The following is a 51051-nucleotide window of genomic DNA, read 5'->3' as shown; positions in this document are numbered from 1 at the left end:
CGCCTTCCCGGCGCCCCCTGGTGGGGCCGGCGCGCGCCCCCCTGTTCGCGATGCCACGGCGGGAGTGACGTTCCGTCCCGTCCTGGCTACCCTGGGTCGCGCGGTCGGACGCGCCCCAGGGAGGCCGGATGGGACTCACCAGTCACAAGCTGCTGGCGCTGGTGGCACTGTTCGCGGTGTTCACGGTGCTCGGCACGCTCTGGGTCTGGCCCCGGCTGGCCGTCCGCAGCTGGCCCGCGGTGTTCCTGCGGCTCGGGACGATCGCCGTCACCCAGTTCGCCCTGCTGGCCACCCTCGGGCTCGCCGTCAACGACGACTTCGTGTTCTACAGCAGCTGGTCCGACCTGTTCGGGCGCGACCGTGCGACGGGCGTCATCCAGGCGGGCGGCCCGTCCGGCGGCCCGACCGCCGTCCCCTCCGGCACCCCTTCCGGCACTCCCGGCGGCACCCCGGCCGAGGTACCCGCCGGGGTGCAGGTGCTCGGCACCGCCGAGATCACCGGCGCGGACGGGGCCGACCGCAGCCCGGCCACCATCGGGCGGCTCGACCGGGTCCGGCTGCCCGGCACCACCACCGGGCTCAGCACCGACGGGTACGTCTACCTGCCGCCGCAGTACTTCCGGCCCGGCGCCGAGGCCCGGCACTTCCCGGCCGCCCTGGTGATGACCGGCTTCCCGGGGGACGCCGCCAACCTGGTCACCAAGCTGCGCTACCCGGCGTACGAACTCGACCTGCTGCGCCGGGGGACGATGAAGCCGACCGTCCTGGTGCTGGTGCGCCCCTCTCCGTCGATGCCGCGCGACAGCGAGTGCGAGGACGTCCCGAACGGCCCGCAGGCCCAGAGCTACTTCACCACCGACGTGCCGGCCGACCTGCGCGCCTCCTACCGGGTGCTCGACGGCACCGGCAGCCTCGGCGTGATCGGCGACTCCACCGGGGGCTACTGCGCCGTCAAACTCGGCATGGTCCACCCGGAGACCTTCCCGGTGGCGGTCTCGCTGTCCGGCTACTTCAAGGCCGCCGAGGACGCGACCACCGGCGACCTCTTCGGCGGCAGCCAGCAGCGGCGCGACGAGGCCGACCTGAACTGGCGCCTCGCCCACCTGCCGATGCCCGCCCTCGCCGTCCTCCTCGCCGACAGCAAGGAGGACGGCCACGGCTACGCCGACTCCGTGGCCTTCGCCGCGGCCGCCCGCCCGCCGCTGGTGGTCGCCCAGGCCGTCGTGGAGACCGGCGGGCACAACTTCACCACCTGGACCAGGCTGCTCCCGCCGTCGCTGACCTGGTTGAGTGACCACCTGCACGACCCGCAATGACGCCGGCCGCGCGCCGGCCGCCCCCTGGTGCTGACGGCCGGACGGCGGCCGAGAACGTCGGCGGGGTGGTCACTCCTGAGCCATTGTGTGGCAGGAGGGTTGTCTGGGGGCTCAACTTCAGGGTAGGCAAACCTAAGTGATTTCGGTTCGGGGGAGGACACGCGGAATGACTGTGACCGAGAACCCGACCGCCCGGGTCGACCGGCTCGCCATCGCCCTCGCGGACGGCACCCCGCTGCTCGCCCCGGTCAGCCTCGACCTGCGCCCCGGGCGCGTGCACGCCGTCACCGGCCCCTCCGGCGCGGGCAAGACCACCCTGCTGCACGCCCTCGCCGGCGCCCTGCCACCGGGCGCCCGCGCCACCGGGCTGGTCACCGTCCTCGGTCAGGACGTCCTCGCCCTCGCCCCCGAACCACTGCGCCGGTTGCGCCGCCACCGGCTCGCCCTCCTCGGCGCCCTCTCCGGCGGCCGGCAGCGTCGCGTCGCCCTCGCACGGGCCCTCGCCCGCCGCCCCGACCTGCTGCTCCTCGACGAACCCGGCGCCGGCCTCGACCCCGCGCTGCGGGACGAGATCGCCGACCTGCTGCGCGAACTCGCCCGCCGGCACGGCATCGCCGTCGCGCTCGCCAGCCACGACGCCGCCTTCGTCGCCCGCTGCGCCGACGAGGTGCTCGTCCTCACCCCGGCCCGGCCCGGGGCGGGCGGCGGCGCCGTCCGGGCCGGGGCGAGCCGCACGTCCGGACCGGTCGCGGCGCGCACCGCCGTCGGGCTGGCCGCGCTCGGCGTCGAAGCCCACGTCGGGTACGGGCGCGGGCGGCGCCGGATCCTCACCGGGGTCGACCTGCACCTCGCGCCCGGCAGCTGCACCGGCATCGTCGGCCCCTCCGGCGCGGGCAAGACCACCCTCGCCCGGGTCCTCGCCGGGCTCCACCCGCCCACCGGCGGCACCCTCACCCTGGACGGCGCCCCGCTGGCCGGCTCGCACCACGCCCGTACCCGCGAGCAGCGCCGCCGCGTCCAACTCGTCCCGCAGAACCCGCTCGGCGCGCTCAACCCGGCCCGGACCGTCGGCGCCACCCTCACCCGGCCGCTGCGGCTGCACCACACCACCCCGCACGAGCAGTGCCCCGGCCGGGTCGCCGAACTGCTGGCCGCCGTCGGCCTCCCCGCCGACCTGGCCGCCCGGCACCCGCACGAGCTGTCCGGCGGCCAGCGTCAACGCGTCGCCATCGCCCGGGCGATGGCGGCCGAACCGGACGTCCTGCTGTGCGACGAGGTGACCTCCGGGCTGGACGCCGACACGGCCGTGGGCATCATGACCCTGCTGGGCCGGCTGCGCGCCGAGCGCGGGGTGGCGCTGACACTCATCGGCCACGACCCGCTGCTGGTGCGTGAACACGCGGACGCGGTGGTGCAGTTGGGGGCGTCGCCGGGTCGGGCCTTGACCAGGGGCCCTGGTCCGGCGCGCCCGGGCACGATGGCGCCCGCCGGCTCGGCGTGGGTGAGGTGACGCGTCGAGCCGGCGGGCGGGTTCGGGGGAGTTGCTGTCAGGGCCTGTCCGGCGAGATCCGCGGGACGGGACTAGGCACGCCCGAGCAGCGGGAGCGGTGCCCCGGTGCGGGCGGGGAGTTCGAGCCGGGTCAGCAGCGCGGAGGGCGACACCTCGACCACCCGGCAGCCCGCGCGGTGGCGGCAGTGCCGGGCCACCGAGCCGTGCCGCAGCCGGTCGAACCGGCGGCGGGTGGCGGCACCGAGGACCAGCAGGTCCTCCGGCCCGGTGACGGCGCCGACCAGGGCCGGCCCGGGCTCGGCCTTGACCACCAGCGGGTGGATGACCAGGCCGGCCGGGTAGCCGCCGTAGGCCTGCTCGAAGGCGATGTCCAGCCGCCGCCGGGCGGCGTGCTCCAGTTCGGACAGCGGGCGCAGGCCGTCGCGTTCGCCCGCGTTCCACGCGGCCACCGGCACCAGCACGGCCTCGCTGCGGGCCGCCTCGCCGACGGCGTGGTAGAGGGCGGCCAGACTGCTCAGTGATCCGCTCAGGCCGACGATCACTCGGGTGGTCCCGGTCATGGCCGTTCGCCTCCGTTTCTCCGGTCGGGTGTTCCCGGTTCCGTACTCCTTGGTTCGGATGATTCCAGTGAACCCCGGAACCGGGCCGTCCGTACCGCCGCTGATGGCTCCATGACGCCGGTCGCACACTTCTTGACGTCCTTCTGACAGCTCCGGCGTGCGGCGCGCGGCGCGCGGTGCGCCGTGCGCCTCAGCCGAGGCCCGGCACGAACTGGATCAGCAGGTCGATCGCCTTGATGCCGAGGAACGGCAGGATCAGCCCGCCCAGCCCGTACACCCGCAGGTTGCGGCGGAGCAGGTCGGTGGCGGAGGCGGGCTGGTAGCGGACGCCGCGCAGGGCCAGCGGGATCAGCGCGACGATGATCAGCGCGTTGAAGATGATCGCGGAGGCGATCGCCGAGGTCGGGCTGTGCAGTTCCATGATGTTGAGGTGGTGCAGCCCGGGGTAGGCGTTCGCGAACATCGCGGGGATGATCGCGAAGAACTTGGCCACGTCGTTGGTGATCGAGAAGGTGGTCAACGCGCCACGGGTGATGAGGAGTTGCTTGCCGACCCGGATGATGTCGATCAGCTTCGCCGGGTTGGAGTCGAGGTCGACCATGTTGCCGGCCTCCTTGGCGGCCGGGGTGCCGGAGTTCATCGCGACCCCGACGTCGGCCTGGGCGAGGGCGGGGGCGTCGTTGGTGCCGTCGCCGGTCATCGCGACCATGTTCCCGGCGGCCTGCTCGCGGCGCAGGTGGGCGAGCTTGTCCTCGGGGGTGGCCTCGGCGAGGAAGTCGTCCACCCCGGCCTCGGCGGCGATGGCACGGGCGGTGAGCGGGTTGTCGCCGGTGACCATGACGGTGCGGATGCCCATCCTGCGCAGTTCGGCGAAGCGCTCGGCGATGCCCTCCTTCACCACGTCCTTGAGCTCGACCACGCCCAGCGCGCGGGCGCCGTGCCGGTCGTGGACGGCGACCAGCAGCGGGGTGCCGCCGGCCTCGGCGATCCGGTCCACCAGCGGCTTGGCCTCCATCGGCATCCGCCCGCCGGACTCCACCACCCAGCGGGCGACGGCGCCGGCGGCGCCCTTGCGGATCAGGCAGTTCGTCCCGTCGGGCCAGGTCAGGTCGACGCCGCTCATCCGGCTGTGCGCGGTGAACGGGACGGGCCGCTGCTCGCCGAGTTCGCCGGGGGCGCGGGGCGGCACCCAGTACTGGCGGTTCGTCAGTTCGACGAGTGAGCGCCCCTCCGGGGTCTCGTCCGCGACGGATGCCAACTGGGCGGCCTCGGCGAGCTGTTCGGTGCTCGCGCCGGGCAGCGGGTGCAGTGCGACGGCCCGGCGGTTGCCGTGGGTGATGGTGCCGGTCTTGTCGAGCAGCAGCACGTCGACGTCCCCGGCGGCCTCGACGGCCCGGCCGGACAGGGCGACGACGTTGCGCTGGACCAGCCGGTCCATCCCGGCGATGCCGATCGCGGACAGCAGCGCGCCGATGGTGGTCGGGATGAGCGCGACCATCAGGGCGACCAGCACCACGGTGGTCTGCGGCGCGTGCGCGTAGATCGCCATCGGCTGGAGCGAGACCACCGAGAGCAGGAAGACGATGGTGAGCGAGGCGAGCAGGATGTTGAGCGCGATCTCGTTCGGGGTCTTCTGCCGGTTGGCGCCCTCCACCAGGGCGATCATGCGGTCGACGAAGCTCTGCCCGGGCCGGGAGGTGACCCGGACGACCAGGTGGTCGGAGAGCACCCTGGTGCCGCCGGTGACGCCGGTGCGGTCGCCGCCGGACTCGCGGATCACCGGCGCGGACTCCCCGGTGATCGCCGACTCGTCGACGGAGGCCACCCCCTCGACCACCTCGCCGTCCTGCGGCACGACCTCGCCGGCCGGCACCAGCACCACGTCGTGCAGCATCAACTGCTCGGCGGGGATCACCTCGTGGCGGTGGTCGCGGGTGCCGACCCGCCAGTGCAGCAGCCGCCGGGCGGTCGTCCCGGCCTGGGTGCGGCGCAGCGACTCGGCCTGCGCCTTGCCCCGGCTCTCGGCGACGGCCTCGGCGAGGTTGGCGAACAGCACCGTCAGCCAGAGCCAGAAGCCGATCACCCAGGCGAACACGCTCGGGTGGATCACCGCGCTGAGCGTGGTGAGCGCGGAGCCGGTCTCCACCACGAGCATCACCGGGTTGCGCATCATGGTGCGCGGGTGGAGCTTGCGGACGGCGGCGGGCAGGGCCTCGGTGAGCTGCCGGCGGGTGATGAGCCGGCGGCGGCCGCCGTCCGGGCCGGTCGGCCGGTGGCTCGGGTGGTGCTGCGGTTGGTGCGGCCGGTCGTCCGGTCGGTCGTGCGGGGGTTGCTCGCGGACGCCCTCCGGGCGGCGGAACCAGTCGGTTCGGGGCGTGGTGGTGTCCGGGGGAGTGAGGGCCGAACGGCGCATCGTCTCGGAAGACCTTCCGGGCCGCCCCGGGCTGCGGGGCAACGGGGCGGCGGGCTCGGTGGCGGCGGGGACGGCGGCCAGCCCACCATCGGATCCGCGCCCGCCACGCGCCTCTTGACGCGGGCTTGGCGTGCGGGCGGCCGTCCTTGACGGCTCCCTGACATCCGGACCGGGTGGGCGTTCGGTGGCTCGTACGGACGTTCGGGTGCGCGTGCGGCCGTACGGGTGACGGTCGTGGCAGCGGATGTCAGGAAGGCGTCAAGGACGCCCGGCGGAGCGTAGGCCACGCGTCAAGGCCCGGTGCGATCGGCGTCCGGTGGGCATCCACTGGAACCGAGGGCCGCACACAGCGGCCCGCCCGCCCGAGCCCGAGGAGCCTCCCGTGAGCAGCACGATCGCCACCGCCGTCGACCAGTCGCCGCGCCGCCTGGTCCGCCTGGTGCCCGCCGGTGTCCGGCAGGACCGACAGGAACGGCATGAGCTTCAGGACAGCCCCGAGCCGCCCGAACCGGCGCCCGCGCCCACGGTCGGCCACGACCGCGGCCGCCCGGCGCACTGCCGGATCGCGATGCAGTTCGAGGACTGACCCCGCCCACCGCGTGCCGCAACCCCGCCCCGCCCCGTAGGAGTACCGCCATGACGCAGCTGACCGCCCCGTCCGTCCCCTCCACCGTCCCCGCCCCCTCCACCGGCACCTCCACCGCCCGCCCCGACGCCCCGGCCGTCGACGCGCTCGGCGGCCCCTGGCCGGCCTCGGCGCGGCCCGGCCCCGGCGGCGACGTGCTGGTCGGCGGGGTGGGGCTGGCGGAGGCGGCCGAGCGCTTCGGCACCCCGCTGTACGTCCTGGACGAGGCCGAGGTGCGCAACCGCGCCCGGGCCTACCGGCGGGCGCTGCCGCACGCCGAGGTGCTGTACGCCGCCAAGGCGTTCCTGTGCAGCGCGATGGCCGACTGGGTGGCCGAGGAGGGCCTGGGTCTGGACGTCTGCTCCTCCGGCGAGCTGTGGCTGGCCGCCTCGGCCGGCTTCCCGGCGCAGCGGATCCTGCTGCACGGCAACGCCAAGTCCCCGGAGGAACTGCGGCTGGCCCGGCGGCTGCGGGTCGGGCGGATCGTGATCGACGGCCCGGCGGAGATCGCCCGGCTCGCCGCCCTGGTGGCCGCCGACACCCCGCAGCGGGTACTGGTCCGGGTCGTCCCGGGGATCGCCGCCGGGCACCACACGGCGGTTCAGACGGGGGTGGGCGGGCAGAAGTTCGGCTTCCCGATCGAGGGCGGCGACGCGGCCGACGCGATCGCCCGGGTGCTCGACCAGCCCGGGCTCGAACTGGCCGGCCTGCACTGCCACCTGGGCTCGCAGATCACCGAGGTCGAGCCCTACCTCCAGGCGGTGGACGCGCTGGTGCGGCTGCTCGCGGAGATCCGGGAGCAGCACGGTGTGGAACTGCCCGAACTGGACCTCGGCGGCGGCCACGGCATCCGCTACCTGCCGGGGGACGCCGAGTTCGACGTCGCCGACTTCGCCGTCCGGGTGACCGACCGGCTGGCGGTGCGCTGCGCCGAGGCGGGCCTGGAGGTGCCGCGGCTGATCGTCGAGCCCGGCCGTGCGCTGGCCGGCCCGGCCGCCGTCGCCGTGTACCGGGTGCTGTCGGTGAAGCACACCGCGGACGGCCACTGCTTCGCCGCCGTGGACGGCGGGATGAGCGACAACCCGCGCCCGGCGCTGTACGGATCGCCGTACAGCGTCCGCCTGGTGGGCCGCCGCTCGGAGGCGGGCGCGGCCCGGGTGGACGTGGTCGGCCGGCACTGCGAGGCCGGCGACGTCCTGGTCCGCGACGCCGTCCTGCCCGCCGACCTGCGCGCGGGGGACCTGCTGGCCGTCCCGGCGGCCGGGGCGTACCAGCTGTCGATGGCCTCCGGCTACAACCTGGTCGGCCGCCCGGCGGTGGCCGCCGTCAAGGACGGCCGGGCCCGCCTGCTGATCCGCCGGGAGACGGTCGAGGACTTCCGCCTCCGCGAGGTCGGCCGGTAGCCGAACGCCGTCGCGCGAGAAGTCGGGCCGGCCGACTTCTCGCGCAACTCTGGCGGTTAGAACGCTGTGTGGGTCAACCAGTGGTCCAGCAAGGCGCGGTCGCCCGTCACCGCCACCCGGTCGTCCTGCGGCGGGAGGCGGCGGGAGACCACCAGCATGAGGTCCGCCACCGCGCCCGACACCACCACGTCGGCCTCGACCGGCCCGCGCTCCCACCGCAGCGCCTCGGGCGCCCTGGTGATCACCCAGCCCTCCCCGGACCTCGGCCGGAACCCGACCCGCTCGCCCCGGCCGCGCAGCCCGGCCGCCGCCGGCCTGACCGACTCGAAGGCCGGCGTGCACAGCAGGTCGAGGTTCTCGCTGATCACGTCGGCCGCGAGGTCGTCGGCGATCTCGAACGCGGTGCCCGTCGCCGACGCGGCGTCGTAGTGATGGACGCAGGTGTCGCTCAGCTGCCTGCGGAGCCAGAACGCCGCCGGCCGTGGCCCGAAGAACGTGGGCAACTCGGTGTCCGCGCCGGTCTCCTGGACCGCGCGGACCAGGTCCTCCGCGCCCTCGCGCAGCCACCGGGCCCACCCGTCCGGGGCGCCGGGGTCGGCCTGCCACGGGTCGGGGACGGGCAACTGCCCGCGCGTACGGACGAGTTCGGCCGCCCACCGGTGCTCCTGGCCGAGGTGCCCGACGAGGGTGCGCAGCGGCCACTGCGGGCAGGTGGGCACTGGGGTGTCCGGGTCCCTTCCGGCGACCGCGCGGCCTGTCTTCGCGCTCTGCTCCCGCAGTCCCTCCATGAGCCGTGCGGTGTCCAGCGTCGACGTCATCGCCATCGCGATGCTCCTCTCTCGGGGTTACCTGGATACGGTAGGAACTCCAGTCCGGTGGAGGTTCAAGTGCCTTTGCTCGATGAGACGTTGGGGATCGGCGAGCTGGCCCGGCTGACCGGCGTGCCGGTGCGCACCATCCGCTTCTACTGCGACGAGGGCATCGTCGACTCGGTGCGCAGCACGGGCGGGCACCGCAGGTTCGACCAGGTGGCCGTGGAGCGGCTCGGCCTGGTCCGACGGCTGCGCAGGCTCGGGCTCGGGCTGCCCTCGATCAGGCAGGTGCTCGCCGGCGAACGCTCCGTGGCCGAGGTCGTCGCCGCCGAGCGGGCCGTGCTCGACGTGCGGCTCGCGGACCTGGCCTGGCGGCGGGCCTCGCTGCGCGCGGTCGAGGAGGCCGGACCGGCCGACCGGGCCGCCAGGCTGGAGCTGCTGGCCGCTATGGAGGGCGGGGGAGCCGCCCGGGACGCGCTGATCGACTTCTGGAGACGTGCGATGGTCGCCCCGGTGTCGGAGGCGATGCTCACCGCGTTCGTGGCGATCGCCGTACCCGAGCCGCCCGCCGACCCGACCCCGCCGCAGGTGGTCGCGTTCGCCGAGCTGTTCGCCCTGGCCGGGGACCGGGAACTGAGCCGAGGCCTGCTGGCCAGGGCGCGGGCCGGCGCCGCACTGATCGCCGACGAGGACGAGCTGGTGAGCGGGATCGGCGAGGCGTGCGCGCTGGCCCAGCCCCTGGTACGGGCGGGTGAGCCGCCCCGGGTGGGCCCCGCACTCGACCGGTTCGTCGCGGCCCACGCCTCCGTCCGCGGCGACCGTGACACCCCGAAGTTCCGAGGCCGCCTGCTGGCTTACGTGGCTGTGGACCGGGACCGGCGGATGCGCCGCTACTGGCGGCTCGTGGCCGAGGCGGGCGGGGATCCGGTCACGGTCGGCCTGTCCTACCTGTGGCTGACCGACTCCCTCGAACGCTCCGCTGCGGGCCTTGGCGATGCTGCTGGGGCGTGCTGATCGCCGCGCCAGGCCCGTCCGGGTGAACGCCAGCCCGGGTTGCTTCGTCCACGCACCTCGAAGGCGTCAAGCTGGCCGCGAAATCCCGTACCCCCGAGGAAAGGCCGGTCGATGGCTCGCGCGCTGATCGTGGTGGATGTGCAGAAGGACTTCTGTGAGGGAGGGAGCGTCCCGGTCGGCGGGGGCGCCGACCGGGCCCGGGCGATCGCCGAGTTGGTCCAGGGCCCGGAGCGGGAGGGCTGGGCGCGGGTGGTCGCGACCCGGGACCACCACATCGACCCGGGCCCGCACTTCTCGGCGCAGCCGGACTTCCGGGAGTCCTTCCCGGTGCACTGCGTGGTCGGCAGCGAGGGCGGCGAGTTCCACCCGTCCTTCGCGCCCGCCGTCGACGCGGGCGCGGTGGACGAGGTGTTCTTCAAGGGCGCGCACTCGGCGTCCAAGAGCGGGTTCGAGGGCTTCGCGGCGGACGGCACCCGGCTCGCCGACTGGCTGCGCGGCCAGGGCGTGGACGCCGTGGACGTGGTCGGGATCGCCACCGACCACTGCGTGAAGGCGACGGCGCTGGACGCCGTGAAGGCCGGGTTCGCGACCAGGGTGCTGCTGGACTACACGGCGGGCGTGGCCACCGAGACCACGGTCACCGCCCTCGGCGAACTCCGCCAGGCGGGCGTGGACCTGACGGGCACGCCGGTCGTGCTGACCTGATGAGGTTTGCGCGAGAAGTCGGCCCGGCCGACATCTCGCGCAAGTGTGATGTCGGTGCGGTGGGGGCGCTGGCGTTCGTCGGGCTGGATGCCCACCCGATCTACGTGCGGCGGGCGGCGCTTGAGTGACTGGTTGAGACCGCTTGTGTCGGTCCGTCAGCTGTGGTGTGTGAGATATGTGGTGCAAACGCGACCATTTGTGGCGGGTCGCTGTTAGGGTGCCCATCTGAACGCCAACTCTCCATGATGTGAGCAGTCTTGGAAGAGATGGCGTCGACTCCACGTCCGTAGCCGACACCCGAGGAAGCGCGTGAGACCCGAAGACGTCCCCCGGCTGTTCCAGGAGCTGGCCCGCGAGTTCGCGGACGTGACCGGCATGTCAGTGGCGGCGACCGGTTCGTTGGCCCGTGGCGACCACCGCACCGGGCCCACCGGTGACATCGTCTCCAACCTCGACCTGATCCACGTCGTGGCCGACGGGGCCGACGTGCCGGAGGTCCGGGCCGTGGTGGGGCGGACGATGCGGCGGATCTCCGACACCTTCCGGATCGAGACGACGTCCGTCATAGCCATGCTCCCGGCGTTCCGGCTGGCCGGGCACGCCCACTACCGGATCAGCATGCGGCCCGAGTGGTTCTGCGACGGCCTCGGGCTCGGGTCGGAGGCCTTCGACCGTTCCGGCCGCGACGAGGACGACCCGGGCGCGGCGCTGGCCTGGATGATGCAGCCCGTCCCCTACTACCTGGCCAAGGCGACCATCCTGGACCCGACGACCAACCTCGCCAAGGCCCGCAGGGCGGCGATGCGGCTGGCCGACCGGTTCGACCTGGAGGACATGCGCGAGGGCCTCGACGACCTGCCGGGTTCGCTGCGCACCTTGATCGCCGAGCACGACATCACCCCGCTCGACTCCACCGCCCGCTACCTCGCGACCCCCACCCACCCCGCCATCGCGCAGCTCGTCCGCGACGCCGTCTTCGTCGAGGGCATGGGCCTGTCGTCCGCCGACTCGATGGTCATCATGCTGCCGTCCGCCCCGAACTGACCCGTACCGGAGAACACCGAATGCCCACCCGGCAGCACGTGGAGATCCTGCCCCCGCACCCGTTGCGGGCCGGCTACGACCGGGCCCTGGAACGAGGCTCGATAGCCGACGCGTTCCAACGGCGCCTGGAGCCCGCCAACTTCACCCCCGGCTACCTCGGCGCCCTGACCGAGCGGGTCGAACAGGCCCTGGGCCAGGACCGGGGGGACGAGACCATGCGGTGGCGCCTGGCCTTCCTCCTGCTCCAGAACAACGCCACCGCGGCCGCCGTCGAACGGGCCGAGGAACTGCTCGCCGGCGCCACCCTCCCGCAGGCCGTCCGCCTGGCCCGGCTGGTGGCCGGGATCCGCGGCCGGGCCGACCAGTCGCGTACCGGCCGCCGCGTCCGGCGGGTCAACTGGTCGATCAACAACCGCTGTCCGATGTCCTGCCAGGGCTGCTACAACCCGTTCGCGGCGGAGCAGATCGACCTCGACCAGGCCAGGCGGATCGTCGGGAAGCTGGCCGCGCACGGGACCACCGACCTGGTCCTGGCCGGCGGCGACCCGCTGCTGTGGCCGCCGGTCTTCGACGTGGTCGACGACGCCATCGCCAGTGGCCTCAAGGTCGGCCTCGACACCACCGGCTACACGCTCACCGCCGAGAAGCTCTCCCGGCTCCACGGCCTGTCCTCGCTGCGGCTGCCGCTGGACGCCGTCACGCCGGAGGTGCAACGCGCCTTCCGCCGGAGTCCGGACGACAGACTCCTCGACGCGCTGCTGGAGTCCCTCGCCCTGTGCGACGCCGAGGGCTTCGACCGGGTGCGGGTGCACACGGTGGCGAGTGCCGAGAACCTCCACCAACTGCCGGAGCTCGCCGCGGAGGTGCTGTCCCACCCGTCGGTCGCCCAGTGGGTGATCTTCCAGTGGTGGGGCCGGCGGGCCTCGCCAGCCACGGTGCGCAGGCTCGGCGTGGCGGTGGAGGAGGTCCGCGCGGTCGTCGACGGGATCCGGCGCGACCACCCCGGCCGGGAGATCCACCTCGCGGAGAGCAGCGAGCGGGAGCTGCTGAACTGGATGATCCAGTCGAGCGGGCAGGTGGTCACCTTCGGGTCGGGTGCGGAGGAGGAGTTCATCCTGGGCAACCTCCTGACCGACGAGGTCGAGGAGATCCTGACCCATCCGATCCTGGACTTCGAGGCCATGGCGCGGGGGATCCCGGTCACCCCGGGGACCGTGTTCGGCGCTCCGGACGCCGCGCGGGGATAACAGAACGGTTTCGGAGCCCACCCTCCCCGCGCCCAGGTCTTGACGGCGTGGGGAGGGTGGGCGTTTGCTGTGACCCGCCCGTTCGAACCTGTTTGGTTCTGGTCTGTTTTGTGTATTTGAACGTTCAAAACCCCCTCCTTCTTGCCTCGCCACACCCTTCCTGCCTCAACCCTTCCTCGCCACCCCTCAGAGAGGAATGCAATGTCACACCTTTCCCGTCGTGATCTGCTCCGAGCCTCAGGAGCGGGCCTGCTGGCCCTGACCGCCGGCGGCACGCTCGCAGCCTGCGGCGACTCCGGCTCCGGGGGCGCCTCGGGCGGGGACGCCGACAGCGGCAACATCACCGTCTGGTCCTGGGCCACGGCCGCCGAAGCCCTGCGCGGGATCGTCCCGGCCTTCGAGAAGGACAACCCGGGGATCAAGGTCGACGTCCAGGACATCGGCGAACCGGCCATCTGGGACAAGATCACCGTCGGCCTGGCGGCCGGCGGCCAGGGCCTCGGCGACGTGCTGCACATCGGCTGCGACTACCTGCCCGGGTACCTGGAGAAGTTCCCCGGCGGCCTGGCCGACCTCTCCGCGCTCGGCGCCGACGCGCACAAGGACAAGTTCGCCAAGGGCCTGTGGCCCGTCGTCAGCGGCAAGGACGGCCACGCCTACGCGCTGCCCTGGGAGGTCAACCCGCTCGGCTTCTTCTACCGCAAGGACTACTTCGACAAGGCGGGCATCGACCCCGAGTCCCTCGCCACCTGGGACGACCTGCTCGCCGTGGCCGACCGTTTCAAGGCCGCCAACCCCGGCGTCGCCCTGATCGGCATCAACAGGGCCGCCAACCCCACCCCCGACCTGGACTTCGTCCAGGGCCTGATGCAGCTCCAGGGCGCCTTCTACTTCGACCTCCAGGGCAAGATCACCGTCGGCTCGGAGCCGGCCGTGCGCGCCCTGACCATCGTCAAGCGGCTGGACGAGGCCGGGCTGATCGGCGACACCCCCGGCGTCCAGAGCTGGCCGCCCGTGATGAAGGCCGGCAAGCTCGGGGTGGCCGCGATGCCCGCCTGGGTCGCGCACTACCTGGAGAAGAAGATCCCCGACCAGAGCGGCAACTGGCGTCTCGCCAAGCCCCCGGCGGTCACCCCCGGCGGCAAGCGCACCGCCCTGGTCAACTCCACCCACCTGGCCGTCGCCGCCTCCAGCCCGCGCCGCCGCGCCGCCTGGAAGTTCGTCGAGTACACGGTCACCCGCCCGGCCTCGGTGAACGCCATGTTCAACGCGGGCGGCGTCTTCCCGGCCCTCACCGAGGCCTACACCGACCCGCTGTACGCCGCGCCGAGCGCCTACTACGGCGGGCAGCCGGTGCTCAGGACCTTCGCCGACCTCGCCATCGAGGGCGGCTACCCCACCAACTACTCCGGCGACTACGCCCGCGCCCTCAAGCTCGTCAGCGACGCCCAGGTCAGGGTCCTCCTCAAGGGCGCCGACCCGGCCGCCGTCCTCCAGGACGCCGCCAAGCAGCTCGCCCAGCAGACCGGGCGCGGTATCGCATGAGTGCCGCCAGCCCGCCCGCCGCCCTCACCAGGAGGTCCGCAGCGCCGCGCCGGTCCCGCCGGCGGCGCGCCGCCGTACCGTACCTGCTGCTCGCCCCCGCCCTGCTGACCTTCGGCGTGTTCAAGGCCTACCCGGTCGTCGAGTCGCTGCTGCTGTCCTTCACCACCGGCTCCGGCGCGGCCACCCGCGACGCCGGCCTCGCCAACTACCGGCGCCTGCTGGACGACCCGCTGTTCTGGACGGCCCTGTCCAACACCGGCGAGATCCTCGTCATGCAGGTCCCGCTGATGCTCGGACTGGCCCTGCTGATGGCCGTCGGCATCAACTCCGCGCTGGTGCGCTGGCGCACGGTGTGGCGGCTCGGCGTCTTCATGCCCTCGGTCACCGGCCTGGTCGCCACCGGCGTGATCTTCGCCTACCTGCTCAAGACCGACGACGGCGCGGTCAACTGGGTGCTGAACGCCGTCGGCCTGCCCTCCGTCGACTGGATGGGCCAGCCCGTCTGGGCCCGGACGGCCGTCGTCGTGGTGCTCACCTGGCACTACACCGGCTACAACGCCGTCATCTACCTCGCCGGACTCCAGTCCATTCCACGGGAGTTGTACGAGGCCGCGATGGTCGACGGCGCCGGACCGATCCGCCGCTTCACCTCCGTCACCGTCCCCGCGCTGCGCCCGGTGCTGCTGTTCACGGTCGTGCTCTCGACCATCGGCACGCTCCAACTCTTCGACGAGCCGTACGTGCTGACCGGTGGCGGGCCGGACAACGCCACCCTGACCGTCTCCATGTACCTGTACCAGAACGGCTTCCGGTACTACGACTTCGGCTACGCCTCCGCCATCGCCTACGCGCTCACCCTGCTCGTGACGGTGCTCGGCGCCGTCCAGATGCGCCTGATGGGAGACCGCGACAAGTGACCTCTAAGAGTGAGACCTCCAAGCGTGAGACCTCCAAGCGCGAGACGCCGAAGCGCGAGACTCCGAAGCGCGAGACCTCCAAGAGTCAGGCCTCCGAGCGCGTGAACCCCCTCAAGAGGCTGCGCGGCTGGCCGCTGACCTTCCTCCTCGCCGGCATCACCGGGCTGTCGATCGCCCCCTTCTACTGGCTGGTGGTCGCCTCCACCCGCAAGGACACCGAGGTCTTCGACTGGCCGCCCAAGCTGCTGCCCGGCGGGAGCCTCGGCGAGAACCTGAGCCACCTGGAGCAGAAGATCGGCCTGCTCAGGGTGGTCGGGAACTCCCTGCTGGTGGCGGGGGTCCAGACGCTGGGTGCCCTCGTCGTGGCGCTGCTCGCGGGCTACGCCTTCGCCAAGTTCCGCTTCCGCGGCCGGACCCTGCTGTTCGCCCTGCTGTTCTCCACCCTCGTGGTGCCCGAACAGGTCACGCTGGTGCCGCTGTTCAAGATGATGACGAACTTCGGCCTGCTGGACACCTACCAGGCGCTGATCCTGCCCGGCCTGTGCGTGCCCTTCGCGATCTTCCTGATGCGGCAGTCGCTGAGCAGCCTGCCGGACGAACTCCTGGACGCAGCCCGGGTCGACGGCGCGGGCGAGTTCCGGGTGCTGTTCAGCGTGGTGGTGCCGGTCATGAGGCCCGTGCTGGCCGCCCTCTCGATCTTCCTCTTCCTCGGCTCCTGGAACCAGTTCGTCTGGCCGCTGATCGCTCTGCGCAGCCCCGCGATGCACACCCTGCCCGTCGCCCTCGCGACCCTGCACGGCAACAAGAGCAACACCGACTACGGCGCGATCCTCTCCGGCACCGCGCTGTCCACCCTGCCGATGATGGTCCTCTTCCTGGTCCTCCAGCGGCAGTTCATCTCCGGCCTGCTGGCCGGCGCCACGAAGGGCTGAACATGACCGAGATCTGGGAACCGCACGCCCCCGCCGTCGCCGGCGGCCTGCGTCCGCTCTACGCCGACGGCCTGGACCTGCGGGTCAGCGGGAACGCGAGCGCCCGCGGGGCGGGCGACGGAATCGTCGAGGTGACCGCCGAGGGGGAGGGCGACGTCCGGATCGAGTGGCGGGTGCCGTGCGTGGACGCCACCGCGTTCTGGACGCCCGAGCCGCGCGGCACCGGCCGGCTGCCCGCCGCGTGGAGCGCCCCGCGCCGCACCGGCCTGGCCAACGGCGCACCGATCGCCGCTCTGATCGGCACCGGCGACCTCGCGGTCTGCGCCTTCGCCGCCGAGCGCGTCGACGTCCTGGCCGGCGCCGGAGTGCTGGAGGAGACCGGCGAGTTCCGCTTCTGGGCCCAGGCCGCCGGCCGGCTGACCGTCCGCATCGACACCTCCCGCAGGCACTTCGCGCGCTGCCTTGCCGACCTCGCCGCCTGGTGGTGGGCCGGCCGTGCGGCCGACATCCCCGCCATCCCCGAGGCCGCCCGCCGCCCCGCCTACTCCACCTGGTACTCGATGCACCAGGACGTCTCGCCGAAGGCCGTCGAGACCCAGGCCGCGCTCGGCAAGGAGCTCGGCATGGACGTCATCATCGTCGACGACGGCTGGATGACCGCCGACCGCACCCGCGGCTACGCGCACTGCGGCGACTGGGAACCGGTCTCGCTGCCCGACACCGCCGCCCATGTCCAGCGCGTCCACGACCTCGGCGTGCAGTACATGCTCTGGTTCGCGCTGCCGTTCATCGGCAAGGACAGCGCCGCCTTCGAGGCGATCGGCCGCTACGCGCTCGCCGACGCCGCCCACATGGGCGCGATCGTCGCCGACCCGCGCTACCCCGAGGTCCGCGCGTTCCTCGCCGGCCGGCTCGCCCGCGCCGTCGAGGAGTGGGGCATGGACGGGCTGAAGGTCGACTTCGTCGACTGGTTCGCCCGCGCCGACGCGCCGGAGGCCGGGCCCGAGGCCGACTGCGCCACCGTGGACGAGGGCGTCGAGCGGCTGCTCGCCACGATCCGCAGCCGGATCACCGCGGTCAAGCCGGGGGCGATGATCGAGCACCGCCAGCCGTACGTCAGCCCCGGCCTGTGGCCGTACGTCACCATGGTCCGCGCCACCGACTGCCCGCTCAGCCCGCAGGAGAACCGGCAGCGCACCATCGACGTGCGGCTCGCCGCCGGGCCCGTCCCGGTCCACGCCGACATGCTGATGTGGCACCCGGCCGAGCCGCCCGAGCAGATCGCCTGCCACCTGATCAACGTGCTGTTCTCGGTGCCGCAGGTCTCCGTCGACCTCGCCGCGCAGAACCCCGGGCAGCGCGAGGCGGTCGCCTTCTGGCTCGGCGTCTTCCGCGAGCACGTCGCCACCCTGCAGCTCGGCGAGCTGCGCCCGGCCCGGCCTGACCTCGGCTACCCGATGGTCACCGCCGTCGGCGGCGGCACCGTCGCGGTGGCCCGCTACGCCGCGCTGCCGGTGGACGTCTCCGGTGCGCACTGGCGCACCCTGCTGGTCGCCAACGCCGACGCCGACCCGGACGTCCGGCTCACCGGCGGCGGCGGGACGGCCGAGGCCACCGTGCAGGACGCCCGAGGGCGTATCGTCCGGCAGGGCGAGGTCGAGCTCGACCGGGCGGGCGGCATCACCGTGCCGCGCGGCGGGCTGCTGACCCTGCGCCGTCCGTAGAGCCGAGCGGTAGAACCGAGCACCCGTCAGACCCGAGCAGCCGTCCTGGAGCCTCCGATGCCCGAGGGAACACCCCGACCGCGCCGCGGCGCCACCACCATCGAGGAGGTGGCCCGCGCGGCCGGGGTGTCCCGGCAGACCGTCTCCAACGCGCTCAACGCCCCCCAGCGGGTCCGCCCGGACACGCTGGCCCGGGTGACCGCGGCGATCCGCGAACTCGGCTACCAGCCCGACCAGTCGGCGCGCTCGCTGCGCAGCGGCGCCCGGCGCACCCTCGGCTACCTCGCCCCGGTGGACGACCCGTTCGACCCCAACCCGCTGATGGCCGGCTTCCTGGAGGCGCTGGTCGACGCGGCGGGGGCGCAGGGGCAGCGGGTGCTGCTCTTCCGTCCGGGGCAGGGCTTGGCTCAGGACGCGGCCCAGGACGCGGCCCAGGGCGGGGCTCAGGACGCGGCCGGCCCGCTGGCGGCCATCGACGAACTGGTGGCCGCCCGGCAGGTCGACGGGCTGGTGCTGGCGGACGTGCTGGGCGACGACCCCCGGATCGGGCACGTCGTCCGGGCCGGCCTCCCGTTCGTCACCTTCGGACGGACCGGCCCGGGGCAGCCCCAGCACTGGGTCGACATCGCCAACGACACGGCGATGGCCGTGGTGGTGCGGCACCTGGCGGCGCTCGGCCACCGCCGGATCGGGTACGTCGGCCGCGCCGAGGACCTGCCGTGGATGGCCGCCCGGCGGGCGGGCTTCCTCGCCGAGGCGGCCCGGCTGGGCCTGTCCGCGGTGACGGCGGCGCGGCCGGACGTCGCGGCCGTGCGGGAACTGCTGCGCGGGCCCGAGCGGCCGACCGCCTTCGCGGCGGGCAGCGACCTGCTGGCGCTGGACGTCTACGAGGCGGTCCGGGCGGAGGGATTGGCGGTCGGGCCGGCGGGGGTGGCGGTCACCGGCTTCCACGACACGCCGCTCTGCCGCCACCTGCACCCGGCGCTGACCTCGGTGCGGCTCCCGCTGCGGACGATCGCCGCCGCCCTGGTGGAGCGGCTGCTCGGCCAGGTGCGCGGGGAGGCGCCGCCGGCGGGCGGGCTGGAGCTGGCCGCCGAGCTGGTGGTGCGGGCGAGTTCCCGGACGGGTCCTTAGAGCCTGTCCGGCAGATCCGTCGGAGGACTAGTGGCCCTGCTCCCCGGTCGGCGCGACGATCAGCTCGCCGACCAACTGGGCTGCCGCCGCGCGGTGTTCGGCCGCCAGTGCGTCGTCGGTGACCAGCACGTCCAGTTGCTCCAGTGCGGCGAAGGAGGCCAGGCCGACCGCGTTCCACTTGGTGTGGTCGGCCACCACGACGACCCGGCGGGCGGACTGGAGGAAGGTCCGGTTGGTCTCCGCCTCGGCCAGGTTCGGGGTGGTCAGCCCGGTCTCGGCCGAGAGGCCGTGGCAGCCCATGACCAGCACGTTGACGTGCAGCGAGCGGATCGCCTGGTCGGCGACCGGCCCGACCAGCGCGTCGGAGGGCGTGCGGACGCCGCCGGTGCGGATCACCGTCGCGGTGGCGGGGGTGCCGTCCTCGTCGGGTTCCTCCAGCAGCTCCGCGATCCGCAGCGAGTTGGTGACCACGGTGAGGCCCTCGACGGCGCGCAGCTGCCGGGCGACCGCGAAGGTGGTCGTCCCGGCGGCCAGCCCGACCGCCGAGCCGGGCGGCACCAGGGCGGCGGCGGCCCGGGCGATGGCCTCCTTGGCGGGCAGCTGCCAGTTGGCCTTGGTCTCGAACCCGGGCTCGCCGCTGGCCGCCGCCTCCGTCCGCACCGCCCCGCCGTGCACCTTGTGCACCAGCCCGCGGCGGGCCAGCGCGTCCAGGTCGCGGCGGATGGTCATGTCGGACACCCCGAGGTCCCGGACCAGTTCGGTCACCCGGACGCCGCCGCGCGCGCGGACCCGCTCCAGGATCAGCACGCGGCGCTGTCCGGCGAGCGGTTGGGCGCTGTCAGCCATCGGGGGGCTCCTCGGGTCGGTGTGGTCCGCGTGACCGGCCGTCTGTCCGTCCGGCCGTCCGGCCGTCCGGCGGGCCACGGTCACCGCCATCATGGCAGGCGCGGACCCCTTCCGGACAGCCAGGCCTGATGGATAATGTTGGATATTGTTGTTTCATGTCGGATAGAGGGAAGAAGGCCATGGCCGGGACCCTGACCCAGCCCACCGCCAAGACCGTGACCACACTCGCGGACGGGCGACAGCTGATCTACTACGACAGCGGCGAGGCCGTCCCCCGGGACGCCGTCGACCTGCGCCCGCTCGATCCGCCCGCCCACGGCTCCGAGGTCCGGCTCGACCCGGCCACCGGAGCCTGGGTCACCGTCGCCGCGCACCGCCAGGCCCGCACCTACCAGCCCCCCGCCGAAGAGTGCCCGCTCTGCCCCTCCCAGGACGGCCGGTACAGCGAGATCCCCGCCGACGACTACCAGGTGGCCGTCTTCGAGAACCGCTTCCCCTCGCTGGCCGGCCCCCCGGCGGCGCTGGAAGGCGCCGACGGACTGCGGGTCAGCGGCCCCGGCGCCGGGCGCTGCGAGGTGGTCTGCTTCACCGCCGACCACGACGCCTCCTTCGCCGACCTCGACGAACGGCGGGCCCGCCTCGTCCTCGACGCCTGGACCGACCGCACCGCCGAACTCGCCGCCCTCCCCGGCGTCCGGCAGGTCTACTGCTTCGAGAACCGGGGCGCCGAGATCGGCGTCACCCTCGCCCACCCGCACGGCCAGATCTACGCCTTCCCCTTCACCACCCCGCGCACCGCCCGGATGGCCGCGCGCGCGGCCGAACACCGCGCCGCCACCGGCCGCAGCCTCTTCGACGACCTGCTCGCCGCCGAACGCGCCGACGGCGCCCGGGTGGTGCTCGCCGGAGAGCACTGGACGGCCTTCGTCCCCTTCGCCGCCCGCTGGCCGTACGAGGTGCACCTCTACCCGCACCGCCGGGTCGCCGACCTGACCGGCCTGGACGAGCCGCAGCGCGCCGAATTCCCTCGCCTCTACCTGGAGTTGCTGCGCCGCTTCGACCGCCTCTTCGGCGCCGGCCGCACCCCGTACATCTCCGCCTGGCACCAGGCGCCCGCCGGCCAGGAGGACGAACTCGCGCTCCACCTGGAGCTGTTCACCATCCGGCGCGCCGCCGACAAGCTCAAGTTCCTGGCCGGGGTGGAATCCGGCATGGACGCCTTCGTCAACGACATCACCCCCGAGGACGCGGCCCGCCGGCTGCGGGAGGTAGCCCCGTGAACACGCCTGTGAACGCCGCTGCGAACATCTCCGCGGACACCTTCGAAGAGCTCCACGGCCACGCCCCCGAGGGGGAGTGGGCCGCCCCCGGCCGGGTCAACCTGATCGGCGAACACACCGACTACAACCTCGGGTTCGTGCTGCCGATCGCCCTCCCGCAGGCCGTCCGCGCCCAGGCCCGGCGCCGCGACGACGGCCGGCTGCGGCTCTGGTCCGCCCAGGGCGACGGGGTGGTCGCCGACCTGGCCGTCGCGGACCTGGCCCCGGGCTCGGTGCCCGGCTGGGCGGCCTTCCCGGCCGCCGTGGTGTGGGCGCTGCGCGACGCCGGGCACCCCGTCGGCGGCGCCGAGTTCCGGCTGGAGAGCGACGTGCCCGGTGGTGCCGGGCTGTCCTCCTCGGCCGCCCTGGAATGCGTCGTCGCGATCGCGTACAACGACCTGTACGGGCTGGGGCTGTCCGCGCCCGAACTCGCCCTGATCGCACAGCGGGCCGAGAACGACTTCGTCGGCGTCCCCTGCGGGATCATGGACCAGATGGCCTCGATGTGCTGCCGCCCGGGCGCCGCCCTGCACCTCGACAGCCGGGACCTGACGATGCGGCAGGTGCCGCTGGACCTCGCCGGCGCCGGCCTCGCCCTGCTGGTCCTCGACACCCGGGTCAAGCACGACCTCGGCGACGGCGCCTACGCCGCCCTGCGGGCCGGCTGCGAGCGGGCGGCTGCGCTGCTCGGACTGCCCGCGCTGCGCGAGCTGACGCCCGCCGGCCTGCCGGCCGCCCTGCCCCGACTCCCGGAGGAGCTGAGGCCGTTGGTGCGCCACGTGGTCACCGAGAACGAGCGCGTCACGGCCGCCGTCGCCCACCTGGACGCCGGTCGGCCCGCCGCGCTCGGCCCGATCCTCACCGCCGGCCACGCCTCGCTGCGCGACGACTACCGGGTCTCCTGCCCCGAGACCGACCTCGCCGTCGAGGCCGCCCTCGCCGCCGGCGCCCACGGCGCGCGGATGACCGGCGGCGGCTTCGGCGGCTCGGTGATCGCCCTCGTCGACGCACCGGCCGCCGACGCCGTCGCCGCCGCCGTCACCACCGCGTTCCGCGCGGCCGGCTACGCCGCCCCGCGCACCCTCACCGCCGTCCCGGCCGAGGGGGCCCGCCGCACGGGCTGACCGGGCCCGTCGAGGTCGGCGCGGGTCACGGCTTCCCGGGAGCACGCCTTCCCGGGGTCACGCCTTGTGGTCCGCCGGGCGCTCCGGAGACGCCTCCGCGAGCGCCCGGGTGACGGCCTCCACCCCGGCGCGCAGCCCGTACACCGGCGTGCCCGGCTGCTGCCGCCAGGACTCGTCGATCCCGCCCGCGTCCACCGTGTCGAAGCCCAGCTCGTCGATCAGCGCCCGCACCACGCGCTTGGCCGCCTCGTCGTCCGCCGCCACCGGCACGGCGATCCGCTCGGGATCGCCCTCCGGCCGCGGCCGCTCCAGCAGGTCCTGCGCGTAGGTGCCGTTGAACGCCTTCACCACGGGGTGGCCGAGGTGCCGCTCCGTCCACCGGCTCTCGGTCAGCCCGTCGTCCTCGATCTCGTCGATCCGGCCGTCGCGCTGCTGCGGGTAGTAGTTGCCGGTGTCGATCACCGCCGCGCCCGCGGCCGCGCCGTCCAGCAGCCCGGCCGGCAGGTCCGGCACGTTCTTCAGCGGCACCGTCACCACCACGACCTGTGCCCCGCGCGCCGCCTCGGTGGCCGGTACGGCCGTCGCGCCCGTCTCCTCGGCCAGGGCGGCCAGCGACTGCGGACCGCGCGAGTTGGCCACCGAGACGTCGTGCCCGAGCGCCGTCAGCCGTCGGGTCAGGTTGCCGCCGATGTTGCCCGCACCGATGATGCCGATCTTCATGTCAGACCCCTGTTCGCGAGTGTCACACGCTTGTCGTCCTGCCCCAACCACCCGGTGGCGCCGTCGATTCCCGGTGCAGGGTGGTTCTTCCGGACCCAGGGCCGGGCCGGGCCTGGCCCCGGCTCCACGGCCGTCGGGAGAGTGGGTGCCATGACCGACAACGCCATGACCCGGGATCCCGTCGACCCCCGGGACTCCGTCGACCCCTGGGAATCGCCGACCGCACCGTCCTGATCACCGGCGGCACCAGCGGCATGGGCCTCGCCACCGCCCGCCGCCTCCTCGCCGCCGGCGACCGGCTGCTCGCTGTCCAGGCCGTCGCGGGCTGACGTCCGGCTTGATCCCCGGCTGGTCCCCGGCCGCGTGCGGTGCCGGCGGTGCCTGGTCCTGGCAGGGCCAGGCACGGCGGCCCCCTCCGGGAGAGAATCATCCCTATGAACGCGACCAGTGCCCTGAGCGAGTTCCTCCGCACCCGCCGCGCCCAGCTGCGGCCCGAGGACGTCGACCTGCCCGACTACGGTGGCCGCCGCCGGGTCGCCGGGCTCCGCCGCGAGGAGCTCGCCCACCTCGCCGGGGTCAGCGTCGACTACTACACCCGCCTCGAACAGGGACGCGTCGGCAACCCCTCCGAAGCCGTCCTCGACGCCGTCGCCCGCGCCCTGCAACTCGCCCCCGACGAGTCCGGCCACCTCCACCGCCTCGCCCGCCCCACCCGCCGTGCGCCCCGCCGCCGCACCGCCCCGCAGCAGCCCCGCCCCTCCCTGCTGCGGCTGCTCGACCAGCTCGACCACGTCCCGGCCCTGGTGATGGGCCACCGGATGGACGTCCTGGCCTGGAACCGCGCGGCCGTCGCGCTGTTCGGCGACTACGGCGCCCTGCCGGTCGAGGACCGCAACATCGCCCGCTGCACCTTCCTCGACCCCGCCTCGCGCGAGCTCTACGGCGACTGGACGGCCTGCGCCCGCGAGAACGTCGCCTTCCTCCACCTGGAGGCGGGCCGCCGCCCCCACGACCCCCTCCTCGCCGAACTCGTCGGCCAACTCTGCGTCCACAGCGAGGAGTTCCGTCACCTCTGGGCCGAACACCCGGTCGCCGACAAGACCTCCGGCCGCAAGCTCTTCCACCACCCCATCGCCGGCCCCCTCGACCTCGCCTACGACACCCTCCGCCCCGCCGACGACCCAGACCAGGCCCTCGTCACCTACACCGCCGACCCGCACACCCCGTCGGACGACGCCCTGCGCCTCCTGCTCTCCTGGGCGGCGAGCCGCTGAGCGGCCTGCTCCGACGGCCGCCTGCCTGAAGGGCGCGAGAAATAAGACCGGCCGTAGGCCCTCGCGGGGGTCGAGGGCCTACGACCGGGGTTCAGGGGGGACAGGACCTAGTCGAGGTCGTCGCCGAAGTCGGGGCGGACGCCCTTGGCGAACTGGATCTCGTCGTTGCTGGTGCCGGCCGCGACCATCGGCCAGACCATGGCGTCCTGGTGGACGATGAAGTCGATGACGACCGGGCGGTCGTTGATCTCCATCGCCTGCTTGATGACGGCGTCCAGGTCCTCGGGGCGCTCGCAGCGCAGGCCGACGCAGCCCATCGCCTCGGACAGCAGGACGAAGTCGGGGATCCGGGTGCCCTGGGCCGGCGGCGCGATGCCGTCGTGGTCGGGGCCGGCGTGCAGCACGGTGTTGGAGTAGCGCTGGTTGTAGAACAGCGTCTGCCACTGGCGGACCATGCCGAGCGAGCCGTTGTTGATGACCGCGACCTTGATCGGGATGTCGTTCAGGGCGCAGGTGGCCAGTTCCTGGTTGGTCATCTGGAAGCAGCCGTCGCCGTCGATGGCCCAGACCGCGGTGTCCGGCCGGCCGGCCTTGGCGCCCATCGCGGCGGGGACGGCGTAGCCCATGGTGCCCGCGCCGCCCGAGTTGAGCCAGGTGCCCGGCTTCTCGAAGCGGATGAACTGCGAGCTCCACATCTGGTGCTGGCCGACGCCCGCGGCGTAGATCGCCTCCGGGCCGACCAGCCGGCCGATCCGCTCGATGACCTGCTGCGGGGAGAGGCGGCCGCCCGGGGCGGGCTCGTAGCCGAGCGGGTAGGTCTTCTTCCACTCGTCGAGCTTGTCCCACCACTGCGAGTAGTCGCCCTTGTGTCCGGCGTCGAACTCGGCCTGGACGGCGACGATCAGATCGGCCAGCACCTCGCGGGCGTCGCCGACGATCGGCACGTCGGCGGGGCGGTTCTTGCCGATCTCGGCCGGGTCGATGTCGGCGTGGACGACCTTGGCGTGCGGGGCGAAGCTTTCCAGTTTGCCGGTGACGCGGTCGTCGAAGCGGGCGCCGAGGGTGAACAGCAGGTCGGTTTTCTGGAGTGCGGTGACGGCCGGGACGGAGCCGTGCATGCCGGGCATGCCCAGGTGCTGCGGGTGGCTGTCGGGGAAGGCGCCGAGGGCCATCAGGGTGGTGACCACGGGGGCGCCGGTCAGTTCGGCGAGGATCCGCAGCTCGGTGGTGGCCTGTGCCTTGATCACGCCGCCGCCGACGTACAGGACCGGGCGCTTGGCGCCCACCAGCATCTTCGCGGCCTCGCGGATCTGCTTGGCGTGCGGCTTGGTGACCGGGCGGTAGCCGGGCAGCGAGGGCTCGATCTGCCGATGCCTTGTCAGGCCCTGGAGGGCGTCCTTGGTGATGTCGACGAGGACGGGGCCGGGGCGGCCGGTGGCGGCGATGTGGAAGGCCTCGGCGATCACCCGGGGGATTTCGTCGGGGTCGGTGACCAGGTAGTTGTGTTTGGTGATCGGCATGGTGATGCCGCAGATGTCCGCCTCCTGGAAGGCGTCCCTTCCGATCAGGGTCGAGGGGACCTGGCCGGTGATCGCGACGATCGGCACGGAGTCCATGTAGGCGTCGGCGATCGGGGTCACCAGGTTGGTCGCGCCCGGGCCGGAGGTGGCCATGCAGACCCCGACTCGGCCGGTGGCCTGGGCGTATCCGGTGGCGGCGTGGCCGGCGCCCTGCTCGTGGCGGACCAGGATGTGGCGCACCTTGGCCGAGTCCATCAGCGGGTCGTACGCGGGAAGGATGGCCCCGCCCGGGATGCCGAAGACGGTGTCCACTCCGACCTCTTCGAGTGCACGGATCAATGCCTGGGCGCCGGTCGTCCCGGACTCCGCGGGCGTGGTCCGTGCGTCGGGGGTGACCGGCGCGGGGGTCGATTCGGTGGTCTCGGTGCTGTGGGTGGTCACGGGGGACTCGCTCAACTGGGTCATCTGGCAATCTCTCGGTTTCGTCGACGTGGTGGTCCCGCGGGGAGTGCGGGGTGGTGTCCGTGGCCGGGGCCGCTGCGGTGCGCGGCGCCGTTGGGCGGCCAGGGACGTGTCGGGGAAACCGGGGCAGCAGGGTCTGTCTCCGCGCCGGTCGTCGGTCGTCGCGTGCTGAGGGGTGTTTCAGCGCTCGGTGCGACGCCGCACCGTCAGGAAGCGGTGGCCGGAAGGGAGTTGACCGGCCCGCAGGAGGTGTCTCGCGCCTCAGCCTTTGTTCGTGGGCGAGTGGCGGGTGAAGAGCAGGAAGATCAGGGCGATGGCGGCGATGGCCGCGCCCAGGCCGTACACGGTCGCGGCGCCGGCGCCGAGGGTGGAGCCGCCGATGATGGTGCCGAGGCCGATGCCGAGGTAGATGGAGGAGGAGTTGAGGGAGACCACCAGCGGGGCCTCCTGGGGGGCGACCTCGATCAGGCGGTGCTGCTGCGGGGGTGTCTGGCACCAACTGCTGGCGCCCCAGAGGAGGACCAGCAGGCCGACGACGGGCTTGAGGTCGGAGTCGGAGGCGGCGAGCCAGGCGAGGGCCCCGAGGGCGACGACCATGGCGGTGTAGCCGATGATCAGGACCTTGGTGGAGCCCCAGCGGTCGGTGGTGTAGCCCGCGGCGAGGTTGCCGATGACGGCGCCGAGGCCGTACAGGAAGAGCATCCACAGGATGGAACTCTCGGGCACCTTGACGGCTTCCAGCATGGGCACGCTGTAGGCGTACGCGGTGTAGCTGGCGCCCATGCCGAGGATGGTGAGCGGCAGGACGGCGAGGACGGCCGGCCGGCGCAGGACGGCGAGGCGGGTGCGTAGCGGCACCCGGACGTTGCCGGGGAGCCACGGCATGATCAGGCGCAGTATCACGGCGACGAGCAGGCAGAGTCCGGCGACGAGGCCGAGGGCGGTGCGCCAGCCCAGCCAGTGGCTGGCGGCGTTGCCGAGCGGCACGCCGAGTGCGGTGGCGATGGTGAGGCCGCCGATGACCACGGCGAGGGCGCGGGCCCGCAGTTCGGGGCGGACGAGGGAGGCGCTGACGGCTCCGGCGTTGGGGGTGTAGGCGGCGGCGCCGGCGGCGGCGATGATGCGGCTGATGATCAGCACGGCCATGTTGGGGGCCAGTGCCGAGCCGAGGTTGGCGATGCCGAGCGTGAACAGTGCGGTGATCAGCAGGGTTCGGCGGGGAAGCCGGGCGAGGAGGGTGGCCAGGACGGGGGAGAGGACGGCGTAGGCGGCGGCGAAGACGGTGATCGACTGGCCGGCCGTGGCCGAGGAGACGTGCAGGTCCTTGGCCATGGAGGGGAGGAAGCCGGCCACGACGAAGGCGTCCGTGCCGACGGCGAATGTGCCTAAGGCGAGGACGAGGGTGGAGGACAGGCCGCCCTGGGGTGGTGAGCCGGGTTCGGCCGGAGCTTTCCGGTCGGCCGGAATCGAGACACTGGACATCCAGATTCTCCTTGCAGGTCGGTGCGTGTGCTGTGGTGTCGCCGCGCGGTGAGGCGGCCGGACCGTCGGGCGTGCGGTCAGCCGGTCATGCGGGCGTAGTGGCGTCGGGTGCGGTCGGCGGCCCCGCCCGGCGCGGCGGCCATGAGGTCGGCCACCGTCTGCCCGGCGAGTTCGCGGCGCCAGGCCAGTTCGGCCTTGCGCATCGCGGTGGCGATCCCGCACGGCTGTCGGAACTCCCGTGCGATGGCGCCACCGCCGTCCGCACGCTGGCGGATCTCGGTGCAGCGGAACACGTCGTCGGGGCCCTCGATGGCGGTGACCACGTCCATCAGGGTGATCTTCTCCGGCTGTCGGCCCAGCCGGAAGCCGCCCTTGGAGCCCGGTGTCGAGCTCAGGATGCCGGCCCGGACCAGCGCCTGTAGGCGCTTGGTCAGGTAGGCCGGCGGCAGGTCGAACCAGGCCGCCAGCCGTGCTGTCGGAACCGGTTGGTCACTGTCGAGCCATGCCAGGGTGAGGCAGCAGTGCAGGCCCCACTCGACTCCTTCACCCATTCGCATAACCAGGACAATACACGTCCAGGTTCTGTGTCGCAGGCCGGACGTGCCGGAGGCCCGGAATATGTCAAGTCGCGGCCCGACGAGGGCGTTGCGGCCCTGCCGGACCTCCGGTACAACAGTTGGCAGGCGTCCGGTCAGGCCTGCGAATCGGGCCTGAGGACCACCCGTCTGCCGTGCAGCTCGCCGCGTTCCATTCGGCCGTGGACCTCGGCGGCGGCGCTCAGCGGAAGGGTCTCGACCGCCAGGGGGCGCAGCCGTCCGGCCGCGAGCAGGCGGTTGATGGCGACGGCGGCCTCGGCCAGTTCGGTGCTGGTCGCATGCGAGATCACGAAGCCGGCGATCGAGCAGTCCTTCATGTAGAGCGGCCCGACCGGGAGGATCGGCCGCGAGCGGGCGCCGGCCAGCAGGACGATCCGTCCGCGCGGGGCGAGCAGGTCGACGGCGGTGGCCAGGTCGTTCTCCCCGGACGTGTCGAGGTGGAGGTCGACGCCGCCGGGGCAGGCCTGGGCGAGCCGTTCGGCGAGGTCCGGATCGCGGTAGTCCAGGGCCTCGGCCGCACCCAGGGCGAGGCACTGTTCCAGGTCGCGGGCGGAGGCGGTGGCGACGACCCGGGCCCCGGCGTCGACGGCGAGGGTGACCAGCGCGGAGCCGACGTTCCCGGCCGCGCCGGCCACCAGGACGGTCTCACCGGCCCGCAGGCGGCCGTGCGTGAACAGGCCGAGGTAGGCGGTCGCGGCCGGATGGACGACGGCGACGGCCTCCTCGGGGAGGACGCCCTCAGGGAGGTGGTAGAGGCGGTCGGCGGGGACGACGACCTGCTCGGAGGCGGCGCCCTGGCGCCCGCCGTGGCCGAGGCTGTTGGTCCACACCCGGTCGCCGACGGCGAAGCCGGGGGCGGCCGGCCCGGCCGCGGCCACGGTGCCGACCAGGTCGCGGCCGATCACGAACGGGAACTCGACCGGGGTGCGGAAGAGGCCGGAGCGGACGAAGGTGTCCACCGGGTTGACGGTGGTGGCCGTGACGTCGACCAGGATGTCGGTCGGCCCGGGACGGAGGGAGGGAAGTTCGCCGTAGCGGATGTTCTCGGGCGGCCCGAGGGCCTCGATGAAGGCTGCTCGCATGCTCGCAGAGTCTTCCACCGGTCGGCGCCGGGGTGCCGCACGGAAGTCTTTTGTTCGTCAACTCGCGCGCGGTCGGCCCGCCCCTGATGGCCCCGGCACACCCCGCCGGGCGGCTCCGGGGGCGATCGCGCCTGCTCGCGCGCGCTGTCCGGTGGTCCGGCCATAGGCCGCGCGTGCAGCCGTGTGTCCGGTGCACCTGGGCCCGGACCGAGCCCTCTGCATACCGTCGACCCATCTGAAGATGCGTCTGCCATGTAGAGGTTGGGGATCTCGATGAGCGACTTCGCCCTGCACATCAGGGACACGCGAACGCCCGGGCGCAAGCCGGGCGTCGGCAGTTCCCACGACATCGTCCTCTCGGAGCTGTGCCCGGCGCTGTTCGCGTCGCTGCCCCGGGCGGACCAGCGCCGCAAGGGCGTGGAGTACCTGCGCGGACTGCTGGGCGCGGAGGGCCGCAAGTCGGTGCGCAACATCGCGCGGCTGATCGGCGGGCAGGCCACGGAGCAGAACCTGCACCACTTCATCAGCAGCTCCACCTGGGAGTGGGACCCGGTGCGCGCCGCGCTGGCGCACTACGTGACGTCCGTCGCGCCGCCGCAGGCCTGGGTGGTGCAGCAGACGGTCATCCCGAAGGCCGGGGAGCACTCGGTGGGCGTGGATCGCAGGTTCATCTCCTCGCTCGGCCAGGTGCTCAACGCGCAGCAGGCGGTGGGTGTCTGGGCGGCGTCCGAGGAGGTGAGCATGCCGGTGAACTGGCGGCTGCACCTGTCCCGGGCGTGGCTGGACGACGTGCCGCGGCGCAGCCAGGCGTCCATCCCGGCGAGTGTGGACACCCGGACGCTGGGCGACTGCTCGGTCGAGGCAGTGCTGGAGCTGACCTCGGACTGGCGGCTGCCCACGCTGCCGGTGGTGATGGACGTCCGGGAGCTGGACGGGATGAAGGCGCTGCGGCGGCTGCGCGCGGCGGGGGTGCCGTTCCTCGTGCGGATCAACAGCACGCTGCCGCTCCGCCCGGCCGAGGGGGCCGGGCACGGCGCGGAGGCGATGCCGGCCCACCGGATCATCGGGGCGTGCCGGGACCGCAGGCGGATGGTGACCTGGACCGACCACGGCCAGGACGCCGGGCTGTGCACCGCGCTGGTCGGTGCCGTCCGGGTGCGGACGGTGACCGGGGCGGCCCGCCCCCTGGGAGTGAACCGCAGGCCGGACGGCCCGGACCGCGACCTGCTGCTGCTCGGCGCGGGCAGCTCCGGCCGGCGCTGGCCGCAGGAGCTGTGGCTGGCCGACATCCCGGACGCCACGCCGGCCCAGCTGTTCCGGCTGAGCCTGCGGATCGGCCGGGTCGAGCGGGACTTCGACGAGATCGCGGACCGCACCGGTATCCGCGACTACACCGGCCGCTCCTTCAACGGCTGGCACCGCCATGTCACCCTCGCCTCGGCCGCACACGCGGTCGTGGCCCTCTCCCACACCGGCGGCCGCTCGCTCCGCCGCGTGAGCTAGGGTCCGTCGTCGAACTCGCGCCCGCGCCCTAGGTTCCTTGGCCGACTCCCGCCGACGGGCCGTCCTTGATGAGGAGGTCGCGGACGCGCGAGAGCCGTAGGGCGAGCTGGACTTCGAGCGCTTGGCCGGGGTCCTGCCAGTCGGGGCCGAGCAGTTCCGCGATGCGTTCCAGGCGGCGGGCGACGGTGTTCGGGTGGACGTGCAGCTTCTGGGCGGCCCGGGTGGGGCTGGCTCCGGTCTCGAAGTAGGCGTCCAGGGTGCGGCCGAGGTCGGTGAACCGCTGCCGGTCGTACTCGAGCACCGGACCGATGACCGAGTCGACGAAGGACCGGACGTCCCGGTTGTCGGCGAGCAGGACACCGAGGAAGCCCAGCTCCCGGGGGGAGGCCGAGCGGCCGGCGGTGTCGAGGGCGATCATCGCCTCCAGGCAGCGCAGCGCCTCCTGGTGGCAGTGGAAGACCGAGGCGGCGTCCGCGACCGGCCCGGCCGCCGCCACCGTGACCGGTTCGCTGAGCAGCGGGGCGAGTTCGTTCAGGACGGCCCGGGCCGTCGCGCCGGCGTCGGTGCCGGGCAGCAGCAGCACGGCGTTGCCGCCGTGCCCGACCCGCAGCCCGTTCAGTCGCTGGGCCAGGCCCGTGGCCAGGGCGCAGGCCCGGCCGACCGCCCGGGCCTCGGGGCGGACGACCACCACCACGTGCGGCGTGGCCAGGTTGATGCCGAGCCGGCGGGCGCGCTCCTCCAACTGCTGCGGCGGGCGCTGGGCGCTGGTGAGCAGGTCCTCCAACAGCTCGCCGTGGGCGCGGCCCTGCGCGACGGTGGTGTCGCCGGTGCGCAGCAGCTGCACCGCCACCGCCTGGGCGGCCAGGTGCAGCAGTTCGTCGATGCCGGCCGCGGGGAGGTCCTCGGGGCGGAACACCAGGGTGCCGAGTATCTCGCCTCCGGCGGTGACCGGGGCCGCCCAGAGGCCGTCCGCGGTGTGGACCGGGCGTTTGGCGGCGTGCACCTCCGCGGCGGCGGGGCCGGTCTCGGGCATCCGGCCGGTGGTGGTCAGGACGGTGCCGTCCGCGGCGTGGATCCGCAGCGCGCCACCCAGGTTCCGGCTCACGGCTTCGGCGAGGCCGTGCAGTTCGCAGTCGGTCAGCGCCCGTTCGATCAGCTCGTGATGGATGCGTCGGTGCTCGCTGAGCTCCCGCAGCGACTCGGTGGTGCGTCCGTGCTCCTCGCGCAGGGTCTGCACGGTGGCCTTGGCGTCGTCGAGGACGAGGGTGCGCTGGACGGCCAGGCCGGCGAGCTCGCCGAGCAGGTTCGCGGTGGAGATCTCCTCCGGGGTGTAGTGCCGCACATTGCGGTCGGCGACGTAGAGCGCGCCGAAGGGGTGCGGGCCGTAGCTCAGCGGGACGGCCATGATCGCGCGCAGCCCCTCGGTCCGGACCACCTCGTCGATGTCGGTGCTGTGCTGGATCCGGTTGTCGTCGAGGTAGTCCGGGGTCCAGACCGGCGCGAGGTTGGCGACGGCGGCGTGGCCGAGTCCGGAGCCGCCGGTCAGCTGGAGGCCGACGTTGAGGGTGGAGGTGTGGCCGTCCGACGCCCGGATGTAGGACAGGCCGTCCTCCGGTCCGGGGAAGCTGACGTACGCCATGTCCGCGCCGAGGAGCAGGCGCGAGCGCCGGGTGACGGCCTTGAGCACCCCGTCGAGGGTGTCGGGGACGAGGAGGTCCCGGGCGGTGTCGAGCAGCGCGGACAGGCCCGCTTCGCGTTGCTGGCGCCCGCGGCGCTGGGCGCAGATGTCCAGTCCGAGCCGGACGGCCCGCTCGAGTGCGGCCGTCTCGGCCTCGGGGGCGCCGCCGCAGGCGGCTTCGGCGAGCAGTGACTCGATGCGCGCCGGTGGTGCCTCCGCCACCAGCAAGGTCAGTACGGTCAGCGCGTCAGGCCGCTTCCGGACCCCCTGTTGGGCCATCTCTTATCCCCCACCCGTACATACCAGCCGTTTTGCCTGGCACATGCCAGGTGCTACAACGTGTTTATCATGTCACTTTGGGTGGGGCTCGGATGATTCCACGGTGTGGACGGTGGAGAGGGCACCGCCGAGTGGTCCCCGATGTGTTGCCGGGTCACCTTCCCGCCGCCCGTGCCGGTTGAGGAGGATGAAGCGGTGGCCACCAGGGAGGTGGTCCGGGCGACAACGCCCAGCTGGCGCGGTGGGAGCACAGGCGGACGGCATGAACGCGCTACAGGACTACCGCCGTTCGCTGGAACGAAGCAGGGCCGCGCTGGAGCACGCGCACCGGCCCGCGACCTTCCGGCTCTGCGGCCGTGAATGGGACCTGCTGCCAGGGATTTTCGCCCCGGTCTACTCGCCCACCACCGAGATCTCCATGCGCCTGCTCGGCCTGGACGACCCGCGGGCCGCCGGGCGCTCCGGCTCGCTGCTGGAGATCGGCTGCGGCACCGGCGTCATCGCGGTGGCCGCAGCACTGGCCGGGCATGCCCGGGTGGTGGCCGGCGACATCAACGAGGCCGCCGTCCGCAACACCGAGATGAACGCCCACCGGCACGGCGTCGCCGACCGCGTCCACAGCGTGCACAGCGACCTGTTCGCCGCGCTCGCGCCCGAGGAGCGCTTCGACACCGTCTTCTGGCACTCCAACTACGTGCTCGCGCCGGAGGACTACCGCTACCGGACGATGCACGAGCGCGGCTACGTCGACCCGGGCTACGCCGCCCACCGCCGCTTCCTCGTCGAGGCTCCGGGCCGGCTGGCTCCGGGCGGCTCGGTGCTGCTGCACTTCAGCGAGCGCGGCGACCTGACGGTGCTGCGCCGGATCGCCGAGGAATGCGGGCGCACCCTGCGGGTGGTGCGCGGCGGCGTCTTCCCGGAGGGCGAGCAGGAGGTCGAGCACATGTTGATCGAGGTGGCCGTGGCGCGCGGCCGGGCCGCCCGCGAGACGGCACCCGGTACCGGCTTCTGACGTCCGGGTCCGGCGACCCGACCTGCCACGCCGGCTTCGGCATGTGCCGCGAGGCGCCGGCGCACGGTGGTCCGCCCACCCCCGGGGTAGGCCTGGGCCACCAGGGTCCGGCCGTGCCGTACGGCGTCCGGGCGGGTCGCGCGCCCGAGCCGTTCCATGGCCGGATCTCGCCGGTCCGCCACCTCGGGCGGACCTCTTCGAGGGTCTGCCGTCACCGTTCTTCGTCGTCCCCGGGCGAGATCTGACGGAGTGTGCCGCCACCTGATGGAGTATCCGCCACCTGACGAAGTGCGGGGGCGGGCGTTGGCGACACCTGGCGGCACGCCACAAGATCTGGAAGAGCCTCAGCCGTTCGGCGGCCGGCGGACCGCTGCCGGACCGGGACCCGGGCCGCGGGCCCGCCGGTCCTCCCCGACCCGTGCCATCCACAGCCTCGCCACGACGCCCTTCCGTGCGCGCCGCCGAGCCGGCGCACCTTCGCCCTGGGAGACACCCATGGTCACCGCCCTGTCCGCGCTCCTGTCCCGGCCCGCACTCCACCAGCCCGACTGGGCCGACCACGAGCACCTTCCCGACATCAAGGACCGGCTGGCCGGTCTGCCACCGCTGGTCGGCCCGGCCGACGTCCGGCGGCTGCGCTCCGTGCTCGCCGAGGTCGCGGCCGGGCGGGCCCAGGTCGTACAGATCGGCGACTGCGCCGAGGACCCGGCGGAGTGCACCGCGGGCGACGTCGCCCGCAAGACCGGGCTGCTGGACGTCCTGGCCGGCATCGTCACGATGGCCACCCACCGGCCGGTGGTCCGGGTCGGCCGGATGGCCGGCCAGTTCGCCAAGCCCCGCTCCAAACCGACCGAGTTCGTCGGCGGCCTGGAGATCCCGGTCTTCCGCGGCCACCTGGTCAACAGCCCCGAACCCGACCCGGAGCTGCGCCGCCCCGACCCGCGGCGGCTGCTCGACTGCTACTGGGCGGCGGCCGAGGCGATGACCCACCTCGGCTGGCCGGATCCGGACCGCCGCTCGCCGCTCAGCCCGCCGGTGTGGACCAGCCACGAGGCGCTGCTGCTCGACTACGAAGTTCCGATGATCCGTCAGATCAGTTACACCGAAAGCCTCCTGACGTCCACGCACTGGCCGTGGATCGGCGAGCGGACCCGCGACGTGGCCGGCGCCCACGTCGCGATGCTCGCGTCCGTGGCCAACCCGGTCGCGTGCAAGGTGGGCCCCGGCATGGCGCCCGAGGAACTGCTGGAGCTGTGCGCGCGGCTCGACCCGCGCCGCGAGCCCGGACGGCTGACCCTGATCGCCCGGATGGGCGCCGAGGTCGTCGCCGACCGGCTGCCCGCGCTGGTCAGGGCCGTCCGGGAGGCCGGCCACCCGGTCATCTGGCTCACCGACCCGATGCACGGCAACACCGTCACCACGCCCGGTGGGCTGAAGACCCGCTTCGTGGAGACCGTCGTCCGGGAGATCCAGCACTTCCAGTACGCCGTCCGCTCCGAGGGCGGCGTGGCCGGCGGCCTGCACCTGGAGACCACGCCCGACGACGTCACCGAGTGCGCCCACGACGCCTCCGGGATGGCGCACGTCGGCGACAAGTACACCAGCTTCTGCGATCCCCGGCTCAACCCCGGCCAGGCCATCACCGTGGTCTCCGCCTGGGAGGGCTGACCCGCCGCGCCCGGAACGGCGCCACGCACCACCACACCGAGAGAGCAACCGAGAGAGCAACGGGCCGGCCGCGCGCCGGCCCCGAGGGAGGTCCGGCAGTGACGAACACGATCGCCCTGGTCACCGGGGCAGCAGGCGGCATCGGCGCGGCCGTGGTCCGCGCCCTGGCCGAACAGGGCACCGCGGTGGCCGCGGCGGACCGCGACGAGGAGGGCCTGCGCAAGACCGTGGCCGCCCTCGCCGAGGAGGGCCTGCGGGTCGAGGCCTACCCGGTGGACGTCAGCGACCACCGCGCCGTCGACCTGCTCGTCGACCAGGTGGAGCGCGAACTCGGGCCGGTGGACCAACTGGTCAACGCCGCCGGGGTGCTGCGCCTCGGCGAGGTCCGGGACTTCTCCGTCGAGGACTGGGCGGCCACCTTCGCGGTCAACGTCAACGGCGTCTTCCACGTTTCCCGCGCGGTGGTCGACCGGATGATCCCGCGCGGGCGCGGCGCCATCGTCACCGTCGCCTCCAACGCCGCCCGCACCCCGCGCACCGAGATGGCCGCCTACGCCGCCTCCAAGGCCGCCGCGACGATGTTCACCAAGAGCCTCGGCCTGGAGGTCGCCAGGTACGGCATCCGCTGCAACCTCGTCGCCCCCGGATCCACCGACACCCCGATGCTCACCTCGATGTGGCACGACGAGTCCGGCCCGCAGGGCACCCTGCACGGTCGTGCGGACGCCTTCCGGGTCGGCATCCCGCTCAACAAGCTGGCCAGCCCCGCCGACATCGCCGCCGCCGTGCTCTTCTTGCTCTCCGACGCGGCCGGCCACATCACCCTGCACGACCTCACCGTCGACGGCGGCGCCGGCCTCGGCGCCTGACCGGCTCGCCCAACTCACCACTCCCCCAGGAGAGTCCACCGCATGGCAGGCATTCCGACCATCGAGCCCTATCCGATGCCGACCGCGGGCGAGCTGCCCGACAACACCGTGTCGTGGACCGTCCGCCCGGACCGCGCGGTGCTGCTCGTGCACGACATGCAGCGCTACTTCCTGCGCCCCTTCCCGGCGGACGAGGCACCCGGCCGGGAGCTGCTGCACAACGCCGCCCTGCTGCGCCGCCAGGCCGCCGAGCTCGGCGTGCCGGTCGCCTACACCGCCCAGCCGGGCGGCATGACCACCGAACAGCGCGGGCTGCTGCTGGACTTCTGGGGCCCCGGGATGCGGATGGACCCGGTCGACCGCGAGGTCGTCGAGTCGCTCGCCCCGGCCCCCGGCGACTGGCTGCTCACCAAGTGGCGCTACAGCGCCTTCTTCCGCTCCGACCTGCTCCAGCGGATGCGCGAGGAGGGCCGCGACCAGCTGATCCTGTGCGGCGTGTACGCCCACGTGGGCGTACTGATGACGGCCGTCGACGCCTTCACCAACGACATCCGGCCGTTCCTGGTCGCCGACGCCGTCGCGGACTTCTCCGCCGCCCACCACCGGCTCGCCCTGGAGTACGCCGCCGCGCGCTGCGCGATGCTGATCACCGCCAAGGAGACCTTCGCATGACCGACCGGACGACGGACCGGGCAAGCGAGCCGACGACGGACCGGACGAGCGACCGGGCAAGCGAGCGGACGACGGACCGGACGACCGAGGAACTGCTGCGCCGGGTGCTCGCGGAGCGGCCGCCCGCCTTCGCCCTCCTGCACCGGCCCGAGACCACCGGCCCGGGCACGCTGGACGTCCTGTTCGGCGAGGTCGCCACCGCGCACACGCTGGACGGTGTCCCGCTGGGCCCCGAGCCCGGCCGCCCGGGCCCGGAGGTCCTGGTCCTGGTCCCGTACCGGCAGATCGCCGAGCGCGGCTTCGAGGCCCAGGACGACGGTGCCCCGCTGCTCGCCATGACGGTGACCGAGCACGCCACCGTCGACCTCGACGAAGCGCTGGCGCTGATCCCGGACCGGCCCACCGAGCTGACCGGCGCCCGCTTCGACCTCGGCGACGAGGAGTACGCCGACATCGTCCGCCGGGTGGTCGCCGAGGAGATCGGGCAGGGCGTCGGCGCCAACTTCGTCGTCCGCCGCACCTTCCTGGCCGAGATCAGCGACTACACCCTGCACGCCGCGCTGGCCTTCTTCCGCCGGCTGACGGAGCGCGAGGCGGGCGCCTACTGGATCTTCGTCGTGCACACCGGGGAGCGGACCTTCGTCGGCGCCAGCCCCGAGCGGCACATCAGCCTGGCCGACGGCGTCGCCGTGATGAACCCGATCAGCGGAACCTACCGCTACCCGGCCTCCGGCCCCACCCTGGCCGGCGTGATGGACTTCCTCGCCGACCGCAAGGAGGCCGACGAGCTCTACATGGTGGTCGACGAGGAGCTCAAGATGATGGCCCGGATCTGCGAGGGCGGCGGCCGGGTGGTCGGCCCGTACCTCAAGGAGATGGCCCGGCTCGCGCACACCGAGTACCTCATCGAGGGCCGGACCGACCGCGACCCGCGCGAGATCCTCCGCGAGACGATGTTCGCCCCGACCGTCACCGGCAGCCCGCTGGAGAGCGCCGCCCGGGTCATCCGCCGTTACGAGCCCGCCGGGCGCGGCTACTACAGCGGCGTGGCCGCGCTGATCGGCCGGGACGAGCACGGCGGGCGCACGATGGACTCCGCGATCCTGATCCGCACCGCCGACATCGACACCGCCGGCCGGATCCGGATCGGAGTCGGCGCCACCCTGGTGCGCCACTCCGACCCGGCCTCCGAGGTCGCCGAGACCAGGGCCAAGGCGGCCGGGCTGCTGGCCGCGCTGGAAGCCGGAGGCCCGCGCACCTTCGCCGGCCACCCGCGGGTACTGGCCGCGCTGGAGCGGCGCAACACCGGCATCTCGGACTTCTGGCTGGCCGAGGACGCGGACCGCGGCCGGCGGCTCGCCGAATTCGCCGGGCGTCGGGTGCTCGTGATCGACGCCGAGGACACCTTCACCGCCATGATCGGCCACCAACTCATGTCACTGGGGCTTGAGGTGACGATCCGTCGATTCGACGAGCAGTACGCCTTCGACGGCTTCGACCTGGTCGTGATGGGCCCGGGGCCGGGCGACCCGCGGCAGGCCGACCACCCCAAGATCGCCTGTCTGCGCTCCGCGGTGGCCGAGTTGCTCGCCCGGCGGCGCCCGTTCGTCGCGGTCTGTCTCAGTCACCAGGTGCTGTCCACCCTGCTCGGCCTGCCGCTGCGCCGCCGGGACGTCCCCAACCAGGGCGTCCAACGCGAGATCGACCTGTTCGGCGCTCGCGAGCGGGTGGGCTTCTACAACACCTTCGCCGCCATCAGCCCGCACGACACGGTCGACGTGGACGGCGTCGGCACCGTCGAGGCCGCCCGCGACCGGGAGACCGGCGAGGTGCACGCCCTGCGCGGCCCGCACTTCGCGTCCATGCAGTTCCACGCCGAGTCGGTGCTCACCCAGGACGGCCCCCGGATCGTCGGCGGCCTGATCGCCGAGGTCCTCCGTGCCGGGGCGATCCTTGCCGGGTAGTCTCCGGGAGAGCGCACGGGAGAGGGGCCGACAGGATGGGCGATGACCGCGCCACCGGCGAATGGGGAGCGGAACTGCTCGACGTCGGGGCCTACCTGGCCCGCACCGGCGTCCCCGGTCCGCTGCCCCCCGAGCCCGGGACGCTGCGCCGGCTGCACCGCGCCCACCTGCTGGCCCTCCCGTTCGAGAACCTCGACATCCCGCTCGGCCGCGGCGTCCCGCTCGACCTGGACCGCGTCCAGGCCAAGCTGGTCGCCGGCGGCCGCGGCGGCTACTGCTTCGAACAGAACCTGCTCTTCGCCGCAGTGCTGGAACGCCTGGGCTTCCAGGTCACCAGGCTCGCCGCCCGAGCCCTGCTGAACGCCGGCCGACCGCTGCCACGCACCCACCTGGTGCTGCTGGTGACGGTCGGCCAGGTGCGTTTCCTCGCCGACGTCGGCTTCGGCGACAAGGGGCCGCTGGAGCCGCTGCCGCTGACCGACGGCGCCCTGGCCGAGCCCGACGGCTGGACTCACCGGCTCCGCCGGATCGGCTCGGAGCCGGACTGCTGGGTGCTCGAACTCCTTCGCCCCGACGGGTGGTTGCCGCTCTACCGGTTCGAGACGGGCCTGCCGCTGCACCAGGTCGACTGCGTGGTGATGAACCACTACACCTCCACCCACGAGCGCTCCCCGTTCACCGGCCGGGCCTACCTGTCCAGGATCACGCCGCAGCGCCGGCTCTCCCTCGACGGCCGGCGGCTGGTCGTCGGCCGCGCCGACGGCACGACGGAGGCTGCGGACCTCACCGACGAGCGGTACGCCGCCGTCCTCGCGGAGGACTTCGGTGTCCGGCTCGGGCCCGGGGACCTGCGGTCCGTCCTGCGGAGCCTGCCGGCCATCGGCCCCTCCTGACACACGTCGGCCCCTCCTGAAAAGCGTCGGCTCAGGCCTCCTCGGCCGTGGCCAGCTCCCTGGCCAGCTCCAGCCGCTTCACCTTGGTCGTGGCGGTGTGCGGCAGCTCGTCCAGCCGGCGCTGCACCGGCGGGGCCAGGGTGGGCAGGCCGGCCACCGCGCGGTTCCAGCGGGCGAGGTCGAGCGGCTGGTCGTCCCGGGTGCAGACCACGGGCACCGGGGCCTTGTCCCCGCCGGGCACGATGATCACCTCCAGCAGCTCGGGCAGCCGGGTGAACAGCTTGTCCTCCAGGTCCAGGGTGCTGTTGATCCCCGGGATCTCGTCGACCTCGCGGTCCAGCAGGTGCAGGCAGCCCCACCGGGTGCGGTAGCCGAGGTCGCCCATCCGCCACCAGCCGTCCCGCGAGAACTGGCCCTCGAAGCGCTCCCGCTCGCCGAAGTAGGTGACGATCTGCCCGCCGCTGCGCACCTCGATGTGGCCGGGGGAGTTCTTGGTCACCGGCCTGCCGTCCCGGCTGACCACCCGGACCTCGGTCATCCCGGGGAAGGTCCGCCCGACGCAGCGGCCGTCGGCGCCGCTGCGGCGGTGCCGGGTGTAGGTGCGGGCGGCGATGGCGCCGGTCTCGCTCTGCCCGTACGTCTGGGCGAAGAACGGCAGGCTGCGCTCGGACGCGCCCAGCAGGGTGTCGACCGTGCGCGGGTGGATGGCGTCGAAGGTGTTGCTGAAGCAGCGGACCTTGGCCAGCGGCTTCGCCGGGTGGTCCGCCAGGACCTCCCAGCTCAGCAGGGTGTTGGGGTGGGACTCGATCACCCCCGGGGGGATCCGGGCGAACAGCTTCGCGACGTGCTCCGGCTCGTCGTCCCGCAGGATGATCATGGGGTGGCCGCGCAGCGCGAACAGCGCGGCCCCGCTGATCATCCGCGAGTGGGCGAAGGAGACGTGTACGGCGATCGGCTCGTGCCGCCCGACCGGGGCGAGCAGCACCGACTGCGGGCGGCAGCGGGCCTGGATCGTGATGCCGGTCTGGACGGCGAGCTTGGGCAGGCCGGTGGTGCCCGAGGTGTGGGTGATCAGGGCCGGCTGGTCCTGCGGCATGATCACGGGTGCCACCCGCTCGACCCCGGCCAGCCCGGCCAGCGCGGTCGCGCCCGGGAACTCCCCGGTGGCCACCAGCACCCGCTCGGTCAGGTCGAACACCTCGGACGGGAGTTCCTGCTCCAGCTTCGCCGCGTCGGTGAGCAGCGTCGGCCGGGACAGCCGCCCCAGCAGGCGGGCGACGGTGGTGCCGTCCAGCTTCGGGGACAGCAGCACCGGTACCCCGCCGACCCGGGCGACGCTGTAGGCGAGCAGGGAGATGTCGAAGCTGTCCGACTTGTGGATCACCACGTGCGAGCCGGGGCGGACCTGGGAAGCCCACAGTCGGGCGGCGAAGTCGTCGACCAGATCGGCGAGTTCGGTCAGGGTGACCCGCCGGCCCAGCTCCGGGGCGATGTCGAGGTCGTGGTCGAGGTAGACCGGGCTCGCCGGGTGACGGGCGGCCGCGCGGTCGAAGACCGTGCCCAGTCGGATGCCTCGGTTGCCGACGCGTTGCAGGAACATGCTCCTCTTCCCCTTCGGTTGGTCGCAGATCGCTCGGGAGTCCGGCGCCGGGGCGCCGGCGCCGGGCCGGCCTCACGGCTCGCGCAGGGCCCGGTCGACGAGGGGGCCGGCCGCCCCGGTGTACGAGGTCGGATCGCACAGCCGAGAGAGCTCGGCCCTGCCGAACATGCCGTCGAGAGCAGGCAGTTCGGCGAGCACCTGCTCCAGTGGCCGCCCATCGTGGTCGGCCTCGCCGGAGGCCTCGGTGAGCAGCTGCTTGGCCGTCGCCTTGCCGAGTCGGGGCGCCAGGACGGCGACGATCCGTTCCGAGATGATCTGACTACCCGTCAGTTCCAGGTTGGTGCGCATCCGTTCGGGCCGGACCTCCAGCCCCTCGGCGAGCTCCACCGCAGTGTGCGCGGCGCCCCCGGTCAGCCGCAGCGCCTCGCGCAGCAGCTGCCACTCGGCGTGCCAGGCGCCCCCCGAGCGCTCGTCCTCGGCCAGCAGGCACTGGGTGAGCCCGGTGGCGATCACCGGCACCTGCAGCGCGGCGCTACGGATCAGGGTGGCCAGCACCGGGTTGCGCTTGTGCGGCATCGCGGAGGAGCTGCCGCGCCCGGCCGCGGTGGGCTCGGCCACCTCGCCGACCTCCGTCCTGGTCAGCGACTGCACGTCGATCGCGATCTTGCCGAGGGCGCCGGCGGTGAAGGCCAGCGCGCCCGCGAGGTCGGCGATCGGGGTGCGCAGCGCGTGCCAGGGCAGCACCGGGCGGGCCAGCCCGGTCTCGGCGGCGAAGGCGGTGAGCAGCCGGTCCAGGTAGTCGCCCGGGTCGGGCGCCGCCCCGTTCGCGGCCGCGCCGTCGATCCGGGCGTATTCCAGGTACCCGGCGAGGGTGCCGGCGGCGCCGCCGAGCGAGACCGGCAGACCGTGCTCGGCGACGTGCCCGAGCCGCTGCTCGGCGTCCAGGACGAGCCGGCGCCAGCCGGCCGCCTTGAGGCCGAAGGTGGTCGGTACGGCTTGCAGGGCGAGCGTGCGGCCGGGGAGGACGGTGTCCCGGTGCCGTTCGGCGAGGACGGCCAGGGCCCGCGCGGTGCGGGCGAGGTCGGCGCGGATGATCCGCAGGGCCTGGGCGGCCACCAGCATCGCGCCGGTGTCCAGGACGTCCTGGCTGGTGGAGCCGCGGTGGACGTACTCGGCGGCGGCCCGGTCCTCGGCCGCCACCACCCCGGTCAGCGCCCGGACCAGCCCGACCACCGGGTTGGCGGTCTCCCGGGACTCGACCGCGAGGGCCCGCAGGTCCAGCAGCTCGGCGCGGGCCAGGCGGGTGATGGTGTCGGCGGCGGTCTTCGGCAGGGTGCCCAGCCCGGCCTGGGCCCGGGCCAGCGCCGCCTCGGCGTCCAGCATGGCCTGCAGCCAGGCCCGGTCGCAGACGGCGGCCTCGACCGGCGTCCCGGCGCGGACCGGCGAGAGCAGCCCGGAGTCGGTCAGGATGCCGGCCGCGTCGTGCGCGTCATGCGCGTCGTGCGGGTCGCCGGGTCCGTGCGGGGCGACCGGCTCGTCAGGGTCGGTCATATCAGCACTCCGGTCAGGTCGGTGACGGCCGCGTCCGGCCGGACCCCGAAGGGCAGCTGGGTGGTGGGCGGCAGGGCGAGCAGCGAGCGGGCGATCGCGTCCGAGTCGCCGAGCGTCACCGAGTCCACGCCGGGCCGGATTCCGGCCGCCGTCACCCAGTGCACCGACTCGGTCGGCACCCCGTAGGCGTAGCGCCGCGGGTGCGCGCGGCCCCGGGTGTCCAGCAGCCGGTACGGCCGTTTGGTGACGGCCAGGCCGCCGGTCTCGTAATCGGTGCCGCCCGTGCCCGGGATCCGGTACGCGGTGGCCTGCTCGGTGCTCAGCAGGTGCTGCAGCAGCGGGTCGGTGGTGCGGCGCAGGTCGGGTTCGGGCAGCCGGGCCTCGATCAGGACGGTGGCGCGCACCGGCGGCTGGGGCACCGCCCGGGAGGTGAGCACGTAGGCGGCCGCCTCGGTGTCGATCCGGATCTCGGTGCCCGGGCCGGTGAGTTCGACCACCCCGGCCTCGATCAGGGCGATCAGCTCCTCGATCCGGGAGACCGGCGGGCCGATCGACAGGAAGGCGTTGAGCGGGGTGTACCAGCCCTCCAGGTCGTCCCGGTGCGAGTTCCCCTCCAGCCCGCCGTGGTCCACCGCGAGGCGGATCTCGTTGCGCAGGTCGCGCAGGATGTCCAGGGCGGTCTTGAGCGGGCCGCTGAGGTTGCCGGCGCGGGCCGCCTCGACGTCCTCGGCCAGGTACCCGAGCAGCCAGTCGCGGAAGTCCTCCGGCCCGGTGAACTCCCGGTCCCCGTAAGGGCGGAAGAGTCGCTCCCAGTCCCAGCGCTCCGACTCGGGGATGCCGTGCTCGTCGAGCAGGGCCGCGAAGCCGCCGCCGTGGGCGACCGTCAGGTACCGCTGGACGAAGGGCTCCCGCTCGGCGCCGCGGCCTTTCGCTTCGAGCAGTGTGCCGTAGTAGACGCTCTCCACCTCGCGCGCGATCAGCGGCCACAGGTCGGTGCGGAACTGCACCGGCTCGCCGGCCGCGGACTGCTCGCGCAGCCCGGCGATGTACTCGGCGGTCAGCAACCGGGGGAAGTAACGGCCGTACGCGCCCTTCTCGTTCTCGCCGCGGGCGTGGTACGGGATGCCGCGGCGCGAAGTGGCGAACAGTTTCGGCTCCCGGCCCGACGGCCGGTACACCAGCCGTCCGTCCGCGCGGACGAAGGCGCCGCCCCGGCCGACCGTGAACAGGGCCATGTGGTCGAAGAAGTTCAGCCCGAGGCCGCGCAACAGGACGTGTTGGCCCGGCAGGATGCCGCTCAGGTCGAGGTCCGCCGGGTTGGCCGGGGTGATGTAGGTGAGGTGGTGGATCCGGGACAGGCTCGCCGTCCGTTCCTCGTGCGGGGTCGGCCGGGCCGCGACGTGGCCCTGGGCGAGCACGATGGCGTCCAGGCGGTTGAGCCGGCTGCCGTTCTCCAGGCGGATGCCCTGCGGGCCGCCGGGGACACCGTGGGTGTCCGCCATCGCCACCGCCCGCGAGCGGTGCACCTGGACGGTGACGTGCGCGGGCGCGCCGTCCACCACCCGGCGGAAGCTCGCGTTCAGGTAGCGCCCGTAGAACGCCCGGGTGGGGTAGCTGTCGGCTTGCAGGGCGCGGGCCTCGGCCACGCACTCCTCGTCCTGCCCGGAGGCCGCGCCGGCCTCGGCGACCTCCACCGCCCACTCCCACAGGCTCGGACCGGGCTCGATCGGGCCGTCGATCCGGGAGCTGTCGTCGGTGTACACGGTGATCTGCGAGGCCACGGTGTTCATCAGCAGGTGCCGTGACTGGTCCTGGCGCCAGACGGCGCCGGCGCCGGGCGCGGCCGGGTCGACCATGTGCACCGTGATGGAGCCGTGCGAGGGCGCTGCGCGCTCGTTGGCGCAGAGCCGTTCCAGAACGGACAGGCCGCGCGGGCCGGCCCCGATGACGCAGACCTCCAGTGCCGCCTTGCTGCCCACTGTGCTCATGCGCCCACCTCGCTTCGCTCGGCAGGGGCATGCGCCCACGCGCACCTCTCGATGACGAGCTCGGTTCGCTCACTCACGGCTTCACGTCCTCCACGTCTTCCACGTCCACCCGGGTGCCCTGCGGGGCTTCGGCGAGCAGCAGGCGGGCGAGCTCCAGGCGCTTGATCTTGGTGGTGGCGGTCCTCGGCAGCTCCTCCAGCCGCCGGTGGACCGGCTCGGCCATCGGCGGCAGCGACGCCGCGGCGCGCCGCCAGGCCGCCAGGTCCAGTGGTTCGTCGTCCTTGGTGCACACCACCGGCACGGCCCTGCCGTCCGGGCCGGGGATGATGATGACCTCGGCGAGGCCGGGCAGCTGGCCGAACAGGGTGTCCTCGGCCGCGAGGGTGCTGCCGAAGCCCTCGATCAGGTCGACCTCGCGGTCCAGCAGGTGCACGCAGCCCCACTTGGTGCGGTAGCCGACGTCGCCCATCCGCCACCAGCCGTCCGCCGACACCTGGGCGTCGTAGCGGTCCTGCTCGCCGAGATAGGTGACGATGCGTCCGTCGCTGCGCACCTCGATGAAGCCCGGGTTCCGCTCGGACGGCGGGTTGCCGTTCCGGCTGACCACCCGGACGTCGGTCATCCCGGGGAACGGCATGCCGACGCAGCGGCCGTCGTCGTCCAGGGTGCGGCGCCGGGTGAAGCCGCGGACGATGGCCGGGCCGATCTCGCTCTGCCCGTACAGCTGGCCGAAGAGCGGCGAGCGGCGCCGGGTGGCGCGCAGCAACCGGTGCACGGTCCGCGGGTGGATCGCGTCGAAGGTGCTGCTGAACAGCTTGACGTTGGACAGCGGGCCGCGCGGGTCCTGCGCCAACTCCTCCCACTCCATGAAGGAGTTGGGGTGCGCCTCCAGGATTCCCGGCTTCAGCCGCGCGAACAGGTCGCCGACGTGCTTCGGGTCCGACTCGCGCAGCACGACCAGCGGGAAGCCGCGGTAGAGCGAGATCGCCAGCGCGGTGATCAGCCGGGAGTGGACGAAGGAGACGTGGATGGCGATGGTCTCCCGGCCCGGGATCAGCGGGGCGATGACGGAGGCCTGCGGGCGGTAGCGGGACTGCAGGCTGAACCCGGTGTGCACGGCCAGCTTGGGCGTCCCGGTGGTGCCCGAGGTGTGGGTGATCAGGGTCGGGTGGTCGGCCGGCATGATGACGGGTTTGACCCTCTCCACCCCGGCCAGCGCCCGCAGTTCGACGGCGTCCTGGTACGAGCCGGAGGTCAGCACCACCCGGTCGGCGAGGTCGAAGACCGTCTCGGGCAGCACGTTCTCCAGCTTCTCCTGGTCGGTCACCAGGAACGGCCGGTCGGTGCGGCGGACCAGCTCGGCGACCGTCGCGCCGTCCAGAGCCGGCGACAGCAGGACCGGGACGGCCCCGATCCGCGCCGCCGCGCACGCGAGCAGCGTGATGTCGAAGCCGTCGGCCTTGTACACCACCACCCGCCGGCTCGGCCGCACGCCCGCCGCCCAGAGCCGGGAGGCCAGGTCGTCCACCAGGTCCGACACCTCGGCGACAGTCGCCCTGCGGCCCAACTCCGGTGCCGCGTCGAGGTCGTGGTCGAGGATGAGGACGTTCGCGCCGTGTCTGGCCGCGGCGCGTTCGAAGAGCATCCCGAGCTGAATTCCCCGGTTTCCGATACGTTGAAGAAGCACCTGTACGCCTCCCGGGCCGCGGCTGTGCGCCGTCGGCGCCTGACGTGAATGGAATGGACACCACCCGCGGTGAAAGGGACACCGTCCGAGGTGAATTGGCGTGCCCGGGCGTCCGAATGGCCGCGTGCCCGGGCACGAGCCCGGGAATTCCGGGCGAATCGCGGAAAGGCCGGATACCGCCCGGCGTCACGCCTCTTCGATGACGGCCTTGATGCGCTGCAGGGTGGCGGCCAGATCGCCGGAGATCTTGTCGCCCCACTCCGCGAAGAAGCGCTGCTTCTCGGCCGCGTCCATCTCCGCGGTGATGCCCTTGATGCCCTGGGTGGCCGAGTCCATTCGGAAGTGGTGGGTCAGCAGGCTGCCGCCGCCCTCGGCTGCTTCGATGTCGAAGCCCCAGATGCTCTCCTGCTTCTGGCCGTCCGAGTTGTGTATCGCCCACCGGAAGGTCCGGCCCGGCTCCGCGGTGACCACCTCGGACTGGGTCGTCCACCGGCCGCGGACCACCGGCGCCCAGGCGACGATGTCGTCGCCGCGGAGGTTGTCGCCGCGGAACACGGACCCGACGGCGGCCGGCTCGCCGACCGTCCATTCACCGCCCAGGCATTCCGGGCTCCATTCGCCGCTGCGCGGCAGGTCGCTGATCACCGCGTAGACCTCGATCGGTGTCGCGGAAATGCGAATGTCGGCGTCGGCGGAGAATATCGGCTGCTTCTCGTTGATGGTTTCGCCCATGCCGGGGATCGTCCCAGCCCGGCCCCGGAGGGGGTCAAGGGCAGGCCGGCGGGTCCGTCAACTCCGTGATTCCGTGTCAACTCCGGCCCGGGGCCGCGGCGAACGGCCGCGAACCGGCCGGCATCGCGGGCCGTGAACCGGCCGTCCCCTCGAACCGCTACGAACCGGCCCGGATCTCGCGGGCGAAGTGCAGGGCGACGATCGACATCCGGGCCGTGTGATAAAAGCGGTGCGCGCCGTGGTTGGTCACCCCCGAGTCGAGCTCGATCCGGGCGCACCCCGTCCGCCGGGCCCGCTCCTCCAGCTCCGCCATCAGCCGCCCGCCGACCCCCGCCGACCGCACCGCGCGGTCGGTCACCAGGTCGTCGACGAACAGCAGCCGGCCGCGGCTGGTCGCCAGCACCCGGTGGGTCGCCACCCCGACGCACCGCCCGCGACCGTCGTACGCGGCGGTGAAGACCAGCCCCTGCGCGTGCGCCTCGGCGGCGAAGGCGGCGAACCCCTCGGCGGTCAGGGCCGGCCTCAACTGCCGTATCAGCGGCCCGACATCGGTCGCCATGGCGGCGTTTCCCGGTATGACGTCAACCATCGTCAGTTCCATCCCCCGATCTTCGCAGGGAATGCCGGTCCTCGGTCCGGGCGGGACCGGGAGTCCTGGCCCGTGGTCAGGCCGTGGTCAGCCCGTGCAGGTCGGGCAGAGGCCGCGGTAGGTGACGGCGGCGTCGGTGACGGTGAAGCCGAAGCGCTGGTCGGCGGGGAGGGCGGTGAGGGGGTCGTCGGTGGGGTGGACGTCGCGGATGGTGCCGCAGTGGGTGCAGACGAGGTGCTGGTGCGGGTGGTGGGCGTTGGGGTCGTAGCGCTTGGCCCGGCCGTCGGTGGAGACCTCGGTGACCTCGCCGAGGGTGACCAGTTCGCCGAGGGTGTTGTAGACGGTGGCCCGGGAGATCTCGGGCAGGCGTTCGGCGGCTCGGGCGTGGACCTCGTCGGCGGTGAGGTGAACGTGCTCGCCGTCCAGGACCTCCGCCACGACACGCCGCTGGGAGGTGAGGCGCCAGCCGCGTCCGCGCAGTCGTTCCAGCAGGTCACTCATATCGGTTCACCTATTCAGGTCAATGGGAGGTCAGGATTTTACCAAGTGATTTCGGCTTCGCTCCGGTTCCCGATCGGATATGCCTTTGGTGTCGTTCTTGACGTGGATCGTGTCCATCGTAGGATCGGCTCCGGCGATAGCCTGGGTAGCAGGAAGTAGCAGTCAAGACACCGTGATCCGCCTTGTAGGGAAGGATTTCCATGTCTGAGAACCACGATCCCATCGTTACCGAACCCGAGCCGCAGGCGGAGGGCACGGGGGGCTGCCCGGTGGCCCACGGGCGCGCGCCGCACCCCACCCAGGGCGGCGGAAACCGCCAGTGGTGGCCGGAGCGGCTCAATCTGAAGATCCTCGCGAAGAATCCGGCCGTGGCGAATCCGCTCGGCGCGGACTTCGACTACGCCGCGGCGTTCGGATCCCTCGACCTTCCGACCGTGAAGCGGGACATCGAGACGGCCCTCACCACCTCGCACGCGTGGTGGCCGGCCGACTACGGGCACTACGGCCCCTTCATCATCCGGATGGCGTGGCACAGCGCGGGCACCTACCGGATCAGCGACGGCCGCGGCGGCGCCGGCGCCGGGCAGCAGCGCTTCGCCCCGCTGAACAGCTGGCCCGACAACGCCAGCCTGGACAAGGCCCGCCGCCTGCTGTGGCCGGTGAAGAAGAAGTACGGCCGCAACCTCTCCTGGGCCGACCTGATGATCCTGGCCGGGAACGTCGCCCTGGAGTCGATGGGCTTCGAGACCTTCGGCTTCGGCGGCGGCCGCGTGGACGAGTGGGAGCCGGACGAGGACGTCTACTGGGGCCCGGAGACCACCTGGCTCGGCGACGAGCGCTACACCGGCGACCGCCAGCTGGAGCGCCCGCTCGCCGCCGTCCAGATGGGCCTGATCTACGTCAACCCCGAGGGCCCCAACGGCACCCCGGACCCGCTCGCCGCCGCCCGCGACATCCGCGAGACCTTCTACCGGATGGCGATGAACGACGAGGAGACCGTCGCGCTGATCGCCGGCGGCCACACCTTCGGCAAGACCCACGGCGCGGGCCCGGCGGACAACGTCGGCCCCGACCCCGAGGACGCCCCGATCGAGCAGCAGGGCCTCGGCTGGAAGAGCACCTTCCGCACCGGCAAGGGCGGGGACGCGATCACCAGCGGCCTGGAGGGCGCCTGGACGGCCACCCCGGTGACCTGGGACAACAGCTTCTTCGAGACGCTGTTCGGCTACGAGTGGGAGCTGACCAAGAGCCCGGCCGGCGCCTTCCAGTGGAAGCCGAAGGGCGGCGCCGGAGCGGACACCGTCCCGGACGCCCACGACCCGTCCAAGCGGCACGCCCCGACGATGCTGACCACCGACCTGTCGCTGCGCCTGGACCCGGTCTACGAGCCGATCTCCCGGCGCTTCCTGGAGCACCCCGAGGAGCTCGCGGACGCCTTCGCCCGCGCCTGGTTCAAGCTGACCCACCGCGACATGGGCCCGCTCGCCCGCTACGTCGGCGCGGAGGTCCCGGCCGAGCAACTGGTGTGGCAGGACCCGCTGCCCGCGGTCGACTACCAGCAGATCGACGCCGCAGACGTCGCCGCCCTGCGGGAGCGGATCGCCGCCTCCGGGCTGTCGGTGTCCGAGCTGGTGTCCACCGCGTGGGCGGCGGCCTCCTCGTTCCGCGGCAGCGACAAGCGCGGCGGCGCCAACGGCGGCCGGATCCGGCTCCAGCCGCAGATCGGCTGGGAGGTCAACGAGCCGGACCGGCTGGCCTCGGTGCTGCGCACCCTGGAGGGCGTGCAGCAGGAGTTCAACGCCCGGTCCGGCGCCAAGCAGGTCTCGCTGGCGGACGTGGTGGTGCTGGCCGGCGGCGTCGGCGTGGAGAAGGCCGCCCGGGCGGCCGGCCGCGACGTGGTGGTGCCGTTCACGCCCGGCCGGGCGGACGCGACGCAGGAGCTCACCGACGTCGACTCCTTCGCGGCGATGGAGCCGACCTCGGACGGCTTCCGCAACTACGTGGGCAAGGGCAGCCGGCTGGCCGCCGAGTACCTGCTGCTCGACAAGGCGAACCTGCTGACCCTGAGCGCGCCCGAACTGACCGTGCTGGTCGGCGGCCTGCGCGTGCTGGGCGCCAACTACCAGCAGTCCCCGCACGGCGTCCTCACCGGGACCCCCGAGGCCCTGACGAACGACTTCTTCGTCAACCTGCTCGACCTGGGCACGGAGTGGAAGGCCACCTCGGAGGACGGGCACACCTTCGAGGGCCGGGACGCGGCCACCGGCGCGCTCAAGTGGACCGGCACCCGGGCCGACCTGGTCTTCGGCTCCAACTCCGAACTGCGCGCCGTCGCCGAGGTCTACGCGAGCGACGACGCGAAGGAGAAGTTCGTGGCGGACTTCGTCGCGGCCTGGGTCAAGGTGATGAACCTGGACCGGTTCGACGTCGCCTGAGCCCGCGACCGCCTGAGCCCGCGATCGTCCGATCCCGGGTTCCCGGGCGGCCGAAGGGGGTTGGCGTCAGCCCGCCATCGGCCCGGAGGTGCACGCCTCCGGGC

General features: G+C 73.3%; 41 protein-coding genes. 24 read left to right on the top strand and 17 right to left on the bottom strand.

Annotation, left to right across the window (positions count from 1 at the left end; genetic code table 11):
• The first annotated feature begins 128 nt into the window (after window positions 1-128).
• Window positions 129-1316 (top strand): alpha/beta hydrolase, encoded by a 1188-nt coding sequence (locus ACFVHI_RS18280; protein WP_380340516.1) that lies wholly within the window; start codon window positions 129-131, stop codon window positions 1314-1316.
• A gap of 166 nt (window positions 1317-1482) precedes the next feature.
• On the top strand, window positions 1483-2826 hold the full coding sequence (locus ACFVHI_RS18275; protein ID WP_380340513.1) for an ABC transporter ATP-binding protein: 1344 nt from the start codon (window positions 1483-1485) through the stop codon (window positions 2824-2826).
• Between the two features lie 71 nt (window positions 2827-2897).
• Here ACFVHI_RS18275 and ACFVHI_RS18270 read toward each other — a convergent pair whose 3' ends face one another.
• Entirely contained in the window at window positions 2898-3386 is a 489-nt protein-coding gene (locus ACFVHI_RS18270) for a universal stress protein (protein ID WP_063346559.1), read from the bottom strand.
• A gap of 190 nt (window positions 3387-3576) precedes the next feature.
• The gene (gene kdpB / locus ACFVHI_RS18265; protein WP_380340510.1) at window positions 3577-5799 is read right to left on the bottom strand and encodes a potassium-transporting ATPase subunit KdpB; all 2223 of its coding nucleotides are present in this window, start codon (window positions 5797-5799) and stop codon (window positions 3577-3579) included.
• A 382-nt stretch (window positions 5800-6181) separates the two neighbouring features.
• Between kdpB and ACFVHI_RS18260 the strand changes: the two genes are divergently transcribed.
• Together ACFVHI_RS18260 and lysA are read left to right on the top strand one after the other, a co-directional pair.
• Window positions 6182-6385 carry a hypothetical protein gene (locus ACFVHI_RS18260; protein WP_063346558.1) on the top strand — a complete coding sequence of 68 codons (204 nt, stop codon included), beginning with the start codon at window positions 6182-6184 and terminating at the stop codon, window positions 6383-6385.
• A 50-nt stretch (window positions 6386-6435) separates the two neighbouring features.
• Entirely contained in the window at window positions 6436-7827 is a 1392-nt protein-coding gene (gene lysA / locus ACFVHI_RS18255; RefSeq protein ID WP_380340507.1) for a diaminopimelate decarboxylase, read from the top strand.
• 56 nt (window positions 7828-7883) lie between these two features.
• Here the strand turns inward: lysA and ACFVHI_RS18250 are convergent, their stop codons facing one another.
• On the bottom strand, window positions 7884-8651 hold the full coding sequence (locus ACFVHI_RS18250) for a maleylpyruvate isomerase family mycothiol-dependent enzyme (protein ID WP_380340505.1): 768 nt from the start codon (window positions 8649-8651) through the stop codon (window positions 7884-7886).
• 63 nt (window positions 8652-8714) lie between these two features.
• On the opposite strand from ACFVHI_RS18250, the gene ACFVHI_RS18245 reads away from it, so the two are divergent.
• The 9 genes from ACFVHI_RS18245 (at window position 8715) to ACFVHI_RS18205 (ending at window position 18901) form a co-directional block, all read left to right on the top strand.
• Window positions 8715-9653: a MerR family transcriptional regulator gene (locus ACFVHI_RS18245; RefSeq protein ID WP_380340502.1), complete on the top strand. Its 939-nt coding sequence runs from the start codon at window positions 8715-8717 to the stop codon at window positions 9651-9653.
• A gap of 111 nt (window positions 9654-9764) precedes the next feature.
• Window positions 9765-10358 carry an isochorismatase family protein gene (locus tag ACFVHI_RS18240; RefSeq protein ID WP_380340499.1) on the top strand — a complete coding sequence of 198 codons (594 nt, stop codon included), beginning with the start codon at window positions 9765-9767 and terminating at the stop codon, window positions 10356-10358.
• A 309-nt stretch (window positions 10359-10667) separates the two neighbouring features.
• On the top strand, window positions 10668-11402 hold the full coding sequence (locus tag ACFVHI_RS18235) for a hypothetical protein (RefSeq protein WP_380340497.1): 735 nt from the start codon (window positions 10668-10670) through the stop codon (window positions 11400-11402).
• Window positions 11403-11422: 20 nt separating this feature from the next.
• Complete coding sequence (locus tag ACFVHI_RS18230; RefSeq protein WP_380340494.1) at window positions 11423-12649, top strand: radical SAM protein; 1227 nt, start codon at window positions 11423-11425, stop codon at window positions 12647-12649.
• 201 nt (window positions 12650-12850) lie between these two features.
• The gene (locus tag ACFVHI_RS18225; RefSeq protein ID WP_380340491.1) at window positions 12851-14194 is read left to right on the top strand and encodes an extracellular solute-binding protein; all 1344 of its coding nucleotides are present in this window, start codon (window positions 12851-12853) and stop codon (window positions 14192-14194) included.
• Window positions 14191-15111: a carbohydrate ABC transporter permease gene (locus ACFVHI_RS18220; protein WP_380340488.1), complete on the top strand. Its 921-nt coding sequence runs from the start codon at window positions 14191-14193 to the stop codon at window positions 15109-15111. Before ACFVHI_RS18225 ends, ACFVHI_RS18220 begins: the two co-directional genes overlap by 4 nt.
• Window positions 15108-16043 carry a carbohydrate ABC transporter permease gene (locus ACFVHI_RS18215; RefSeq protein WP_380340486.1) on the top strand — a complete coding sequence of 312 codons (936 nt, stop codon included), beginning with the start codon at window positions 15108-15110 and terminating at the stop codon, window positions 16041-16043. Before ACFVHI_RS18220 ends, ACFVHI_RS18215 begins: the two co-directional genes overlap by 4 nt.
• 2 nt (window positions 16044-16045) lie before the next feature.
• Window positions 16046-17767: a glycoside hydrolase family 36 protein gene (locus ACFVHI_RS18210; RefSeq protein WP_380340483.1), complete on the top strand. Its 1722-nt coding sequence runs from the start codon at window positions 16046-16048 to the stop codon at window positions 17765-17767.
• 57 nt (window positions 17768-17824) lie between these two features.
• Complete coding sequence (locus tag ACFVHI_RS18205) at window positions 17825-18901, top strand: LacI family DNA-binding transcriptional regulator (RefSeq protein ID WP_380340481.1); 1077 nt, start codon at window positions 17825-17827, stop codon at window positions 18899-18901.
• Window positions 18902-18928: 27 nt separating this feature from the next.
• Here ACFVHI_RS18205 and ACFVHI_RS18200 read toward each other — a convergent pair whose 3' ends face one another.
• The gene (locus tag ACFVHI_RS18200; RefSeq protein ID WP_380340478.1) at window positions 18929-19747 is read right to left on the bottom strand and encodes a DeoR/GlpR family DNA-binding transcription regulator; all 819 of its coding nucleotides are present in this window, start codon (window positions 19745-19747) and stop codon (window positions 18929-18931) included.
• A 179-nt stretch (window positions 19748-19926) separates the two neighbouring features.
• Between ACFVHI_RS18200 and galT the strand changes: the two genes are divergently transcribed.
• Together galT and galK are read left to right on the top strand one after the other, a co-directional pair.
• Window positions 19927-21027 (top strand): galactose-1-phosphate uridylyltransferase, encoded by a 1101-nt coding sequence (gene galT / locus ACFVHI_RS18195; RefSeq protein ID WP_380340475.1) that lies wholly within the window; start codon window positions 19927-19929, stop codon window positions 21025-21027.
• Window positions 21024-22190, top strand: coding sequence for a galactokinase (gene galK, locus ACFVHI_RS18190; protein ID WP_380340473.1), 1167 nt, complete (start codon window positions 21024-21026; stop codon window positions 22188-22190). Before galT ends, galK begins: the two co-directional genes overlap by 4 nt.
• Window positions 22191-22247: 57 nt before the next feature.
• On the opposite strand, the gene ACFVHI_RS18185 is transcribed toward galK, so the two are convergent.
• A complete protein-coding gene (locus ACFVHI_RS18185) occupies window positions 22248-22961 on the bottom strand; it encodes an NADPH-dependent F420 reductase (RefSeq protein ID WP_380340471.1) in 714 nt (237 codons plus the stop codon).
• A 383-nt stretch (window positions 22962-23344) separates the two neighbouring features.
• Between ACFVHI_RS18185 and ACFVHI_RS18180 the strand changes: the two genes are divergently transcribed.
• Window positions 23345-24184: a helix-turn-helix domain-containing protein gene (locus tag ACFVHI_RS18180; RefSeq protein WP_063346547.1), complete on the top strand. Its 840-nt coding sequence runs from the start codon at window positions 23345-23347 to the stop codon at window positions 24182-24184.
• Window positions 24185-24291: 107 nt separating this feature from the next.
• On the opposite strand, the gene ACFVHI_RS18175 is transcribed toward ACFVHI_RS18180, so the two are convergent.
• From ACFVHI_RS18175 to ACFVHI_RS18160, 4 genes are all read right to left on the bottom strand, one after another.
• Window positions 24292-26169: an acetolactate synthase large subunit gene (locus ACFVHI_RS18175; RefSeq protein ID WP_380340469.1), complete on the bottom strand. Its 1878-nt coding sequence runs from the start codon at window positions 26167-26169 to the stop codon at window positions 24292-24294.
• 258 nt (window positions 26170-26427) lie between these two features.
• Window positions 26428-27648, bottom strand: a complete 1221-nt coding sequence (locus ACFVHI_RS18170) for an MFS transporter (protein WP_380340466.1) — start codon at window positions 27646-27648, stop codon at window positions 26428-26430.
• A 77-nt stretch (window positions 27649-27725) separates the two neighbouring features.
• The gene (locus tag ACFVHI_RS18165) at window positions 27726-28205 is read right to left on the bottom strand and encodes an RrF2 family transcriptional regulator (RefSeq protein ID WP_380340463.1); all 480 of its coding nucleotides are present in this window, start codon (window positions 28203-28205) and stop codon (window positions 27726-27728) included.
• A gap of 134 nt (window positions 28206-28339) precedes the next feature.
• Entirely contained in the window at window positions 28340-29326 is a 987-nt protein-coding gene (locus ACFVHI_RS18160) for an NADPH:quinone reductase (protein ID WP_363376882.1), read from the bottom strand.
• Between the two features lie 273 nt (window positions 29327-29599).
• Here ACFVHI_RS18160 and ACFVHI_RS18155 point away from each other — a divergent pair, with 273 nt between their 5' ends.
• Complete coding sequence (locus ACFVHI_RS18155; RefSeq protein ID WP_380340458.1) at window positions 29600-30829, top strand: IS701 family transposase; 1230 nt, start codon at window positions 29600-29602, stop codon at window positions 30827-30829.
• Window positions 30830-30857: 28 nt separating this feature from the next.
• Here ACFVHI_RS18155 and ACFVHI_RS18150 read toward each other — a convergent pair whose 3' ends face one another.
• The gene (locus tag ACFVHI_RS18150; protein WP_380340455.1) at window positions 30858-32786 is read right to left on the bottom strand and encodes a helix-turn-helix domain-containing protein; all 1929 of its coding nucleotides are present in this window, start codon (window positions 32784-32786) and stop codon (window positions 30858-30860) included.
• A 262-nt stretch (window positions 32787-33048) separates the two neighbouring features.
• On the opposite strand from ACFVHI_RS18150, the gene ACFVHI_RS18145 reads away from it, so the two are divergent.
• From ACFVHI_RS18145 to ACFVHI_RS18120, 6 genes are all read left to right on the top strand, one after another.
• Window positions 33049-33798: a 50S ribosomal protein L11 methyltransferase gene (locus ACFVHI_RS18145; RefSeq protein ID WP_380340452.1), complete on the top strand. Its 750-nt coding sequence runs from the start codon at window positions 33049-33051 to the stop codon at window positions 33796-33798.
• A gap of 495 nt (window positions 33799-34293) precedes the next feature.
• A complete protein-coding gene (locus tag ACFVHI_RS18140) occupies window positions 34294-35466 on the top strand; it encodes a 3-deoxy-7-phosphoheptulonate synthase (protein WP_363376889.1) in 1173 nt (390 codons plus the stop codon).
• A gap of 98 nt (window positions 35467-35564) precedes the next feature.
• Window positions 35565-36335 carry a 2,3-dihydro-2,3-dihydroxybenzoate dehydrogenase gene (locus tag ACFVHI_RS18135; protein ID WP_363376891.1) on the top strand — a complete coding sequence of 257 codons (771 nt, stop codon included), beginning with the start codon at window positions 35565-35567 and terminating at the stop codon, window positions 36333-36335.
• 42 nt (window positions 36336-36377) lie between these two features.
• Window positions 36378-37007: an isochorismatase family protein gene (locus ACFVHI_RS18130; protein ID WP_063346539.1), complete on the top strand. Its 630-nt coding sequence runs from the start codon at window positions 36378-36380 to the stop codon at window positions 37005-37007.
• The gene (locus tag ACFVHI_RS18125; RefSeq protein ID WP_380340448.1) at window positions 37004-38971 is read left to right on the top strand and encodes an anthranilate synthase family protein; all 1968 of its coding nucleotides are present in this window, start codon (window positions 37004-37006) and stop codon (window positions 38969-38971) included. The genes ACFVHI_RS18130 and ACFVHI_RS18125 overlap by 4 nt, the downstream gene beginning before the upstream one ends.
• Before the next feature lie 35 nt (window positions 38972-39006).
• Window positions 39007-39864: an arylamine N-acetyltransferase gene (locus tag ACFVHI_RS18120; RefSeq protein WP_380340445.1), complete on the top strand. Its 858-nt coding sequence runs from the start codon at window positions 39007-39009 to the stop codon at window positions 39862-39864.
• A gap of 31 nt (window positions 39865-39895) precedes the next feature.
• Here ACFVHI_RS18120 and ACFVHI_RS18115 read toward each other — a convergent pair whose 3' ends face one another.
• The 7 genes from ACFVHI_RS18115 to ACFVHI_RS18085 form a co-directional block, all read right to left on the bottom strand.
• On the bottom strand, window positions 39896-41464 hold the full coding sequence (locus ACFVHI_RS18115) for a class I adenylate-forming enzyme family protein (RefSeq protein WP_380340442.1): 1569 nt from the start codon (window positions 41462-41464) through the stop codon (window positions 39896-39898).
• A 72-nt stretch (window positions 41465-41536) separates the two neighbouring features.
• A complete protein-coding gene (locus ACFVHI_RS18110) occupies window positions 41537-43015 on the bottom strand; it encodes an adenylosuccinate lyase family protein (RefSeq protein ID WP_380340439.1) in 1479 nt (492 codons plus the stop codon).
• On the bottom strand, window positions 43012-45003 hold the full coding sequence (locus ACFVHI_RS18105) for an FAD/NAD(P)-binding protein (protein ID WP_380340436.1): 1992 nt from the start codon (window positions 45001-45003) through the stop codon (window positions 43012-43014). The genes ACFVHI_RS18110 and ACFVHI_RS18105 overlap by 4 nt, the downstream gene beginning before the upstream one ends.
• Before the next feature lie 73 nt (window positions 45004-45076).
• Complete coding sequence (locus tag ACFVHI_RS18100; RefSeq protein WP_167745846.1) at window positions 45077-46648, bottom strand: class I adenylate-forming enzyme family protein; 1572 nt, start codon at window positions 46646-46648, stop codon at window positions 45077-45079.
• A gap of 228 nt (window positions 46649-46876) precedes the next feature.
• A complete protein-coding gene (locus tag ACFVHI_RS18095; RefSeq protein WP_363632367.1) occupies window positions 46877-47422 on the bottom strand; it encodes an SRPBCC family protein in 546 nt (181 codons plus the stop codon).
• 157 nt (window positions 47423-47579) lie between these two features.
• Window positions 47580-47981, bottom strand: coding sequence for a GNAT family N-acetyltransferase (locus tag ACFVHI_RS18090; RefSeq protein WP_244293282.1), 402 nt, complete (start codon window positions 47979-47981; stop codon window positions 47580-47582).
• Between the two features lie 117 nt (window positions 47982-48098).
• Complete coding sequence (locus ACFVHI_RS18085) at window positions 48099-48512, bottom strand: Fur family transcriptional regulator (RefSeq protein WP_380340431.1); 414 nt, start codon at window positions 48510-48512, stop codon at window positions 48099-48101.
• A 200-nt stretch (window positions 48513-48712) separates the two neighbouring features.
• On the opposite strand from ACFVHI_RS18085, the gene katG reads away from it, so the two are divergent.
• Window positions 48713-50947, top strand: coding sequence for a catalase/peroxidase HPI (gene katG / locus ACFVHI_RS18080; RefSeq protein ID WP_380340428.1), 2235 nt, complete (start codon window positions 48713-48715; stop codon window positions 50945-50947).
• Window positions 50948-51051 lie beyond the last annotated feature (104 nt).

This window comes from Kitasatospora sp. NPDC127121 (genome assembly GCF_042677305.1).
In the GTDB taxonomy this organism is placed as follows: Bacteria; Actinomycetota; Actinomycetes; order Streptomycetales; family Streptomycetaceae; genus Kitasatospora.
This window is presented reverse-complemented; position numbering and strand designations above follow the sequence as displayed.

Coding starts and splice junctions, on each gene's coding strand:
- ACFVHI_RS18220 (WP_380340488.1), top strand. CDS start 14,191: ATGAGTGCCGCCAGCCCGCCCGCCGCCCTCACCAGGAGGTCCGCAGCG.
- ACFVHI_RS18115 (WP_380340442.1), bottom strand. CDS start 41,464: ATGTTCCTGCAACGCGTCGGCAACCGAGGCATCCGACTGGGCACGGTC.
- ACFVHI_RS18095 (WP_363632367.1), bottom strand. CDS start 47,422: ATGGGCGAAACCATCAACGAGAAGCAGCCGATATTCTCCGCCGACGCC.
- kdpB (WP_380340510.1), bottom strand. CDS start 5,799: ATGCGCCGTTCGGCCCTCACTCCCCCGGACACCACCACGCCCCGAACC.
- ACFVHI_RS18130 (WP_063346539.1), top strand. CDS start 36,378: ATGGCAGGCATTCCGACCATCGAGCCCTATCCGATGCCGACCGCGGGC.
- ACFVHI_RS18205 (WP_380340481.1), top strand. CDS start 17,825: ATGCCCGAGGGAACACCCCGACCGCGCCGCGGCGCCACCACCATCGAG.
- ACFVHI_RS18150 (WP_380340455.1), bottom strand. CDS start 32,786: ATGGCCCAACAGGGGGTCCGGAAGCGGCCTGACGCGCTGACCGTACTG.
- ACFVHI_RS18210 (WP_380340483.1), top strand. CDS start 16,046: ATGACCGAGATCTGGGAACCGCACGCCCCCGCCGTCGCCGGCGGCCTG.
- katG (WP_380340428.1), top strand. CDS start 48,713: ATGTCTGAGAACCACGATCCCATCGTTACCGAACCCGAGCCGCAGGCG.
- ACFVHI_RS18230 (WP_380340494.1), top strand. CDS start 11,423: ATGCCCACCCGGCAGCACGTGGAGATCCTGCCCCCGCACCCGTTGCGG.
- ACFVHI_RS18280 (WP_380340516.1), top strand. CDS start 129: ATGGGACTCACCAGTCACAAGCTGCTGGCGCTGGTGGCACTGTTCGCG.
- ACFVHI_RS18270 (WP_063346559.1), bottom strand. CDS start 3,386: ATGACCGGGACCACCCGAGTGATCGTCGGCCTGAGCGGATCACTGAGC.
- ACFVHI_RS18175 (WP_380340469.1), bottom strand. CDS start 26,169: ATGACCCAGTTGAGCGAGTCCCCCGTGACCACCCACAGCACCGAGACC.
- ACFVHI_RS18225 (WP_380340491.1), top strand. CDS start 12,851: ATGTCACACCTTTCCCGTCGTGATCTGCTCCGAGCCTCAGGAGCGGGC.
- ACFVHI_RS18170 (WP_380340466.1), bottom strand. CDS start 27,648: ATGTCCAGTGTCTCGATTCCGGCCGACCGGAAAGCTCCGGCCGAACCC.
- ACFVHI_RS18165 (WP_380340463.1), bottom strand. CDS start 28,205: ATGCGAATGGGTGAAGGAGTCGAGTGGGGCCTGCACTGCTGCCTCACC.
- ACFVHI_RS18090 (WP_244293282.1), bottom strand. CDS start 47,981: ATGGCGACCGATGTCGGGCCGCTGATACGGCAGTTGAGGCCGGCCCTG.
- ACFVHI_RS18125 (WP_380340448.1), top strand. CDS start 37,004: ATGACCGACCGGACGACGGACCGGGCAAGCGAGCCGACGACGGACCGG.
- ACFVHI_RS18120 (WP_380340445.1), top strand. CDS start 39,007: ATGGGCGATGACCGCGCCACCGGCGAATGGGGAGCGGAACTGCTCGAC.
- ACFVHI_RS18160 (WP_363376882.1), bottom strand. CDS start 29,326: ATGCGAGCAGCCTTCATCGAGGCCCTCGGGCCGCCCGAGAACATCCGC.
- ACFVHI_RS18155 (WP_380340458.1), top strand. CDS start 29,600: ATGAGCGACTTCGCCCTGCACATCAGGGACACGCGAACGCCCGGGCGC.
- ACFVHI_RS18110 (WP_380340439.1), bottom strand. CDS start 43,015: ATGACCGACCCTGACGAGCCGGTCGCCCCGCACGGACCCGGCGACCCG.
- ACFVHI_RS18100 (WP_167745846.1), bottom strand. CDS start 46,648: ATGCTCTTCGAACGCGCCGCGGCCAGACACGGCGCGAACGTCCTCATC.
- lysA (WP_380340507.1), top strand. CDS start 6,436: ATGACGCAGCTGACCGCCCCGTCCGTCCCCTCCACCGTCCCCGCCCCC.
- ACFVHI_RS18105 (WP_380340436.1), bottom strand. CDS start 45,003: ATGAGCACAGTGGGCAGCAAGGCGGCACTGGAGGTCTGCGTCATCGGG.
- ACFVHI_RS18180 (WP_063346547.1), top strand. CDS start 23,345: ATGAACGCGACCAGTGCCCTGAGCGAGTTCCTCCGCACCCGCCGCGCC.
- ACFVHI_RS18240 (WP_380340499.1), top strand. CDS start 9,765: ATGGCTCGCGCGCTGATCGTGGTGGATGTGCAGAAGGACTTCTGTGAG.
- ACFVHI_RS18145 (WP_380340452.1), top strand. CDS start 33,049: ATGAACGCGCTACAGGACTACCGCCGTTCGCTGGAACGAAGCAGGGCC.
- ACFVHI_RS18200 (WP_380340478.1), bottom strand. CDS start 19,747: ATGGCTGACAGCGCCCAACCGCTCGCCGGACAGCGCCGCGTGCTGATC.
- ACFVHI_RS18085 (WP_380340431.1), bottom strand. CDS start 48,512: ATGAGTGACCTGCTGGAACGACTGCGCGGACGCGGCTGGCGCCTCACC.
- ACFVHI_RS18250 (WP_380340505.1), bottom strand. CDS start 8,651: ATGGCGATGACGTCGACGCTGGACACCGCACGGCTCATGGAGGGACTG.
- galT (WP_380340475.1), top strand. CDS start 19,927: ATGGCCGGGACCCTGACCCAGCCCACCGCCAAGACCGTGACCACACTC.
- ACFVHI_RS18140 (WP_363376889.1), top strand. CDS start 34,294: ATGGTCACCGCCCTGTCCGCGCTCCTGTCCCGGCCCGCACTCCACCAG.
- ACFVHI_RS18275 (WP_380340513.1), top strand. CDS start 1,483: ATGACTGTGACCGAGAACCCGACCGCCCGGGTCGACCGGCTCGCCATC.